General features: G+C 64.2%; 50 protein-coding genes and 1 riboswitch (2 of these 51 running past the window's edge). Of the genes, 29 read left to right on the top strand and 21 right to left on the bottom strand.

Annotated features, from left to right (window positions below):
• The 9 genes from ACFFP0_RS06155 to ACFFP0_RS06115 all read right to left on the bottom strand — a co-directional run.
• A protein-coding gene (locus ACFFP0_RS06155) for an ATP-binding cassette domain-containing protein (RefSeq protein WP_377257688.1) crosses the window boundary here: on the bottom strand, positions 1–402 show its start. It extends 426 nt beyond the left edge of the window; the window shows 402 of its 828 coding nt (coding positions 1–402); the start codon lies at positions 400–402; the stop codon falls past the left edge of the window.
• On the bottom strand, positions 402–1,313 hold the full coding sequence (locus ACFFP0_RS06150; protein WP_377257686.1) for an alpha-D-ribose 1-methylphosphonate 5-phosphate C-P-lyase PhnJ: 912 nt from the start codon (positions 1,311–1,313) through the stop codon (positions 402–404). The genes ACFFP0_RS06155 and ACFFP0_RS06150 overlap by 1 nt, the downstream gene beginning before the upstream one ends.
• Complete coding sequence (locus ACFFP0_RS06145; RefSeq protein ID WP_377257684.1) at positions 1,310–2,410, bottom strand: carbon-phosphorus lyase complex subunit PhnI; 1,101 nt, start codon at positions 2,408–2,410, stop codon at positions 1,310–1,312. The genes ACFFP0_RS06150 and ACFFP0_RS06145 overlap by 4 nt, the downstream gene beginning before the upstream one ends.
• Positions 2,410–2,955 carry a phosphonate C-P lyase system protein PhnH gene (gene phnH / locus ACFFP0_RS06140; protein ID WP_377257682.1) on the bottom strand — a complete coding sequence of 182 codons (546 nt, stop codon included), beginning with the start codon at positions 2,953–2,955 and terminating at the stop codon, positions 2,410–2,412. Before phnH ends, ACFFP0_RS06145 begins: the two co-directional genes overlap by 1 nt.
• A gap of 2 nt (positions 2,956–2,957) precedes the next feature.
• The gene (phnG, locus tag ACFFP0_RS06135; RefSeq protein WP_377257680.1) at positions 2,958–3,416 is read right to left on the bottom strand and encodes a phosphonate C-P lyase system protein PhnG; all 459 of its coding nucleotides are present in this window, start codon (positions 3,414–3,416) and stop codon (positions 2,958–2,960) included.
• A gap of 308 nt (positions 3,417–3,724) precedes the next feature.
• Positions 3,725–4,531: a PfkB family carbohydrate kinase gene (locus tag ACFFP0_RS06130; protein WP_377257678.1), complete on the bottom strand. Its 807-nt coding sequence runs from the start codon at positions 4,529–4,531 to the stop codon at positions 3,725–3,727.
• 9 nt (positions 4,532–4,540) lie between these two features.
• The gene (locus ACFFP0_RS06125) at positions 4,541–5,386 is read right to left on the bottom strand and encodes a carbohydrate ABC transporter permease (RefSeq protein WP_377257676.1); all 846 of its coding nucleotides are present in this window, start codon (positions 5,384–5,386) and stop codon (positions 4,541–4,543) included.
• Entirely contained in the window at positions 5,383–6,267 is an 885-nt protein-coding gene (locus tag ACFFP0_RS06120; protein WP_377257674.1) for a carbohydrate ABC transporter permease, read from the bottom strand. Before ACFFP0_RS06120 ends, ACFFP0_RS06125 begins: the two co-directional genes overlap by 4 nt.
• Before the next feature lie 13 nt (positions 6,268–6,280).
• A complete protein-coding gene (locus ACFFP0_RS06115) occupies positions 6,281–7,528 on the bottom strand; it encodes an extracellular solute-binding protein (protein WP_377257672.1) in 1,248 nt (415 codons plus the stop codon).
• A gap of 230 nt (positions 7,529–7,758) precedes the next feature.
• Here ACFFP0_RS06115 and phnF point away from each other — a divergent pair, with 230 nt between their 5' ends.
• Positions 7,759–8,517, top strand: coding sequence for a phosphonate metabolism transcriptional regulator PhnF (gene phnF / locus ACFFP0_RS06110; RefSeq protein WP_377257670.1), 759 nt, complete (start codon positions 7,759–7,761; stop codon positions 8,515–8,517).
• Positions 8,518–8,750: 233 nt separating this feature from the next.
• Positions 8,751–9,356, top strand: a complete 606-nt coding sequence (locus tag ACFFP0_RS06105; protein ID WP_377257668.1) for a LysE family translocator — start codon at positions 8,751–8,753, stop codon at positions 9,354–9,356.
• A gap of 138 nt (positions 9,357–9,494) precedes the next feature.
• Here the strand turns inward: ACFFP0_RS06105 and ACFFP0_RS06100 are convergent, their stop codons facing one another.
• A complete protein-coding gene (locus ACFFP0_RS06100; protein WP_377257666.1) occupies positions 9,495–10,502 on the bottom strand; it encodes a nitroreductase family protein in 1,008 nt (335 codons plus the stop codon).
• Between the two features lie 322 nt (positions 10,503–10,824).
• Here ACFFP0_RS06100 and ACFFP0_RS06095 point away from each other — a divergent pair, with 322 nt between their 5' ends.
• The 11 genes from ACFFP0_RS06095 (at position 10,825) to ACFFP0_RS06045 (ending at position 23,188) form a co-directional block, all read left to right on the top strand.
• Complete coding sequence (locus tag ACFFP0_RS06095; protein ID WP_377257664.1) at positions 10,825–11,598, top strand: aspartate/glutamate racemase family protein; 774 nt, start codon at positions 10,825–10,827, stop codon at positions 11,596–11,598.
• A 20-nt stretch (positions 11,599–11,618) separates the two neighbouring features.
• On the top strand, positions 11,619–12,548 hold the full coding sequence (locus tag ACFFP0_RS06090; RefSeq protein WP_377257662.1) for an ABC transporter permease: 930 nt from the start codon (positions 11,619–11,621) through the stop codon (positions 12,546–12,548).
• Positions 12,548–13,351 carry an ABC transporter permease gene (locus tag ACFFP0_RS06085; RefSeq protein WP_377257660.1) on the top strand — a complete coding sequence of 268 codons (804 nt, stop codon included), beginning with the start codon at positions 12,548–12,550 and terminating at the stop codon, positions 13,349–13,351. Before ACFFP0_RS06090 ends, ACFFP0_RS06085 begins: the two co-directional genes overlap by 1 nt.
• A gap of 61 nt (positions 13,352–13,412) precedes the next feature.
• On the top strand, positions 13,413–14,516 hold the full coding sequence (locus tag ACFFP0_RS06080) for an ABC transporter substrate-binding protein (protein WP_377257658.1): 1,104 nt from the start codon (positions 13,413–13,415) through the stop codon (positions 14,514–14,516).
• Positions 14,517–14,584: 68 nt separating this feature from the next.
• On the top strand, positions 14,585–15,643 hold the full coding sequence (locus ACFFP0_RS06075) for an ABC transporter ATP-binding protein (RefSeq protein ID WP_377257656.1): 1,059 nt from the start codon (positions 14,585–14,587) through the stop codon (positions 15,641–15,643).
• Positions 15,644–15,746: 103 nt separating this feature from the next.
• Positions 15,747–17,288 carry a hydantoinase/oxoprolinase N-terminal domain-containing protein gene (locus tag ACFFP0_RS06070; RefSeq protein ID WP_377257654.1) on the top strand — a complete coding sequence of 514 codons (1,542 nt, stop codon included), beginning with the start codon at positions 15,747–15,749 and terminating at the stop codon, positions 17,286–17,288.
• A 9-nt stretch (positions 17,289–17,297) separates the two neighbouring features.
• Complete coding sequence (locus ACFFP0_RS06065; protein WP_377257652.1) at positions 17,298–18,386, top strand: S-methyl thiohydantoin desulfurase family protein; 1,089 nt, start codon at positions 17,298–17,300, stop codon at positions 18,384–18,386.
• Positions 18,386–19,483 (top strand): S-methyl thiohydantoin desulfurase family protein, encoded by a 1,098-nt coding sequence (locus ACFFP0_RS06060; protein WP_377257650.1) that lies wholly within the window; start codon positions 18,386–18,388, stop codon positions 19,481–19,483. Before ACFFP0_RS06065 ends, ACFFP0_RS06060 begins: the two co-directional genes overlap by 1 nt.
• A 190-nt stretch (positions 19,484–19,673) precedes the next feature.
• Complete coding sequence (locus ACFFP0_RS06055) at positions 19,674–20,072, top strand: VOC family protein (RefSeq protein ID WP_377257648.1); 399 nt, start codon at positions 19,674–19,676, stop codon at positions 20,070–20,072.
• 83 nt (positions 20,073–20,155) lie between these two features.
• Positions 20,156–22,903, top strand: coding sequence for a LuxR C-terminal-related transcriptional regulator (locus ACFFP0_RS06050; RefSeq protein ID WP_377257646.1), 2,748 nt, complete (start codon positions 20,156–20,158; stop codon positions 22,901–22,903).
• 6 nt (positions 22,904–22,909) lie between these two features.
• Entirely contained in the window at positions 22,910–23,188 is a 279-nt protein-coding gene (locus ACFFP0_RS06045) for a hypothetical protein (protein ID WP_377257644.1), read from the top strand.
• Between the two features lie 129 nt (positions 23,189–23,317).
• Here the strand turns inward: ACFFP0_RS06045 and ACFFP0_RS06040 are convergent, their stop codons facing one another.
• A complete protein-coding gene (locus ACFFP0_RS06040; protein ID WP_377257642.1) occupies positions 23,318–23,674 on the bottom strand; it encodes a hypothetical protein in 357 nt (118 codons plus the stop codon).
• 309 nt (positions 23,675–23,983) lie between these two features.
• On the opposite strand from ACFFP0_RS06040, the gene msuE reads away from it, so the two are divergent.
• The 11 genes from msuE (at position 23,984) to ACFFP0_RS05985 (ending at position 30,564) form a co-directional block, all read left to right on the top strand.
• Positions 23,984–24,541, top strand: a complete 558-nt coding sequence (gene msuE / locus ACFFP0_RS06035; RefSeq protein WP_377257640.1) for an FMN reductase — start codon at positions 23,984–23,986, stop codon at positions 24,539–24,541.
• Positions 24,542–24,629: 88 nt separating this feature from the next.
• On the top strand, positions 24,630–24,824 hold the full coding sequence (locus ACFFP0_RS06030) for a hypothetical protein (protein ID WP_377257638.1): 195 nt from the start codon (positions 24,630–24,632) through the stop codon (positions 24,822–24,824).
• A gap of 14 nt (positions 24,825–24,838) precedes the next feature.
• A complete protein-coding gene (locus ACFFP0_RS06025; RefSeq protein WP_377257636.1) occupies positions 24,839–24,982 on the top strand; it encodes a hypothetical protein in 144 nt (47 codons plus the stop codon).
• A gap of 49 nt (positions 24,983–25,031) precedes the next feature.
• The gene (locus ACFFP0_RS06020; RefSeq protein WP_377257634.1) at positions 25,032–25,610 is read left to right on the top strand and encodes an RBBP9/YdeN family alpha/beta hydrolase; all 579 of its coding nucleotides are present in this window, start codon (positions 25,032–25,034) and stop codon (positions 25,608–25,610) included.
• Between the two features lie 135 nt (positions 25,611–25,745).
• Positions 25,746–26,132, top strand: a complete 387-nt coding sequence (locus ACFFP0_RS06015; protein WP_377257632.1) for a tautomerase family protein — start codon at positions 25,746–25,748, stop codon at positions 26,130–26,132.
• A gap of 91 nt (positions 26,133–26,223) precedes the next feature.
• Positions 26,224–26,343: riboswitch (TPP riboswitch) on the top strand.
• Between the two features lie 120 nt (positions 26,344–26,463).
• Entirely contained in the window at positions 26,464–27,456 is a 993-nt protein-coding gene (gene thiO, locus ACFFP0_RS06010; protein WP_377258724.1) for a glycine oxidase ThiO, read from the top strand.
• A complete protein-coding gene (gene thiS / locus ACFFP0_RS06005) occupies positions 27,453–27,650 on the top strand; it encodes a sulfur carrier protein ThiS (RefSeq protein ID WP_377257630.1) in 198 nt (65 codons plus the stop codon). Before thiO ends, thiS begins: the two co-directional genes overlap by 4 nt.
• A gap of 1 nt (position 27,651) precedes the next feature.
• Positions 27,652–28,425: a thiazole synthase gene (locus ACFFP0_RS06000; RefSeq protein ID WP_377257628.1), complete on the top strand. Its 774-nt coding sequence runs from the start codon at positions 27,652–27,654 to the stop codon at positions 28,423–28,425.
• Positions 28,422–29,033, top strand: coding sequence for a thiamine phosphate synthase (locus ACFFP0_RS05995; RefSeq protein WP_377257626.1), 612 nt, complete (start codon positions 28,422–28,424; stop codon positions 29,031–29,033). Before ACFFP0_RS06000 ends, ACFFP0_RS05995 begins: the two co-directional genes overlap by 4 nt.
• A gap of 121 nt (positions 29,034–29,154) precedes the next feature.
• Entirely contained in the window at positions 29,155–29,946 is a 792-nt protein-coding gene (locus ACFFP0_RS05990) for a carbon-nitrogen hydrolase family protein (RefSeq protein WP_377257624.1), read from the top strand.
• Between the two features lie 174 nt (positions 29,947–30,120).
• On the top strand, positions 30,121–30,564 hold the full coding sequence (locus ACFFP0_RS05985; protein ID WP_377257622.1) for an SRPBCC family protein: 444 nt from the start codon (positions 30,121–30,123) through the stop codon (positions 30,562–30,564).
• Between the two features lie 198 nt (positions 30,565–30,762).
• On the opposite strand, the gene ACFFP0_RS05980 is transcribed toward ACFFP0_RS05985, so the two are convergent.
• Positions 30,763–32,613 (bottom strand): methyl-accepting chemotaxis protein, encoded by a 1,851-nt coding sequence (locus tag ACFFP0_RS05980; protein ID WP_377257620.1) that lies wholly within the window; start codon positions 32,611–32,613, stop codon positions 30,763–30,765.
• Between the two features lie 350 nt (positions 32,614–32,963).
• Here ACFFP0_RS05980 and ACFFP0_RS05975 point away from each other — a divergent pair, with 350 nt between their 5' ends.
• Both ACFFP0_RS05975 and ACFFP0_RS05970 read left to right on the top strand, forming a co-directional pair.
• Positions 32,964–33,869, top strand: a complete 906-nt coding sequence (locus ACFFP0_RS05975) for a DMT family transporter (protein ID WP_377257618.1) — start codon at positions 32,964–32,966, stop codon at positions 33,867–33,869.
• Positions 33,866–34,459 (top strand): TetR/AcrR family transcriptional regulator, encoded by a 594-nt coding sequence (locus ACFFP0_RS05970; protein WP_377257616.1) that lies wholly within the window; start codon positions 33,866–33,868, stop codon positions 34,457–34,459. Before ACFFP0_RS05975 ends, ACFFP0_RS05970 begins: the two co-directional genes overlap by 4 nt.
• A 63-nt stretch (positions 34,460–34,522) precedes the next feature.
• On the opposite strand, the gene ACFFP0_RS05965 is transcribed toward ACFFP0_RS05970, so the two are convergent.
• Positions 34,523–35,599, bottom strand: coding sequence for a D-alanine--D-alanine ligase family protein (locus tag ACFFP0_RS05965; protein WP_377257614.1), 1,077 nt, complete (start codon positions 35,597–35,599; stop codon positions 34,523–34,525).
• Between the two features lie 232 nt (positions 35,600–35,831).
• On the opposite strand from ACFFP0_RS05965, the gene pdxR reads away from it, so the two are divergent.
• The gene (gene pdxR, locus ACFFP0_RS05960) at positions 35,832–37,343 is read left to right on the top strand and encodes a MocR-like pyridoxine biosynthesis transcription factor PdxR (RefSeq protein ID WP_377257612.1); all 1,512 of its coding nucleotides are present in this window, start codon (positions 35,832–35,834) and stop codon (positions 37,341–37,343) included.
• 26 nt (positions 37,344–37,369) lie between these two features.
• On the opposite strand, the gene ACFFP0_RS05955 is transcribed toward pdxR, so the two are convergent.
• The 4 genes from ACFFP0_RS05955 to ACFFP0_RS05940 all read right to left on the bottom strand — a co-directional run bounded on the left by ACFFP0_RS05955 (position 37,370) and on the right by ACFFP0_RS05940 (position 44,443).
• Positions 37,370–38,020 (bottom strand): glutathione S-transferase family protein, encoded by a 651-nt coding sequence (locus tag ACFFP0_RS05955; RefSeq protein ID WP_377257610.1) that lies wholly within the window; start codon positions 38,018–38,020, stop codon positions 37,370–37,372.
• A 150-nt stretch (positions 38,021–38,170) separates the two neighbouring features.
• Positions 38,171–41,299, bottom strand: a complete 3,129-nt coding sequence (locus tag ACFFP0_RS05950) for an efflux RND transporter permease subunit (protein WP_377257608.1) — start codon at positions 41,297–41,299, stop codon at positions 38,171–38,173.
• A 4-nt stretch (positions 41,300–41,303) separates the two neighbouring features.
• On the bottom strand, positions 41,304–42,404 hold the full coding sequence (locus tag ACFFP0_RS05945) for an efflux RND transporter periplasmic adaptor subunit (protein WP_377257606.1): 1,101 nt from the start codon (positions 42,402–42,404) through the stop codon (positions 41,304–41,306).
• 386 nt (positions 42,405–42,790) lie between these two features.
• Entirely contained in the window at positions 42,791–44,443 is a 1,653-nt protein-coding gene (locus tag ACFFP0_RS05940) for a B12-binding domain-containing radical SAM protein (RefSeq protein ID WP_377257604.1), read from the bottom strand.
• Positions 44,444–45,044: 601 nt separating this feature from the next.
• Between ACFFP0_RS05940 and ACFFP0_RS05935 the strand changes: the two genes are divergently transcribed.
• Positions 45,045–46,109: a glycosyltransferase family 2 protein gene (locus tag ACFFP0_RS05935; protein ID WP_377257602.1), complete on the top strand. Its 1,065-nt coding sequence runs from the start codon at positions 45,045–45,047 to the stop codon at positions 46,107–46,109.
• A 97-nt stretch (positions 46,110–46,206) separates the two neighbouring features.
• Here the strand turns inward: ACFFP0_RS05935 and glgB are convergent, their stop codons facing one another.
• From glgB to ACFFP0_RS05915, 4 genes are all read right to left on the bottom strand, one after another.
• Positions 46,207–48,435 carry a 1,4-alpha-glucan branching protein GlgB gene (gene glgB, locus ACFFP0_RS05930; protein ID WP_377257600.1) on the bottom strand — a complete coding sequence of 743 codons (2,229 nt, stop codon included), beginning with the start codon at positions 48,433–48,435 and terminating at the stop codon, positions 46,207–46,209.
• Positions 48,432–51,734 (bottom strand): maltose alpha-D-glucosyltransferase, encoded by a 3,303-nt coding sequence (gene treS / locus ACFFP0_RS05925; protein ID WP_377258721.1) that lies wholly within the window; start codon positions 51,732–51,734, stop codon positions 48,432–48,434. Before treS ends, glgB begins: the two co-directional genes overlap by 4 nt.
• A gap of 17 nt (positions 51,735–51,751) precedes the next feature.
• Positions 51,752–55,006 carry a maltotransferase domain-containing protein gene (locus ACFFP0_RS05920; RefSeq protein WP_377257598.1) on the bottom strand — a complete coding sequence of 1,085 codons (3,255 nt, stop codon included), beginning with the start codon at positions 55,004–55,006 and terminating at the stop codon, positions 51,752–51,754.
• A 114-nt stretch (positions 55,007–55,120) separates the two neighbouring features.
• Positions 55,121–56,623 carry an MFS transporter gene (locus ACFFP0_RS05915; RefSeq protein WP_377257596.1) on the bottom strand — a complete coding sequence of 501 codons (1,503 nt, stop codon included), beginning with the start codon at positions 56,621–56,623 and terminating at the stop codon, positions 55,121–55,123.
• A 171-nt stretch (positions 56,624–56,794) separates the two neighbouring features.
• Between ACFFP0_RS05915 and ACFFP0_RS05910 the strand changes: the two genes are divergently transcribed.
• Positions 56,795–57,671, top strand: the 5' portion of a protein-coding gene (locus ACFFP0_RS05910) for a LysR family transcriptional regulator (RefSeq protein WP_377257594.1). Its footprint extends 17 nt past the window's final position; 877 of the gene's 894 nt are visible here — the first part of the coding sequence; its start codon is at positions 56,795–56,797; its stop codon lies off the right edge, out of view.

The following is a 57,671-nucleotide window of genomic DNA, read 5'->3' as shown; positions in this document are numbered from 1 at the left end:
GCGCTCGGCGACGTTGCCGCTGCTGGTGTGGTTCATCAGCAGGCCGAGATGCGGGTTCTGGTAGACGATGCCGATGTGGCGGGCTCGCAGCATGCGCCGCTCGAACCGGTCGAGCGTAAAGAGGTTCTGGTCCTCGTGGCCCGGAAGCGCCAGATGGTAGGTGCCGGCATCCGGCGTGTCCTCCAGGTTCATCATCCTCAGCAGCGTGGATTTGCCCGAGCCGGACTCTCCGACGACGCCGAGCACCTCACCCGGATAGACGGTGACGTCGACGCCGGCGAGCGCCTTGACGTTGCCGAAGCTGCGGGCGATGCCGCGCATCGTCAGGATCGGCTCGGCCAGCATCAGCCGGGGCGGTTCGAGTTTCAGGCTTGCCGAGCTTGCAAGGTTCACGCCGGCCATCAGTCCATCCTTCCATTCTTGTACCAGGTTTCGCCGATCTCGACCGCTTCGCCTTCGGCATTGCGGATGCTCTTGATGCCGAAATGGCTGTCGGAGAGTTCGAATTTCGAGGAACCGTCGTCCTGAGGCAGTTCGTTCATGAAGAAGCCCGTGACCTGGCTGCGATAGCAGGTCTTGTCCTGGTGGTCCTCGACCCGGTAGGGCACGTCGTCGAAGACCAGCGGCTCGACGCTGGTATAGGGTGGCACGGCGAAGATGCGTTTCTCGCGGCCGGCCGAAAGGATCGTCAGGTGAGCGGCCTGGTCGAGCTTCGGCACGTCCCAGCGCGGGATAGGCGAGGGCGTCATCACATGCCGGCCGTTGACCATGCTCGGATAGCTCGATCCCTGCATGATCCGTCCGGATTTGACGAGCTGTTCGTAGAGGATCAGCCAGAGCTGGCCGTAGTCGGCGTCGCCATGCATCTCGCGGGCGACCGACATGTCCGGCTGCACGGGCCGCAGCGGTTCGGGATTGGGCACCTGCAGCACGAGGACCTGGTCCTCGCGTAGTTTTTCCTCCGGGATGCGGTGGCGCGACTGGATGATCGTCGCCTCCATCGTGTCCTCGGTCTCGACAGCGCCGCCGACGCGGCCGACGAACTTGCGGATGCTGCTGGCATTGACGGAATCGTCGGCGCCCTGGTCGATGACCTTGACCACCGACGTGGGTTTCAGGAGCGTCAGCGTCACCTGCAGGCCGCCGGTCCCCCAGCCGCGTGCGATCGGCACTTCGCGGCTGGCATAGGGCACCTGGTAGCCCGGCACGGCGATGGCTTTCAGAATGCGGCGGCGCAGTTCGCGCTTGGCCGATTCATCGAGAAAGGCGTAGTTGAATGCGGTCCATGGCTTGGTCAGCTCCTGAAGTTTCACAGCGCCACCTCGTCTTCTTCCTCTTCGGGTTGATCTTCCTCGGCGACCCCGACGGCGACTGAAACCGCCTGCCCGTCCGCCTTCACGCGCCGCAGCGCATCGAGGCTCGACTGGAAGGTGACATAGTGGGGAAGCTTGAAATGGATGCAGAAGCCGGAACTCTCGACCGGCTCGGTGTGGTAGAGCACGAATTCCTCGTTCGAGGCCGGATGCGGGTTCGGCTGGTTGGAGGCGAGATCGAGCGTCGCGGCGGCGATCACCTTCACCTCGTTCCAGCCGAAGGTGGCGGAAAAACCGAGCTCCAGTTCTCTTGCCTTGGAGATGACCTCCGTCTGGCTGACGCGGACGCGGCCGGCGCTGAAGACCGTGCCGCGCGGATGGCGCAGGCGCACCGGCGCTTCGGCAAGCCGCAGCTCGTTGACGGTCGGGTGCACCGAGCCGTAACCGCGCATGGTGGAATAACCGAGCGCCAGCGTGCCGCCGGTGTCGGCGCGGGCGAGGCTCTGCAGCTTGTGCGCGCGGCTTGCGGGGAAGAGTAGCGGCTCGCGCGTCAGGTCCGGAATGTCGTCCGGCGCCACCGTCTCGGCCGGATAGTCCCCGATAAGCCCCTGCGCCTTCTGCCATGTGGCAAGCGAAGGCTGGGTCGCCGGCGCCGGTTCGGCGGCGGGAGTGACGGGTTCGGGCGTATAATCCTCACCCTTCAGCACACCGACCTGCAGCAGGCGGTGGGAATAATCGAGCGTCGGCCCGAGGATCTGGCCGCCCGGAATGTCCTTGAAGGCGGCGGAGATGCGGCGGACCGTGAACAGGTCCGTCTGGTTCACCGGTTCGGCGATCGCAAGGCGCGGCTGCGTCGTGCGATAGGCGCGCAGAAGCAGCACGGCCTCGTAGAGATCGCCGCCGGCCTGGGCCAAGGCGAGGGCGGCCAGGTCCGGTTCATAGAGCGATGCCTCGCCCATGATGCGATCGACCAGATAGGGGAGGCCGGTGCGTACCGCCTCGACCCGTTCGCGGCTGACCGTCCCGAGATCGTCGCGGAAGAGCCTCTCGGCCTGTTCGATGGCGTGTTCGCCGCCACGGGTTGCCACGTAGGCCATCAGAGCACCTCGATTTTCGTGGAACGGGGAATGCCGATCAGCCGGTCGCCGTCGACGAGATAGAGGTCCCAGCCGAGCGGATAGCGGATCGCCCTTTCGCGCATCGGCCAGAAGAGGGGATCGACGCCGCCGATTTCGACCGTCACCGTGTCCTTTATGCCGGGTCCGGAAAGCCGCAATGCCTGTCCCGAGCCGATCCTGGCTGGCGCGAAGAGCGTGGCGGCTTCGTCCGGATAGGCAAGCGTGCCGATGCGCAGCGTCGAAAGTGCGCTCACATCCGCCGGCGAACCGAGCGGCGCGAAAACGTAGTCGGCCTTGTCGAGCGATACGGGCTGAGCGCCGGTCTGGGCGAGCCTGCCAGCAAGCGCGGCATCGTCCCTGACATGGAAGCGGCATTCCCGGTCGATCAGGCTTTCGGCAAGCGCGGCAAAACCGGCGAAGGGCAGGGGCCTTGCAAGGCCGGGGCGGGCGAGCGCCCACATCAGTTCTTCGAAGGTTGCGTTGGTGCGGCTGTCATCCGCCGTAGGGAGAAGTGAAAGTGCCATGATCAGAAGGTTTCCATCTGGACGCGGGTGGCCTCGACCTTTTTCAGCCGTTCCCGCTCGCTTTCCTGTTGGCGGCGTTGTTCGGCGTCGAGAAATTCGAGAATGAACCCGGCCTCGTGTCCCGCCGCGATCGCGGCGTCGATGACGGCCATCGCCATGGCGTGTTCGAGGTCGCGGCCGGTCACGGCGCCATATCCTTCGACCTGGCGGCCCGGCACCCGGACATGCGCTTCCGCGACCAGGACCTCGCCGAGATGGAAAGCCGTGTTGCGCACCGTGTCCATGAACGGCAGCATGGCGAGCCCGGTGCGGTTGGCGAGAACCGAGACGTCGCCGAGATCGTCCAGAACCTTCTCGGCGCAAGCCTTGATCGCGTCAGGCCGGCTGGCGGCGAGAATGCCGAGGGCCTGCGCGTGAGCGTAGCCTCCGATGACCGGATCGCCGGTCGCTGTCTGGGTCATTGCCCTTCCTTTCCTGGAATTCCGCTCCGGCCGGATTTCCGCCGGACGTGCCGTGGTGATGGATGATGTGCCATTGGCCCAAGCCCGGGACATCCGCCGGTGTATCGGGAAGCTTAATCATCCGAACTTATTTATATTCATTCGGATGAATTCGTCCATAGCAAAACTGGATGACAGTTATGTGTAATCGCCGACTGTTTCGGTGATGCGCATCGGATCTGGCGCGCAGGGGACGATAGAGTTCATGGAATCTGTCTTAAGAAGACCGCTTCCGATCTTCCGCCTGCGGTCCTTGTGCAGGTGCGGCCTCAGCGGGGAAGCTGTCCGCGCAGCCAGTCCGCGATGATTTGGCTTGCTTCGGCCGCCGCCGTTGCCGCATCCCGGCCGGAAAGCAGCGAAAAGAGGAAGGCGCCGCTGAAACGGTCGCCCGCACCGATCGTGCTGACGCCCCGGACCGCCTGCGCCGGTTCGACCTGGATCGACCGGACGCCGTCATAAAGGGTGATGCTGCGCGGCCCGTCGGTCAGGACCAGCATCTTGAGGCGGGAGCCGGCGAGATCGACCGCCCGGCGCCACACACCCGCCGGTTCTTCGTCCGCGTCGTCTCTCGACGTGACGATATAATCGGCCGGCCGTGGCGTGGCCGGCCCAAGCGGCAATTGCGAGACCACGAGGGGAATATCGTCGAGCTTGGCGACAAGCGGCTCTTCGAGCAGAAGGACGTTGAGATAGGCGGCATCGCCCTTCAGCGCCTCGTTTATCGAAAGCGCTACGTGCCTTCTGTCCGAAGGCGCCAGGATCGTCCTTTCGCCGCTGGGTTCCAGGAGGATTTCCAGCGGCATCGTGTCTCCGGGCCGCATGGCCACATGACGCGTGTCGAACCCCATCCGATCGAGCGTATCCATAGCCGCCAGGCCCTGCTCGTCCCGCATCAGGCCCGTGACGAGCGCCACGTCCGCCCCCAGGTCCAGAAGCTGGCGGCCGGTGTGGAAGCCGCCACCGCCGAGATGGGTTTCGCGGGTGGAAAAACGCAGCCGTCCACCCGGACGCAGCGAATTTTCGAGGTGCCAGATACGGTCGTGATTGACCGAGCCGATGACGATGACGCGATGCATTCCGGATGCCTATCTTTCGTCGAGCCCGGGGGCGAGCGCATCGACGATGAAACGCTGTGCGGCCAGGAATATGACGAGGACGGGCACGATCGACAATAGGCTGGTCGCCATCAATGGTCCCCAGACCCGTTCCGTCCCCTCCAGATCGGCAAAGGTGGCTATTCCCGTGGTGAGGGTTTTCTTGAAACTGTCCTCGAGGACGAGCTGGCCCCACAGGTAGATGTTCCAGGCCCCCATGAAGGAGATGACCGACAGGGCGGCAATCGCGGGAATGACGTTCGGAATGCCGATTTCCAGAAGCTGCCGCCACAGGCTGGAGCCATCGATCCGCGCCGCCTCGAACATCGACGCGGGCAGCGAACGGAATGCCTGCCGCATGTAGAAGACATAGAAGCCGACATATGGGATCGAAGGGATGACCATGGCCCCGTAGGTATCGAAGGCCTGCATCTTCACCACCGCTATGTAGGTCGGGATGATCGCGAGGACGGTCGGAAACGACATGGTCGCGATCACGAACCAGAAAAGCGTCTGCCGTCCCGGAAACTCCATCCGGCCGAAGGCAAAACCCGCCGGAACGGCCAGGAGCAGCTTTCCGGCCGTGATCAGGGTCGCGGTCAGGATGGAGTTCCAGAGCCATATCCAGATCGGATGGCGGCCGGCGGCGATCGAGAAATTCGAAAGCGTCGGGTTCTCCGGCCACAGGCGGACGGCCTTGGCGGTGATGATCTCATTGGGCGTGAACGCCGAGGAGACCATCCAGACGAGCGGGAACACGGTCGCGATGCTGATGACGAGAAGGACACCGTGGATCAGCAGGCGATCGAACGAGAGACGGGACGAGACGGCATTCATCCGTAATGCACCTTTTTTTCGCCGACGCGGAACTGCAGCCAGGTGACCGCGAGCACGGCGACGATGATGATGACGGCGACGGCGCTCGCCGGTCCGAACTGGAAGAACTGCAAGCCCTGCTGCCAGAGGAAATAGAGCAGGCTGGAGCTTCGCCCGGCCGGGCCGCCATGGGTGAGCACGTCGATGACGCCGACGATATCGTCGAGGACATGGAAGAATGTCGTGACGCTGATGAAAAAGGCGGTCGGGGTCATGAGCGGCAGGCTGATCGTGAAGAAGTGCCGCCGGGCGGTTGCGCCGTCGAGCTGAGAGGCCTCGCGCAGCTCATGGGGAAGATTGGCGAGCGCGGCGAGCCAGAGAAGCATGTTCAATCCGAACGTCTTCCAGAAGGTGACCAGAGACACGCAGAGCAGGGCGAGATCCGGGTCCGTGTGCCAGCGGGACTTCGGAAAACCGAGGAACCCGAAAATCTCGTTGAACAGGCCGTTGACCGGGTTGAGCAGCCACGACCACGCCACGCCCGCCACCGAATAGGCGATGATCGTCGGCAGGAACAGGCTGCCGCGATAGAAACCCTGCATCGGAGTGCGCCGCACCGCATGGATCATGAGCGCCAGGATCAGCGGCACGATGATCTGGGCGGGAATGAGGATCGCGCAATAGAGCACCGTATTCCAGGCGGAGGTCCTGAAATCGACATTGCCGACGACGGCTGCATAATTGTCGAGCCCGACGAAGCGGACGTCGGAGGAAAGGAGATTCCAGTCGAGCACCGAAAGAAACGCCGAGGCGACAAGCGGGCCGTAGAGGAAAATCGCGACGGAAAGCACGGCCGGCCCCACGAGGAGATATGGGGCCAGCATCCTGAGGCGTAAAGCCATGTAATTCACCCGATTATGCTGAAACCAGCGTTTCCAGCTCCCCGTGGGCACCCTTCATGCCCTCGGCCACCGTCACTTCCTTCAGCAGCATGCGGGAAACCCATTTGCGCCAGACGTCCTGGCCTTCCAGGCCGCGCTTGCCGGGCCAGATGGTTTCCGCCGTCAGGCCGTCCGTAAGCTGGCCGGCTGCGGGCTTCATGAAGTCGTTGATCAGCGGAACGTCGTGGATCGAGGTGTTGAGATAACCGACTTCCGACCAGATCGTCTGGCCTTCCCTGGAAGCGCAGAATTCGAGGAAGGCGAGCGAGGCTTCGGCCTGTTCCTTGTTGCGGGTGTAGATGGCGAGGAAGTTGCCGCCGCTGTTCATCTTGCGCGGATGCCCGGCAAGGCCCGGGAATTTGGCGGTGATCGCCTTCGCCCCGCCGAAGGGGAAGGTCGTGGCGCGCGTCGAGCTCGTCGTGCAGATCGCGAGCGCGGCCGATTCGAAGGCGGCGTCCTGGTCCTTGGCGCTGACGGGAAACCAGAGCCCTTCATGCGCCGGCGCGCAATATTCCGTCATGCCGGCAACTGCTTCGGGGCTGTTCAGGGCCAGCCTGCCATCCGGATCGATGATGTATCCGCCGGCATTCTGGATGAACGACTGGCTCGTCCATTCGTTGTTGGAAAGCGCCAGCGCCGAACGATAGGTCGGGTGCTTGCCCTTCAGCGCGGCGTCCAGTTTGCGGGCATTGTCGTAGAGCCATTTCGCATCCGGATTTTCCGGCAGGTTCGGATCGAGCCCGGCTTCCTGCCACAGCACGCTGTTGATGAAGGTGATCGGCGTCGACATGGCCCAGGGAAGGCCGATCAGGGAGCCGTCGATGGTGACGAGCGGCAGCACGGAGGGACGGAAATTGGCGAGGATCGCCTCCGCCCTGGCGGCGTCGATTTCCCTGAGGTCCCGCGCGCCGAGCGTCCGCTTGGCGAAATAGCCGAACTTCCAGCCGGTGATCATCATCGCCGGCGGGCGGCCTGCGGCCACGCTCGCCACGGCCTTGGCCGTCGCCGACTCGTAGGTGCCGTCGAAACGGTTGGTCACCGTCACGCCGAGCTTCTTGGCGTTGAATGCGTCGACCACCTTCTGGAAAGGCTTGTCGGGACCCCATGTGCTGGAAATTTCGATTGCGGCGTCGGCGGAACGTGCGGGCGAGGCCGCCATCATGCCTGCGCCCGTTGCTGCAGCGACTCCGGCCATGAAGCTCCGGCGGCTGATCTCGATCATTCTTCACTCCAATTCGTTCGGATTTATTCCAAAACATCCGAATATTGCTATAGTGGCGATCGATGACAGTCGTATGAAGTCGCCGGCTCAGGTTCCGGGCTTTTTCCCTTCTATCGCATTTCCTATACGCGGGAATGACAATAGAGTGAGCGGCGCGTGCGATTGCAACCTGTCGTGCGGAACGGTATCGACATTCGGACGACATGGGCGGAATGGAGCGGAAGAGAGAGATGGACAAGAAATCGTCGCATGGGCAATGGCAGCAGGTCGAAGAGGATATCGCGGAGGACATCCTGACCGGCCGGCTTTCCCCCATGACCCAGCTTCCGAAGGAGGCTGACCTGATGGAACGGTTCGGCGTCGGCCGCCATACGATCAGGAGAGCCATTTCCAGCCTCGAGAACCGCGGGCTTGTACAGGTGGAGCAAGGCAGAGGCACATTTGTGCGCGACGGACGCCTCGACTACCGCATTTCCGAGCGCACCCGGTTTTCGCAAAATCTGCTCGATCAGGGCCGGGAGCCTTTGGGGCAGGCGGTGCGTGAAGAGGAAGTGCCCGCCTCCGCCGCCGTCGCCGAGGCGCTTCGCCTGCCGCGGGGCGAGCCGGTGTACCATATCGTCCGGCGCGGCTTTGCCGACGACGAGCCGGTCAGCTTTTCGGATGCCTATTATCCCGTCCGCCGCTTTCCCGGCTTCGACAAGGCGCGGCTCAGCGGGCGCAGCGTCAGCCTGATCCTCGCCGAATACGGCGTCCCCGACTACATCCGCCTGCGGACCGACATCCTGACGCGGATGCCGACGCCGGAGGAGGCGCGCCAGCTTGGCCAGGGCATGTCCCAGCCGGTCATCATTTCAAAGAAGGTCGACGTCGACATGAAGGGAACCCCCATCGCCTATTCCGAAACCGTGTGGGCGGGCGAACGCATACAGTTCTCGGTCGACAATACCAGCCAGCTTCTCGACGTGCTCGCGAAGGGCAAGGAGACCTGAAGGCTGCTACCGCCGGGATCGTCAAGCGACTGCCTCAGGCGAAGGCGGCACATGGGCGTGGGGCACCGCAAGCCATTTGCGCCGGCGAAGGCCGCCGGTCACGGGAACCGTCATATTTCGCGTGACATTCCTGCATCGAAGCATTCTGCTGGTCCCGGGCATCACGATTTGAGGGGAGCGCCGCCTTGGAGTTTGTTCCTAACCTTCTGACACTTGCCGGGATGCATATCCTGATGGCGATGCTTCCGGGGCCTAATACGGTGGTCGTGAGCTGGCTTTCCGCGACGCGGTCCCGGCACCACGGCCTTCTTGCCGTCGGCGGCGTGGTACTGGCCTCGCTGATCTGGGTGGCTTTCGCATTGTGGGGGGTGGGGGCCGTGCTGTTCGAGGCGGGCTGGCTCTATCGCCTGTTGCGGCTGCTCGGCGCAGCCTATCTGGTCTATATCGGGTTCAGGATGATCCGCGCCGGATTGCAGCCCAAAAGCGTGGAGGCGTCTGTTGCGCCGCCGCGCGGGGCATATCAAAACCCGTTTGCCGTGGGGCTGATGACGACCCTCAGCAATCCCAAATCTGCGGTGTTCTGGACGAGCGCCTTCCTCGTGGCCGTTCCGCCGCATGCTCCGGCATGGGTCTATGCCGCGATCCTCGCCATCATCGCCGCGCAGTCGTCACTGTGGTATGGCGGCGTCGCGATGTTTTTCTCCACGGGATTTGCGCGGCAGCAGTATCTGCGTCTGGCGCGGCGGCTCGACATGCTGGCGGGCGGCATCATGGTTGCCCTCGGCCTCAAGCTGGCCGATGAAGTGCGGCGGGAACTGGTGGTCCGGACGGCATCGTGAAACCCCGGCGCAGTTCCTCTCTCCGGCGCTTCGCGGATCGAGCGCCGGTCCGTTGCGGTCACGCATATCCGGCATTGAATTGAGCGCGGTCTCTTCGCCGCGAAAAGGAGCGGGAGTTACGGCGGATCGGCCTCGTTGCTACGAAAGCGGCGGTTCATGGATGAGAACCTGCGATATCGGCTTGCGCCGCGAGACCGGAACGCGGAACCTCTCCATCATGTGGCCGAAGCCGATGAGGGTGATGACGATCTGCGTATCGTCCAGTCCCAGCAGCTTCCGCAAGCGGCGGTCCTCGTTCATGTCGGCGCTCCAGTTCAGCATGCAGGCGCCGAGCCCCTCGGCATGCAGGCCGAGCGCCAGCGTCATGGCGAACATGCCGCCATCCACCCAGCCCTGATTCCGTTCCCCGATCGTGTTCCAGTTGCGCAGATCCACCACGACGACGAACACGCCGCCGAGCTGATCTCCGAAACCGCGATTGCCGTTGTGATGGGAAAGCACGCGCGCAACCGAGGCCCTGTCGGTGAAGGCAAGGACCTTCGCCGTCTGCCGGTTGCAGCTCGATGGCGATTGCTGGGCCGCGGCCACGGCCCTCTCGATCTTCTCCCGTTCCACCGGCCGCGCGCGGTCGTATTGCCTCACGCTGTGGCGGGCGCCCATGAAGCGGGCGAAGTCGATGGAAGCGGCGGCACGGATGGCCTCGGCGGTCACTTCCTCGCTGCCGGCGGCGCAAGGTGCCCCGGCGGCGTCGATGCGGAGCAGCCCGTCGAGCAGCGATCGGGCCTCGGAGACATCCGCGCCCTGTCCGGCATTGTAGTCGATATAGGCGGAAAGGACGCCGATCCCGTTGTCGGTCGTCGCGTCGCGCCGATAGGCGGTGAGATAATGCGATAGCTCGCCGGCGAGAACCCTGACCTTGTCCATGCCGAAGCCGGCGCGCGGATCGGAGAGCGCCAGGCCGTATTCCAGCATGTGCGAAAGCAGGCGGATGTGCGCTTCCAGATTCTCGCGGCTGCGCACGCCGTCGATGAAGCTGGATGCCCGGTAGCGGCGGAAATCGTAGAGGGAGTTCCGGGCGAGCCGGAGAAGGGATTTCAGGCGGGCGAATGTGCCGGCGGCAGCCGGGGCGGCCTTGGCGACAGGCATGGGCGGCTCCTTGTCCGGATCGACCGAAGGGTTTGCGCTTGGTTCCTTCAGCATTGGCCGGGCGCCCCGCGGCTTGTCAAACGGTGCCCCGATGGCGTCATTGCCGGTCAGGAGCACGGGTTTTCTGGCAAATATTTCATCAACACATTGCATTGCCTTTCTTTTGCGCAACACTCCCTCCCTAAAAGGATAGGTTTGAGGCGGGTCCCGTGACAAAGCTACCCATCCGAAAGAGGGCCGACCCTACTCGCTTCCGGCTCTTCCATGCGGGGCCGAGCTGCGACACGGTGAGCCGTCAGAGAATGCAAATGGAGGCATTGCCGTGCAGGATAGCACCGTTCACGTCCGCGTCGTCTCTCCGATCGTCACCCGGGGCTTTCGCAAGCTTGCCGACCTGAAGGCGCTTGAATATCCGGGTGTCACGCTGTCGCATGCCGAGATCGGGACCGGCCCCGGCTCGATCGAGAGCGAGTTCGAGGCCGCCGTGTCGGTGCCGGGCACGCTTGCCGAGGTGCTGCGGGCCGAGCGCGAGGGCGTCGACGCGGTGGTGATCGACTGCATGGGCGACCCCGGCCTGAGGCCGGCCCGCGAGATCGCGGGCATTGCCGTCCTCGGCCCCTGCCAGACCGGCATGCATGTCGCCGCCATGCTCGGACACAAGTTTTCGATCATCACCGTCATGCGGCGCCTGAAGCCGTCCTTCGAGAACACGGCCGCGCTTTGCGGCCTCTCCACCAAGCTCGCCTCGGTGCGCAGCGTCGATATTCCCGTCCTGGAACTGGAGGAGGATCTCTCCGTCACGACGCGGCGGCTCGTCGAGGAAGGCCGCAGGGCCGTGGAGGAAGATGGCGCCGAAGCGCTCGTCTTCGGCTGCACGGGCCTGATGGGCTGCGCCGGCGCGTTGCGCGAAGGCCTGCTTGCCGAGGGCATCGACGTGCCGGTGATCGATCCCATCCCGACCGCCGTCTCGATTGCCGCCGCGCTCGTCCGGGTCGGTCTGTCGCAGAGCAGGACCACTTTTCCGGCGCCTCCGCAGAAGCAACTGGTCGGTTACGACGAGCTGCGCGCGGCGGCCCTGCCGGCGGCCGCAGAGTAGAAGCGGGCGGGGCGGACGGCATGGCGGCGACCACGACGACCGGCACGGCAGACGAGGGCACGGCAATGCGGCGCACAGGGCTCTTCAGAGCCGTCTCGGCAGGGCCTGCCTTCTGGTGGCTGGTCCTGCCCGCGTTCCTGTTCTTCCTGGTGTTCTTCGTCGTTCCGACCGTCTCGCTCTTCGCGCTGGCCTTCAACAAATCCGTTGCCGGGGTGATCAGCCTGTCGAGCGCGGTGACCTTCGACAACTTCGTACGCATCTTCACCCGATCGATATATTACGAGTCGATCCTGCGCTCGATCGGCATTGCGGCGGCGGTTTCGTTCATCTGCCTCGTTTTCGGCTATCCGCTGGCCTATGTCATCGCTAAGACGACGAATCCGGGGCGCAACACGCTGTTGATGATCCTCGTCCTCTCCTCCATGCAGCTCGACATGGTCATCCGGCTCTACGGACTGATGGTGCTGCTCGGCGACAACGGCCTGATCAACGCCACGCTTCTGAGGTTCGGCATCATCTCCGCGCCGCTGCCCCTGATGTACAACGTCTTCGGCGTCATCGTCGGCCTGGTGCAGATCACGCTGCCATTCATGATCCTGTCGCTGATCGGCGTGATCAAGTCGATCCATCCGTCGCTCGAAGAGGCTGCCCGCTCGCTCGGCGCCTCGCGCGCCAAGGCGTTCTTCTCGGTGGTCCTGCCGCTTTCCATGCCCGGCGTGCTGGCCGGCACCCTGCTTGTCTTCGCGCTCGCCATCTCGTCCTACGTGGTGCCGGCGCTGATGGGGGGCTGGAAGGTGATGGTCATGCCCATCCATATCTACCAGCAGGTCGCCGAGACCGGCCGCTGGCAGTTCGGCGCGGCGATCGCCGTCGTCCTCTTCCTCACCAGCCTCATGGCGATCGCCGTCTATCATCGTGCCGCCATGCGCACCACCGGGGGGCGTAGCTGATGCGCGACGAATCTCCGATCCCGCTGATCTTCAAGGCGATTTCCGTGATCACCCTGGCGATGCTGCTCATCCCCGTGGTCATCGTGGTGCTGGCCGGGCTCAATGCGGGCGATTATCTCACGTTTCCTCCCCAGGGTCTGTCGCTGCGTTGGGTGATCTCCTTCCTCACGTCGCCGACCTTCCTGTCGGCCTACGGAATTTCTTTCCTGGTCGCGGCCATCTCGACGGTGATCTCGACCGTCATCGGCACCATGGCGGCGCTTTTCCTGACCCGCGCCGGTGGACGTATCGCCGCGGTGCTGCGGGCGTTCTTCATGATGCCGATCGTGCTGCCCGGCGTCGTGCTGGGGCTGGCGCTCTATGTGTTTTATGTGTCGAGCGGCATCGGGCTTGCTCGGTCGCTGGCCGGGCTGGTCATCGGCCATGTGATCGTCACATGCCCTTTCGTGATCGCGACCGTCACCGCCGCGCTGGTGGGGTTCGACCGCAGCCTGGAGGAGGCGGCCCGTTCGCTCGGGGCCTCGCCGTTCGCCGCCTTCCGCCTCGTGACGCTGAAGATCATCTCGCCGGCCATTTCGGCGGGCACGATCTTCGCCTTCATCATCTCCTTCGGCCAGTTCGAGGTGACGCTGTTCCTCTCGACGCCGAACCTCCAGACGCTGCCGATGGCCATGTATGTGGCGCTTCGCTACTCCTTCGAGCCCACCGCGGCGGCGGCGGGGATTTTCGCGATCGTCCTCGTCGTCATCTCCATGGTGGCGACATCGAGGCTGGTCAACCTGAAACGCATCTTCGGCGGCTGAGGACCCGCCCGGAACAACGTCAACCACTGATCCATCCGTTCAAAAAAAGGGGAACTTGGACATGACTGACCATACGTTCGATCCAGACCGCCGAAAGCTCCTGAGACTCGGGGCGGCCGCGGCCACGCTGCCGCTCTTCAACATCAACCACGCCTTCTCGCAGGACGTGAGCTATGACGGGTCCGTATTCGATGCCGGCGGCGCGGTGCTGCGCGTGGGAGAGTGGGGCGGCCCCTGGGGCGAGCTGGTGCACAAGTACCTGCTCACCGGCTTCGCCAAGGATTTCAACTGCAAGATCGAGTATGACTCGACCTGGCCGTGGTTCCCGAAATTCGTCGCCAACGGCCCGAAGAAGCCGCCGCTCGACATCACCAACTGGAACCTGCCGGAGATGTTCAAGACGGCAAAGGCGGGCGATTTCTTCCACACGATCGGGGAGATCCTTCCCAACGTCCCGAACGGAAAGAACCTCTGGCCTTTCGCGACCTCGAACGGCGTCGGCGTCACCTGGGCCTTCAACCAGTATGTGCATGCCTACCGCACCGATCTCGTCACCCCGCCGCCCGCGGCCTTCAAGGATATGTGGAAGCCGGAATTTGCCGGCAAGCGCGGCACCTACATCACCTCCAACACGCTGCAGATGGATTTCTTCCTCGTCGCCTGCAGCCTGTTCGGCAAGGACCAGTACGACCTCGAAGCCGGCTACGAGGCGATGCGCGCCCTGATGCCCGCCAAGATCTCCGACTTCACCGGCAACATGCAGACGCTGATGGATCGCGGCGAGGTCGTCATCGCCGTCCAGAGCGACGCCGAGCCGATGCAGGCGCGCGACAAGGGGGCTCCCTTCTCCGTCATGTACTGGAAGGAACTGCAGCCGATCCTGACGCAGACCTATACGGTCAGCCGTTATGCCGAGCCGACCCAGAAAAAACTCGCATACGCGCTGCTGAACCGGGCGCTGGAACCGTCCTTCATGACCAACATGGGCAAGGAGTTCTATCTGCGCCCGACGGTCTCCAACGCCGTCCTGCCCGACAATCTCGTCAAGGCCAGCATCGTCAACAGCGCGGATGCGATCAAGAATTTCTGGCTGCCCGACTGGAACGCCTATCTCGAAAACGAAGACGAGATCGTCGAGACGGTGAACGAGATCTTCGCCGGTTGACGCCGGACGAGCCGGTGGCCGCGCCAGCGCGGCCATCACTTCCAGAAATGCCAGGGAACGGAAGGGCGATGTCGGATATCCATTTGAAAAGCCTCGTCAAGTCGTATGGCGAAAACATTGCGGTCGCAGGCATCGACCTTCACATCCGGCAGGGCGAGTTCTTCTCGCTGCTCGGCCCGTCGGGTTGCGGCAAGTCGACGACGCTGCGAATGATCGCGGGGTTCATCCGGCCCACGGCAGGCCAGATCCTGATCGGCTCGGACGACGTGACGCGGCTGCCGCCGGAAAAACGCGATATCGGCATCGTTTTCCAGAATTACGCGATCTTCCCGCATATGAACGTCGCCGACAACATCGCCTTCGGCCTGAAGCTCAGGAAGAAGAGTCGTGAGGAAATCGACACGGCGGTTGCCTTCGCGCTCCGCCAGGTCGGCCTGGTGGGCTATGAGAACCGCTATCAGCGTCAGCTTTCGGGCGGCGAGCAGCAGCGTGTCGCGCTTGCCCGCGTGCTCGTCACCGAGCCGCGCATCCTGCTTCTCGACGAGCCGCTTTCCGCGCTCGACAAGGCGCTGCGCGAGGAAATGAAATACTGGATCAAGGACCTCCAGAAGTCGCTCGGCATCACCACCGTCTATGTGACGCACGACCAGGACGAGGCGCTCACCATGTCGGACCGCATCGGCGTCATGCAGAAGGCGCGTGTCGAGCAGGTCGGCACGCCCCGGGAGATCTACGAAAGGCCGAAGACGCTTTTCGTCACGACCTTCATCGGCCAGTCCAACGTCATCGACGTCACCGTCCGGGGGCGGGAGGGCGAAAGGCTTTCCGTAGGCTTCGGCGACAGCACTGTGCTCACGCGCGCGCCGGTCTCCGACGTGCCCGTCGGGAGCGCCGCCAAGCTCATCGTCCGGCCGGAAAACGTGATCATCGGTGCGGCCGGCGCCGGTTTGTCGGCAACGGTCGTTTCCGAGACCTATCAGGGAGCGCTGGTCCGCTACCGCCTGTCCGTGGCAGGTCAGGAGATCGTCGCAGAAAGGCAGAACCAGGCCCATGTGGCGCGCTTTTCACCGGGCGAGGCGGTGGGCGTGTCCTGGGACCCGGATCGTTCCGAGGCGCTGGTGGCCTGAGGCCGCAGCCGCGGAAAAGTAGCAACGACAGGCAGGATGTCCCGTGCGGTCAGGTGTCCGCGCGCCGGCCGTCCCTTGCCCGACAGCAAGTCAGGAGAAGAGAATGCGCATAGGCATCGATGTCGGCGGCACGAATACGGATGCAGCCCTGATGGACGGACCGGCGGTCGTCGCCGCGTGCAAGAGCCCGACGACGGCCGATGTCGGCTCCGGCATCGTCGCAGTCTTGAGGAAGCTCCTCGATATGACGGGGGTCTCGGTTTCGCAGATCCAGGCGGTGATGATCGGTACGACGCATTTCACCAATGCGGTCGTCGAGCGCAAGCGCCTGCTGGAGGTGGCCGCCGTGCGGCTCGGCTTGCCCGCGACCAAGGGCCTGCCCCCCATGACCGACTGGCCGGGGGATCTCGCCGACACGCTCGGCCGCCATACCTTCATGCTGCGCGGCGGACATGAATTCGATGGCCGCAAGATTGCGCCGCTCGACGAGGCCGGGCTGATCGGCGTCGCCCGCACCATCCGCGAGAGGGGGCTGAAATCGGCCGCTGTGACCTCGGTCTTTTCGCCCGTGACGCCGGAGATGGAGTTGCGCGCCGCCGAAATCCTGAAGAACGAGGTGCCGGAGATAGCGCTGTCGCTCAGCCACGAGATCGGCCGCGTCGGTTTCCTCGAGCGTGAGAATGCCTCGATCATGAATGCGTCGCTGGCCGATCTGTCGCAGAAGGTCGTCTCGTCGTTTCGCAATGCGCTGCGGGAACTTTCGATCGGGGCTCCCTTCTACATCAGCCAGAACGACGGAACCCTGATGACGCCGGATTATGTCGAGCGCTACCCGGTGCTGACCTTCGCCTCCGGGCCGACCAATTCCATGCGCGGCGCCGCCATGCTGGCCGGCGAGAAGGAGGCGATGGTGGTCGATATCGGCGGAACGACGTCGGATGTCGGCATGCTGATGCAGGGATTCCCGCGGGAATCGGCGGTGGCGGTCGATATCGGCGGCGTGCGCACCAATTTCCGCATGCCGGACGTGCTGGCGATCGGCCTCGGCGGCGGCTCGCTGGTACGTGACGGGGGCGCGCGGATCGGCCCGGATTCGGTCGGCTACGAGATCACGTCCAGGGCGCTGGTCTTCGGCGGCGACACGCTGACCACCACGGATATCGTCGTCGCCGCCGGGCTTGAGGATATCGGCGACCGGTCCCGCGTCGCCCATATTCCGGCGAAGACCATCGAGACCGCGCTCGATACCATGCACCGCATGGTGGACGAGGCGGTCGACCGCATGAAGACGAGCGCCGATCCGCTGCCGGTCATCCTCGTCGGCGGCGGCAACATCCTCGTTTCCCGTGACCTGCCTTCCGCCTCGAAGGTCATCCGGCCGGAAAACGCCTCCGTCGCGAACGCGATCGGCGCCGCGATTGCCCAGGTCGGCGGCGAGGTGGACCGCATCTTCTCCCTTGAGGGCACGTCGCGCGAAGTCGTGCTGGCCGGGGCCAAGGCAGAAGCATCGGAGCGTGCCGCAAGGGCAGGCGCCGATCCGGCTTCGGTCAAGATCATGGACATCGAGGAAGTGCCGCTCGCCTATCTGCCGGGCAGTGCGACGCGCATTCGCGTCAAGGCCGTCGGCGACCTTGTGATCGGCTGAGGTGGAACCATGAAGCTCACGCGTGAACATCTTGCCGATCTCGCGGTCGGCGCTGCCTTTCTCGGCACCGGCGGCGGCGGCGATCCGTATGTCGGCCGCCTGATGGTCCAGCAATGCCTGGATGAAGGCTGCGAGGTCGAGCTGATCGATCCGCAGGACATAGCCGACGACTGGCTTGTCGTGCCGACGGCCATGATGGGCGCCCCGACCGTGCTGGTGGAGAAGATCCCGTCGGGGGAGGAGGCGATCGCCTCGCTTGTCCGGCTGGAGAAACGGCTGGGCCGGATGGCGCATGCGACGATGCCGATCGAGATCGGCGGCATCAATTCCACCATTCCGCTGGTCGTCGGCGCGCGCCTCGGTCTGCCGATCGTCGATGCGGATGGCATGGGCCGCGCGTTTCCGTTCCTCGAAATGGAGACGTTCGGCGTCTACGGCGTCTCGGGTTCGCCCATGGCCGTCAGCAACGAATGGGGCGACTGCGCGCTGATCGAGGCGGTCGACAACCGGCAGATGGAATGGCTGTCGCGCGCCGTTGCGATCCGCATGGGCGGCTGCGCCTACATCGCCGAATACGCGATGAGCGGCGCCGAGGTGAAGCGCACCGCCATTCCCAACACGCTGACGTTGGCGATCCGCATCGGCGAAGTGCTCCGCAAGGCGCATGACGAGCACCGCAATCCGATCGAGGCATTGCTCGGCTTCCTGCCCTCCACGCTCTATCGCTACGGGCGGGTGATCTTCTCGGGCAAGATCGTCGACGTGATGCGCGAGACCAGGGCCGGCTTCACCATGGGCAAGGCCCGCATCGAAGGCATCGGGCATTTCCGCTCCCAGATGGAGATCGAAATCCAGAACGAAAACCTGATCGCCCGGGTGGACGGCAAGGTGAAGGCCATCGTGCCCGACCTCATTTCGATCATGAACACGGAGACGGCCGAGCCGATCACCAGCGAAAACCTGCGTTACGGCCAGCGCGTGACCGTCGTCGCCGTTTCCGTGCCGGAAATCATGCGCACGCCCGAAGCCCTGAACGTCTTCGGTCCCTCCTGCTTCGGACTGAAGGAACCCTTTACCTCCATCGAGGAGATCGACTGATGCCCATCATCACGGATCAGGACATCGACGACCTGGCGGTCGGCGCGGCGCTGCTTGGTACGGGCGGCGGCGGCGATCCCTATATCGGCAAGCTTCTGGCGAAAGCCGCGATCGAGGAATATGGGCCCGTGGAACTGCTGGCCTTGGAAGACGTTCCGGATGGGGTAGCCGTCGTTGCCTGCGGCGCCATGGGGGCGCCGACCATCCTGATCGAGAAAATCCCCTCGGGGGATGAGATCGGCCTTTCGCTCGACGCCTATGAAGATCATACGGGCGGCAAGGCGGGCGCGATCATTCCGTTCGAGGCAGGCGGCATCAATTCCATGATCCCCATCGCGCTTGCCGCCCGGCGCCGCCTGCCGGTGATCGACGCCGATGGCATGGGACGCGCCTTCCCGCAGCTCGAAATGGAGACGTTCCATGTCTACGGGGTGCCGGCAAGCCCGGTTGCCATCGCCGACGAACAGGGCAATCGCGTGCTGATCGAAACGAACGACGCCGCGAAGGCGGAATGGTATGCCCGCGGCGTCACCATCCGCATGGGCGGCCAGTCCTACATCGTCAACTACGGCATGAACGGCAGGACGGCGAAGCGTGTTTCGGTTCCCGCGACCATGTCGCTTGCCATCGGCATCGGCCGCACGCTGCGCGAGGCGGCGGCCGGTCACCGCGATCCCGTTTCCGCCCTCGTCGACTTCTTCGCCGGCACGCATTACGGCCATGCGGAGGTGATCGCCTCCGGCAAGATCGTCGATGTCGCGCGCAAGGAGGAAAACGGCTGGTCTGTCGGCGTGGCGACGGTCGAGCCGTTCGATCCGGCGCGACCGACGGTGAAGATCCGCATCCAGAACGAAAATCTCATTGCCGAGGAGGACGCAGGACGGGTGCTTGCCATCGTGCCCGACCTGATCACGGTTCTCGACCTCGATACTGCCGAGGCGATCACCACCGAGAGACTGCGCTATGGCCAGCGGGTCAATGTGCTTGCCGTTCGCGTGCCGCCGATCATGCGCACGCCCGAGGCCCTTGCCGTGTTCGGCCCCGCCGCGTTCGGACTGAAACAGCCCTACAGCCCCCTGGGTCATGGCGACGATTGAACGTTCGGCCCGCCATGGATCGTCGCTGCGGCCCGGTTCTTCGCCGCGGACGATCCGGTTTGCGGGTTGAAGGCTTGACGGGTGCGCCGGCCGGAGCGCTGATAGGGAGCCGGGGTGGCTGCATCCTCAGGCGCAACTTCGGCCCGGATACGGTTGCGTCGACGGCCTTGAACGTCACGAAAGAAATTCGATGCGTTTTATCAATCCGATCCCTTTCGTCCGCGACATCAACCGCTCCAAGGAGTTCTACCGGAAGAGGCTCGGCCTCAGGATATTGGAGGATTTCGGAAATTTCGTCCTCTTCGAGACCGGCTTTGCGATCCACGAAGGAACATCGCTTGAACAGACGGTCTGGGGGAAGGCATCGGCTGGCGAGGAACCCTATGGGCGAAGAAACCTGCTGCTGTATTTCGAACACGAGGATGTCGAGGCCGCTTTCGAAAACATTGCACCACATGTCGAGCTGATACATCCTGTCGAACGGCAGGCATGGGGACAGCGGGTATTCCGTTTTTATGACCCGGACAGGCATGCGGTGGAGATCGGGGAACCGCAAAATCCTGGACCTGCGGGCAATTCGCATGGATGATCCTCGTTTCTGGCGGTCATGATGGGGACCGGCTTCGGGTTCGCCTGTGAAGCCGGTTTCCCTTACTCGATGAGGAATGCGCGATGGCAGACCGGTCCTTGCCGGAAAAAGGGGCTCATACGGCGGAAGCGGACGGAAGGGCGAGGATGAGGCTCAGGTTCCGCCCGCCGCGCATGTTGTTCAGCGGCATAGAGCGGCCCTATCTCCTGTCGAGGCTGGCGGAAGGTCTTGCCCGTCAGACCGTCGTCCTGCACGTGCCCCCCGGTTTCGGCAAGACCGCCCTGATGAAGGCCGCCTGCGAGAAGCTCGCCCTGGGCGAGCTGCCGCTGCCCGGACCCGCCGAAATCCGGGTCGAGCGATGCTGCTGGCTCACCATTGCGCCGGGCACGTCGCCGGAACGCTTCGTTGCCGATCTGCGTGAAGTGCTCGGCCTGCGGGACGACATTCCGGCAACGACGCTGACGGATATCCTGGAGGCGGCGGGCCGGGGCGACGGCGTCACGGTTCTTTTTCTCGATGGCATCGACGAGATCGATCTGGCCGGTCAGCCGCGCCTGCTCGAGGAGCTGGCGCTGGAAGCGCCGGATAATCTGCGTATCGCCTGCAGCTCCTTCCGCCGGCCGCATCTGCCGCTGGCGCGGCTCAAGGCGCGGGGAGTCCTGACCGGTGTCACGGCGGGCGAGCTCGCCTTCGGGCGCTCGGAAATGCGCCGGCTGCTGTCGCGTTCCGCGACGGCGGCCCTGATCGACCCGCTGATGCGGATCACCCGTGGCTGGCCGGCTCTTGCCCAGCTCGCCGCCGGGATCGTTTCCACGAGCCAGTCGGAAGAGGAGCGCGAGAGGTTGCTGGCCGGCCGTCACGCGGATCTGGCCGGCTTCGTACGGGAGGCGGTCATCCGGCGGTTTTCCGCCCCCCTGCTCGATATGCTGCGGAGGACCGCGATCTTCGAGGATTTCTGCCCGGAGCTGGCGGTCGATCTCGGTTGCGAGCCGCTCGAATCCGGGGATGTCCTGTTGCTCGACGATCTGCGGCCGGTGGTCGACCGGCAGGCGGCAGGCTGGTTTGCGCTGCATCCGGTATTGCGCGCCTGCCTTCTCGATGACGCGCGGCACGATCTGGACAGGCTCGAAAAGGCGCTGCATACGCGCGCGGCCGCCTGGTTCGCCGGGCATGGCCTGCTTGAGCGTGCGGTGTCGCATGCCGCCCGCGGCGGGGATTTCCGCATGGCGGAGGAGATCATCGGCCGCGCCGGCGGCGTCGACATATTCCTGCGCGCCGGCCACAAGGTGCTGGAACACCTGATCGACAATTTTCCGCCGGAGGTTCTGCATGCGTCTCCGGGCTTGACCGTCTGTTATGCCGTGGTCCTGTCCAAACGCGGCAATGCCGCCGCGGGGCGCGAACGCCTCGAACTTCTCAAGGCGGAAGGCGAATGGACCGAAACGGCGTTGGCGGCGGTCGATCGCGGCGTGCTCGATCATATCGACAGCCTGATCGACGTCTATGAGGACAAGCGGATGGCGTCCGGTCAGGCGGAGCGGCTGGAAAGGGTCGCTGCCTCGCTTCCTCCGCACGCCACCTGGGAACTCGCCTGGATTCACAATCACTTATGCATCCTCTACACGCGCTCCGGCGATCTCGAGGCGGCCCGGCTCTCGGCGCTGAAGGCCCTGGGTTATTACCGGGAGGAGCGCACGGCCTATGCCCAGGTCTTCATGCTTGTGCATCTCGGGCTGGTGGGCATGCTGGCGGGGCAGTTTTCCGCCGCCCTGCAGTTCTGCCGGGAGGCGGAGGACCTGGTGGAAAGATCCCACTGGACGGATCGCAACCTCATGGCGATCGCCCGGCTCGCCACCGCCGATATACTCTATCTCCAGGGTGAGGTGCCGCTGGTCGAGCAGATGCTGGGCGAGTCCGTCGAGCCGCTGGTGCGCGGCGAAAGCTGGGTCGACCTGTTCACGCGATTGTTCTGGCTGCTGGCCCGCAGCCGCCTGCAGGTGAGCGGTTTCGATACCGCCGCGGCAGCCATCGACAAGGCCGAGGAGGTCGCCGCGGAAAGAGCCCTGCCGCGTCTGAAGATAGCCGCCGGCATCATGCGGGTCGATCTTCTGGTCCGGGCGGGCATGATCGAATCGGCCGCGCAGGCGCATGAGCGCATTCCCGCCCTGAGGGAGGGGGCCGCACCCGACCAATGGACCTGGCGCGAGGCCTGCGATTTCGACATCGCATCGGCGCGGCTGGCGCTTGCCCAGGGGCAGGCGCTGAAGGCCCTCAACGCGCTCGAGGATCTCGTCTCGTCCTGCAAATCGTCGAACCGCGGTTATCACCGGCTGATCGGCGAAATCATGGCCGTCCGCGCCGCATGGAAGGCGGGACGCCAGCAGCAGGCGCTCGCCTATCTGCAGTCGGCCATCGCGCTTGCCCGCGCGCACGAGGCCACGCAGCTCTTCCTCGACGAAGGGCAGGAATTCGCAACGACCCTCCGCGCCATCGTGCGCCGCTTCGGCCTCAAGGCCTTCAGCGTCGACGCCGTGGAATTCATGAGCCGGATCGTCGGCCACGGTTTCGGCCGCCAGTCGAGGGTTTCCGTCGCGGCCCGCGATGCCGAAAGCGGGCAACCGGCATCGAAAGGGCTTCTCAGCAGCCGCGAGACCACCGTTCTCAAACTGCTTACCGAAGGCCGCAGCAACAAGGAAATGGCCCGGACGCTCGGCCTTTCGGAAGCGACCGTCAAATTTCACCTGAAAAACATCTATGCGAAACTCGGCGTCGGCCGGCGCGGCATGGCTGTTTCGGTGGGGCGTCACCTCAATCTCACGACTTCCGACTGAGCTATCTTGACGAACCTTCCCGGCCCGGCGACGAAGACGGTCGAATATCACGAGCAGTCGGGGCGTGCGATGGTCTGGTGGACCTCGGCCGCGTCGGGAGCCTTCCAGATCGTCCAGCGCCGCCAGTCGGGCTGGGTCAACTGGGGAACCAACGACGAGAACGAACGCCCCGAACTTCCGGTCGGGGTGGATATCAAGACGGCCTATGGCCGGTTCGCCGATCGCTGGACGGCGACAGCCGACCAGCTGGAGACGCCTCCGACCATCGCGGTTTCGCAGATATGATGATGGCCCGCCGGATCAGTTCGCCTGACGGGCGGCCCTGATCTCCATCAGCTTCGCGGTGCAGGCCGGTGAAGCTGATGGATGCATTTCTCAAGCGGCCATGATTATCCAGGACGGGATTGCCGTCGGTCAGGTCAGGGCTTGCCGGCAAGCCTGTCCACGAGCGATGCGGCTTCGCCGGCAACCCGCCGTATCCCGGTCCACCATCGCGAATCCGGCCATGTCGGGGTGTTCCGCAATAGCCCGGGTGAAGGGAGTGCCCTCCATGACGGAGCGTTGCGCGGCCCCGTGGAGCATGTGATGCGCCCTGTGCCGGCCGATCCGGCCGGAAATCTGCATCATCGCCGCCTCCGAGACGATCAGGCCGTTGGTGATCTCCGGATCGCGCCGGCCCAGATGATCGCAAGGCTGCACCGCTCGGAACTTGTCTTCAAACAAAAAAGAAGGGCCATCGGAGACCGAGGCCCTTATAGGTGTGAAGGTCAAAAACCTCCAGAGGGGAACAGCTGCTGCGATGGTACTGGGAGGAGGACCATAAGATGCATCAGCCACGTGCATAATGATCATATTTTGATCATCCGGTAAACAATTTTTGTGCAGTGCAGCTATGCAGAAATGAGGGCAGTCGCCGGGCCGGTCTGCGGTGGTGCTTGATAATCCCACGGAGACGAGCGGGAAAGAAACGGATTTCCTGCTTTGGACATGAAGAAAAACGGCCATTCCTTTTAGTCCATCAATTTTATAGACAATAATGCCGTTCCATGGACCTGTTCGAAATGCGAAAGGAATGGAGCGGTGACATTCAAACTGGTGGGCATAGCCGGCAGCTTCAGCCGTCCATCGAAAACACATGCGCTGGTGCGCGCCGTCGCCGATCTGGCGGCCAGCGAGTACGGCCTTGCGAGCGCGGTCTATGACCTGCACGATGTCGGCCGGTCGCTCGGAACTGCCCAATGGCGGAAGGATCTGGACGCCCAGGCTCTCCGGATCATCGACGAGATCGTCGCGGCCGATGCCGTCGTTATCGGCTCGCCGACATACAAGGGTTCCTATCCGGGCCTCTTCAAGCATCTGATCGACCTTATCGATCCTCACGAGCTGCGGGCAAAGCCCATCCTGATCACCGCGACGGGCGGCGGGGACCGGCATGCCTTGATGGTTGAACACCAGTTGCGGCCGCTCTTCGGTTTCTTCATGGCTCATACGCTGCCGACGGCGGTCTACGCCTCGGACCGCGATTTCACGGACTACAGGGTTTCGTCCGAACCGCTTTCCCAGCGGATCGCCGCCGCCGTCGGCGAGCTCGCGACATTCGTGCCGTCCCGGCGTCATGCGCTGGCCGCGGCGGAATAGTCTGCGGGACCTCCGCTGAGCAACGCATGTCGCAGTTCGTCCGGCCGGTCATCCGCAAGCATCGACTTCGCAAAAAATGGAGGCTCGCATGAAACTGGATTTCTTACGGAGCATCGTCAAGGCGGTCGGTTACAGCGCCCCGGGCGCACGAGATCAGCAGTCTGGAACATCGCCGACGCCCGTCGGGCAAAAGGCGCGTGCCGGTGACGAAGACGAATACCGTTACGGACGCGACTACGAGCTCTTTTACTGGATGCCCGGGCAAGGTCCCTGGTATTATTAAAGGAGGGTCCGGGCATGGCGCTTGCTTTCGATCTTCGGCGACCCGCCGGCACATCGCCTCTGGGCAAGGTGCTGCCCTATCTGCGCTCCGGCACAGACATCTGCCTGATCGCGTCGTCCTTCGTCTTCCTGTTCGCCGTTATCTTCGGGGTGTTCTGATGCAAAGGCGCGTGGGCTGCGTCGCGCAACCGGCAGCGTGCAGGTTTGCATGAGCCAGATTCTCATCCTCCCCGGACTGTTCGGATCAGGCGAAGGACATTGGCAGCAGCACTGGCTGCGGGACCATGCCGAGGCGCGCCTCGTCCACCAGGACGATTGGGATCGGCCCGATCTTCCCGCCTGGATGGCGAAGCTTGAGGCGGCGCTGGAAGAGGCGGGAGAGGCCTATCTCGTCGCGCACAGTCTCGGGTGCCTGCTTGCCGCCAATCTGGCCGACCGTCCCGTCGCTCGCAAGGTCCGCGGCGCCTTGCTGGTCGCGCCCTGTGACCTGTGGACGACCGATCCCCTCCATCCGGGACAGATCTCGTTCGGTACGATGCCGACACGCAGGCTGCCTTTTCAGAGCATGGTGGTCGGCAGCCTGAACGACGTCTACATGACCATCGACCGTCTCAACATGTTCGGCCGGCTGTGGCATTCCGAGGTCAGGAATATCGGCCTCGCAGGCCATATCAACATCGCAAGCGGCTTCGGCCGATGGCCGAGCGGTTATGCGCTGCTGGAAAAGATGAAGGCCCGTGCGCGCCACCTGAGGCCCCGGCGTTCCTCCGTGGCCACGGTGGCCTGAAGGAACCGCCGGCGTGCCTGATCATCGTGAACAGCGGTCAAAGTTCCTTCCGCAGGCCGAGCCGGTTTCAGAAGACATGCATCCCGAAAACGTGGCGGATTGCCGGCAACACTGCAATACATGGAGAACGAACAGATGCCTGCCACGCGAATAGAAACCAGGCGCGGCTGGATCGGAACTCGCCGCCCTGACGTTATCGAGGCAGTCCAGCGCGCGCTGCTGACCGGACTGAAACTGCCCGAGGACGATCGCTGCGTCCGTCTTCTGGAATACGACCATGATGCGATGATCGTTCCTTCCGGAAGGGGAGCCTCTTACACGGTTGTCGAGATAACCCTGTTTTCAGGACGCACCCTCGAGGCCAAGCGGCGCTTATATGCTGCACTCGTTGAAGAGCTCTCGGTTTTTGGCGTGCCTGCGGATGACATCAAAACCGTTCTTGTCGAGGTTCGGCCGGAGAATTGGGGCCTGCGGGGTTCACCTGCAAGTGAACTCGATCTTGGCTACAGGATAGATGTCTGAGGCCGGAGGCGCATCGGGACATCTTCCGGCACTCGACCGAGGATGAACGCCGTGCCCTTGACGGCGATCGGACATCGGCCATAGTGTGTCACCAAATCACCAGGGGAGTCCCGTCAAGGGGCTGAGATATTGCTGAGCGATCTCGCGGCGCAGTGACCCGTTGAACCTGATCCAGTTCACACTGGCGTAGGGACGGTGCAAGTGCCGACGAGTCGCGAATTTTCGCCTGATCCGCGCCGGCGTGCTTTCAGCGTCCCCTGCTTGAGGACTGGGTCTCCAATGTCAGTTGGAGCTCGCCATGCATGTCACCGACAGGCCGCAATCGTCAGGGATGCGCATTCTCGTCAGGGGGGCAGGCGTCGCCGGCCTTGCGGTGGCGCGGGAGCTTGTTGCGCGCGGCTGCGCCGTGGAGATCGCGGAAAGAGGAGCATCGGTCGGAGCCGGCGCCTCATGGCTGGCCGGCGGAATGCTGGCGCCCTGGTGCGAGATGGAAAGCGCGGATGCGCGGGTCTTGTCGGAAGGCTTGAGCGCGGCCGACTGGTGGGATGCGGCGACGCCCGGCCAGGTCGTGCGCAAGGGTACGCTGGTCGTGGCGCCGCAGCGCGACATGGCCGAGCTTGCCCGTTTCGCATCCCGTACCTCGGGATACGAGTGGCTGGACGAAGAGGCCATCGCCGGGCTTGAGCCCGCGCTTGCCGGGCGTTTCCGCAAGGGACTCCATTTCCGCGAGGAGGCTCATCTCGATCCCCGGCAGGCGCTTCAGGCGCTTTACCGGTCGCTTGAGGCCGAAGGTGTCCGCTTCCGTTTCGGTGCCCCGGGCGATCTTTCGGGCCGCGGTTATGATCGGGTGATCGATTGCACCGGCTCGGCTGCGATCGGGCAGGTTGGTGCGCTGCGGGGTGTCCGCGGCGAGATGCTCTACCTGCGGACCGAAGAGATTGCCCTGTCGCGCCCGGTCCGGCTGCTGCATCCGCGTCATCCGGTCTATATCGTGCCACGCGGCGATGCCCGCTTCATGGTCGGTGCGACCATGATCGAGAGCGAGGCGGATGGGCCGCCCAGCGCGCGTTCCCTGATGGAACTGTTGAATGCGGCCTATGCGCTGCATCCGGCCTTCGGGGAAGCCCAGGTCGTCGAAACCGGCGCCGGGGTTCGCCCCGCCTTTGCCGACAATTTCCCGCGCCTGCTCGACATCGGGCAGACGCTCCACGTCAACGGCCTCTACCGTCATGGTTTCCTGCTGGCGCCGGCGATGGCGCGGCAGGTCGCCGATGGATTGGCCACACCCCGCATGACACAAGCACTGACAGGAGCAATGTTATGAGACTGATCGTCAATGGCGAAGATCACGAACTCGAAGCCTTGACCCTCACCGACGCCATGGCCCTGCTCGAATATGAAGGCGGCTGGCTGGCGACGGCGGTGAACGGCGAGCTCGTTCACCGCGAGGACCGGAGCGATTGCCGTCTTGTCGAGGGCGACCGGATCGAAATCCTCGCCCCGAAGCAGGGAGGCTGAAATGATCTCGTTTTATGGAACCGAAAGCGCTTCCCGGCTTCTGCTCGGCACGGCGCGATATCCTTCGCCGGCCGTTCTGGAGGAGGCGGTGCGGCGATCCGGCACCGGGATCGTCACCGTTTCGCTCAGACGCGAGACAGCCGGCGGCAAGGCGGGCGGGGCGTTTTTCGAGATGATCCGGGCGCTGGGCGTGCGGGTGCTGCCCAACACCGCCGGGTGCCACTCCGTCTCCGAGGCGGTGCTGACCGCGAAAATGGCGCGGGAGCTCTTCGGCACCGACTGGATCAAGCTGGAAGTGATCGGCCACCACGACACGCTGCAGCCGGACGTCTTCGCCCTGGTGGAAGCGGCGCGAATCCTGGCGGGCGAGGGCTTCAAGGTGTTTCCCTATACCACCGACGACCTCGTCGTCGCCGAGCGTCTGCTCGAGGCCGGCTGCAAGGTGCTGATGCCGTGGTGCGCGCCGATCGGCTCGGCCATGGGACCCGTCAACATGATGGCCCTGAAATCCATGCGCGCGCACTTTCCCGACGTGCCTCTGATCGTCGATGCGGGCATTGGCCGTCCGTCGCATGCGGCCATGGTCATGGAACTCGGCTACGACGCCGTGCTGCTCAACACGGCGGTTGCCGGGGCAGGGGAGCCGGCCCTGATGGCCGAGGCCTTCGCGCGCGCCATCGACGCCGGCCGCAGCGCCTATCTCGCAGGCCCGATCGAACCCCGCGACATGGCCGTTCCCTCGACCCCCGTCGTCGGCAAGGCGGTCTTCGCATGAAGCTCGATCCTTTCTATCTGATCGTCGACAGTTCCGACTGGATCGAAAGGCTGGTGCCGCTTGGCGTCAGGCTGGTGCAGCTGCGCATCAAGGAGCGGCCGGAGGAGGAGCTTCGTGCCGAAATTCTCCGGGCGAAGTCGATCTGCGCGCGATACGGTTCCCAGCTCGTCGTCAACGATTACTGGCGGCTGGCGATCGAGGAAGGTTGCGATTTCATCCATCTGGGGCAGGAGGACCTCGCGGCGGCCGATCTGCCGGCCATCAAGGCCGCGGGTTTGAAGCTCGGCGTTTCCACCCATGACGAAGCCGAGCTTCAGGCCGCGCTCGCCGCCGAACCGGACTACGTGGCGCTCGGTCCCGTATATCCCACCGTTCTCAAGCAGATGAAATGGGCGCCGCAGGGATTGCAGCGGATAACCGGCTGGAAGAAGCGCGTCGCGCCGCTTCCGCTGGTGGCCATCGGCGGGCTGACTGTCGAGAGGCTGCGGGGCGTGTTCGACGCGGGCGCCGACAGCGCCGCCGTCGTCACCGACATCACCCGGAATGTTGACCCGGAAGCACGAACGCGCGAATGGATGGAAGAAACGGCGTCATTGCGGGCCAAATGACCCGCAATGGTTGCATGACTTGCTTCGACGCGCTTGAGTAGATACCTGCTGCGAAACCGGTTGCGACGCATATGGAGGCGCTGGATCATGCGACGGCCGGTCGCCGCTTGTGGAGGAAGACATGCCGACGATATGTGCTGTGGAATGGCCCGACGGACTGCTGCCGGAAAGTGACATGTGGCGGCGGATCAGGGATGAGGTCGATGGAATTCGACCGGACATCATCGTCACCAACGAGATGCCGTTCGGAGCCTGGCTTCCGAAGCAGGCGGATTTCGACGGCGACGCCGCACGCCAATGGGTGAACCTCCACGAGCGTGCTCTTGACGCGCTGCGGGATCTGGCGCCGGCAGCCGTCATATCGTCGCGCCCGGTGCTTGCCGGCGACCGGCTGGCGAACGAGGCTTTCGCCCTGGAGGGAGGCCGCTACGAGATCCTGCACCACAAGCAGCTTTTCCCGGCGGAGGAAGGCTGGGAGGAGGAGGCCTGGTTCGCTCCCGCCATATCCGGCTTTGCGACGAAAAAGATCGGCGGCGTAGAGACCGGCATCCTGCTTTGCACGGAGCTTATGTTCAACGAGAAGGCCCGCCACCTGGGGCGCTCCGGCGCTCAGTTGATCGCCGTTCCACGGGCGGCGGGCATGAACCGGTTTTCCTGGCAGACCGCCGGTTCGATGGCCGCGATCGTCTCCGGCGCCTATGTCGTGAGCTCGAACCGCGTCGGAAATGCCGCAGGCGGCCCACCGATGTTTGGGGGAGGTGGCTTTACCATCGATCCTTCCGGCAAGGTGATCGGCAGCACCGCAAGCGATCGGCCGATCATCACCATCGAGGTCGATCTGGCCGGAGTCGATACGGCCAAGCATGAATATCCGGTCTATGTGGATGAGCGACATATCCGCGAGGAGCGATGAACCATCGCCGGTCGCGCCAGGGATATGATTTTTTCGCTGGCGGCTCATGTCCGTCGACGGGGGTGAGCGCTACATCTGCGAAATTCGCCTGAAAAAGATCGATCTCGTGTCGGATCGGCGAAGTCTGGTTCGTCCTAGGCCTGTCCACTCCGTCAATTCAAGAGGATCACGACCATGCCGAACACCATACGCCTGCACCGCGTTCTCGCATCCAGCCCGGAGAAGGTCTATCGCGCGTTCATCGAGGCGGACGCGCTCGCCAAATGGCTGCCTCCGAACGGCTTTGCCTGCACCGTGCACCACCTGGAACCAGCCGTCGGCGGCAAGTTCAGGATGTCCTTCCGCAACTTCACAACGGGCGAAAGCCACACCTTCGGCGGTGAATATGTCGAGCTCGTCCCGGGTGAGCGCCTGCGCTATACGGACAAGTTCGATGACCCCAACCTGCCTGGCGAGATGGAAGTCACCGTCACGCTGAAAAAGGTCCCGGTCGGGACCGAGGTGGATATAACGCAGGCGGGTGTGCCGGACGTCATTCCGCCCGAAGCCTGCTATCTTGGCTGGCAGGAGTCGCTGCGAAACCTTGCGAGGCTGGTCGAGCCGGAGATCAACCAATAGCGCTTCCGGGCTGTAAACATGGCGAAAGCTCCGTCGCCGCGTTGCCACCGTCGGCGGGCACGCCGCATGCGGTGCCGGACCAACAGCCTCAAAAATTCAACGGCGGCTCCGGCGGCGCGCTGACGGAGCCGGCTGCAACCGGCGGAATCGAAAACGTCCGGCATGCTGATCCATGCCGGACGTCGTCGTCATGTCGGTTCACGCGACCCTTTGGTCGAAGTATCCGGCGGATACCGTCATTGCCTGATGGGGATGGGCGGCGGCGCCGATCTTGAACTGGCCGAGCAGTTTCGTGAGCGCGGCTGCTTCTCGCGCGAGGCCGTGGCTGGCGGCGGTGGATTGTTCGACCATCGCGGCATTCTGCTGGGTTCCCTGATCCATGGTGTTCACCGCGGTATTGATCTCCTGCAGGCCGATCGACTGTTCGCGCGCGGCCTCGACGATCGCGGCGACATGGCGGTTGATCTCCTGCACCTGCCCGACGATCTCCTCCAGCGCGGTGCCGGTCTCGCCGACGAACTGGACGCCGGTCCGCACCTGGCTGCTGGACGCGATGATCAGCGTCTTGATCTCCTTGGCCGCCTGGGCCGAGCGCTGGGCCAGTTCGCGGACCTCCTGGGCGACGACGGCAAAACCCTTGCCGGCCTCGCCGGCGCGGGCCGCTTCCACGCCGGCGTTCAACGCGAGGAGATTCGTCTGGAATGCGATGTCATCGATGACGCCGATGATATTGCCGATTTCGTCCGAGGATTTTTCGATCTCCCGCATGGCGGTAACGGCATTGCGAACGACGGTGCCGGACTTTTCCGCTCCTTCGCGAGTGCGTGCGACAAGCAAACCTGCTTCTTCCGCTCGACGGGTCGCATCTTTGACCGTTGTCGTGATCTCCTCCAACGCGGCGGCCGTTTCTTCGACGGAGGCGGCCTGCTGTTCGGTCCGCCTCGACAGATCGTCGGCAGCCGCCCTGATCTCGTTTGCTCCGGCGTCGATGGCCCGGGCATTGTCTCCGACAGCCCTCAGGGCCTCCTGCAGCTTTTCCAAAGAGGTGTTGAAGTTGGTGCGCAGATCGTCCAGCGCCGGAACGAAGGGCGTTGCGATGCGATGGCCGACATCTCCGTCCGCCAGGGATTGCAGACCGGTCGCAAGCGCATCGACGGCAAATTGCGTCTCCGCGGCATCGCGTGCCTTCTGCTTTTCGCGCTCCAGTCTTTCACGCTCCGACAGGCTCCGGTTTTCCTCGGTCTCGCGTTCGAGGCGAATGCGCTCGATGGCGTTGTCCCGGAAGACCGACACGGCGACCGCCATGCTGCCAAGCTCGTCCTTCCGGTCGAGACCGGCGACGTCCTCCTCCGTATTGCCGTCGGCGAGCGTAAGCATCCGCATGCGAAGCCTTTCGATCGGGCCGGTGATCTCCCGTCGCGTCACCACGATGGACAGCACGATGCCAAGGGCGAAGACGATGCCGAGGCCGATGAGCGACTGGGCGATCGTTGCGTCGGTCTGGGCCGCGAGCGCATCGCTTTTCTTGTCGATCGCCTCGCTATAGCCGTTGATCCAGGTGCGCAGGCCAGAGAGCGTTGCGGCGATCAGCTCGTCGGCTTTGACGAGCTGGGCTTTCGCCTCGTCGTTGCGGTTCTGCATGCCCGCCGCAACGGCCTGGTCCGTTATGGCGACGATCGCTCTCGCCTGCTCCTCGAACCGGTTGATGTTGCCCGCCTCGGCAGGAAGCTGCTGGCGAGCCCCGCTCATGAGTTCGAACAATCTCGTCTTGCTCGCGCTATAATCCTCGGTCGCACGCTTCATCCCTTCGGTCTGGGGATCGTACAGGAAAATCTGATAGGCGTCGTAGGCGAGCGAGACGAGCCGCTGGCTGGCGATCGCCATGTCGATCTCGGATGCTCCGTCCGCGGCGATGAATTTCGAATAGGCGGCATCGGCTGCCTTGTAGCTGTTCGATACATATACAACGCCGCCGATCCCGATCAGACAGATGGGGATCAGGAGGGACAGTATCTTGGTGCGGATCTTCAGATGCTTCATCAGCGACATCGGGATGTCCTTTGGGAAAATGGTTAGGTCATCCATGCCTGTTCTGCGAACCTGATTACCCTCAAGCAGCTAACCTTGGCGGAAGGACCGTTACTATATTTTCGAAAACAATTTAATTCCATGTTAAGCTTATTCTGAGTTGTCCGGAGTCGTGGGCGGCTCGCAGAAAGGTAGTGGCTCGGCGAGCGTGGGCCGATGGCGTGCGCCACCGCGAAGGAAAACGATCGTTCGACTGATCCCGATGCGTGGTCCGTTGACCGCTTGATCTTGATCATGCGCCTGAATAGTACTAAGTCGTATCAATTAAGTACGATTCAGTATCAATTTCGGTTCGAAATCAAGAGAGATCCATGTCGCTTCCACCCAAGACTGCTGCCGCGGCCGCCACGATTTTGTGGGGGTTCACCTACATCATCACGACGACGATGCTTCCCCACAACCCGATGTTCATCGCTGCCGTCAGGGCGATCGGCGGCGGCTTGCCGCTGCTTCTGATCGCGCGGGACATCCCCCCGCGCGCCTGGTGGGGTAAGCTGATCGTGCTCGGGACCTTGAACAACGGGCTCTTCTTCGGTCTCCTGTTCGTCGCGGCGATCCGGTTGCCGGGCGGTGTGGCGGCGACCTTCCAGGCGCTTGGCCCGCTGTTCATGGTGCTGCTCGCCCGTCCCCTGCTGGGGGCCATTCCCTCGCGAGGCAAGCTCCTGGCCGTCGCGGCCGGGGCGGTCGGGGTTTCCATGGTGGTTTTGAAGGGGGGCGCCGCCCTCGATATCATCGGCGTTCTGGCGGCGTTCGGCGCGGCTCTGTCCGTCGCCCTCGGCGGTACCCTCCTGCATAAATGGGGCCGCCCGTCCTCGATTGTCAGCCTGACGGCCTGGCAGATGATCTTCGCGGGGATCGAGCTTGCCGCCGTGGCGCTCGTCGTCAACGACCTGCCGGAGACGCTTGGCGGCTTGAACGTCGTCGGCCTGATCGTGATGGCTCTCCTGATCACCGCATTGCCGTTCGTCCTGTGGTTCACGGGCATTCAGGGCGCCGGACCGGCGGCGGTCGCTCCCCTGTTGCTGCTGACCCCGATTACGGCCTTCATTCTCGATGCCTTCGTGCGCGGTGTCGTGCCCGCGCCGATCCAGGGGATCGGTGTCGCCGTGGTTATCGGGTCGCTCTTGTATGGCCAGCACGTTGATCGTAAGGCTTTTCGCGTTGCGCACCATCACGCGCCGTCGCCGCAGCAGGAGCGGGAACGCAAGCATCGATGACCGAACGCCATACGCTGACGTCCAGAGGCGCCGCCCGCCATCAGGTGCTGATCGAAGCGGCAGCCGAGCTTTTCCTGACGAAGGGTTTCGCAGCGGTAACGGTTGATGAGGTCGTTGCCGCCGCCGGAGGGTCGAAGACGAATGTCTATCGTCAGTTTGGCGGCAAGGAGGGCCTGTTCGCCGAAGTGGTGGAACAGCTCAGCACCGAATTCCTGTCCCCCCTGTCACAGCTCGATCTTGGGAGCACGGATCGCGCCACCGGCCTGGAAATCCTCGGCCGAACGCTGTTGCGGCAGCTTTTGCAGCCCAGGCATATCGCCTTTCAAAGGATGGTCCTCGCAACCTCGGACCAGTTTCCCGATCTGATGGCCAAATGGTATCAGGTCGGCCCACGCAGAAGCCAGGCGATCATCGCCCGTTTCCTGGGAGACCCGGAAAAGACGAAACGCCTTGCTATCTTCTTCCACGACATGATCGTGACCGACGCCGTCAACAGCGCCCTGATGGGGCATTCGCCGGCATGGCAGGATGTCGAATCCCGCATCGCCGATGCCGCCGGCCTGCTTTTGAGCGGGTTGGAGCGGGATTGAGGCCAGGCCACGATGCCTGGCGGTCGAAGGCAGGGAGCGAAAGCAGGCAGGCGGGCGTCGATGTCAGTCGCCTCTTGCCGCTCTCGCCAGGCCGTGTTCCACCAGCCGGTCGATGGTTTCCGAATAGCTGATGCCGCTTGCGGCCATGGCCTTGGAATACATGCTGATGTCGGTGAAGCCCGGAATGGTGTTTACCTCGTTGACGACGAAACGCATGTCGTCCATCAGGAAGAAATCGACGCGTGCCATGCCATCGCAGCCGAGTGCGCGAAAGGCGCGGGCCGCCATCCCGCGAATCCCGGCTTCGACCTCCGCGGGAAGCTCCGCCGGCACCTTCAGCGCGGCCCCGTTCTCGTCGATGTATTTGGCGTTATAGCTGTAGAAGCCGTGGCTTTCGGCCGGCGCGATCTCGCCGGGGCGGGAGACGAAGAGGCCGCCGCCCGTATCTTCCAGCACGCTGCACTCGATCTCGCGCCCGGCAACGAACTCTTCGGCGAGCAGCTTGCGGTCATGCCGGAACGCCTCGGCGAGCGCCGGCGCGAATTCCTGGCTGCCTGAGACCTTTCCGACCCCGACAGACGAGCCCTGCCGCGCGGGCTTGATGAAAAGCGGCAGTCCGAGCTGGGTTTCGAGCGTATCCAGGGCCGGTGGCGCATCCTGGTGGATCGTCACCGAGCGGGCGACCGGCAGTCCGGCCGCCTTCAGAAGCTGCTTGGCGATATCCTTGTCGAGCGCGGCTGCCGAGCCGAGAATGCCGCAGCCGGCCAACGGCACGCGTGCCACTTCGCAGAGGCCCTGAACCGTGCCGTCCTCCCCGTGCAGGCCATGCAGGACCGGAAAGAGGATATCGATCCTGCTGCCCTCGGCGGCCTTTCCATCAGGCCCGATCGTCAGCACCCGGCCCCGCCCTCCCGGCACGAGACAGATTTCGACACCTGCCGCGGGCCTGTCGAGCTCGCCGTCGCTGAAATTGCTGACGAGCCAACGCCCTTCACGGGTGACGAAGATAGGCAGCGCGTCATATTTCTGCGGGTCGAGCGCCCGCATCACGTTGGTGGCCGACATCACGGAAACGTCGTGCTCGCTGGAGCGGCCGCCGAAGAGTACGGCGATGCGCAGCCTTTTCGGGGATGGGGTCATGAAAGTCTCCTGAAGGAAAGCCGGTGAAAAGTCAGAAGCCGACCGCGATGCCGCGATTGGCAAAGAAGCGGTCAAAGGTGGCGAGCGGCAACGGCAAAGTTTCCGCTTGAAAGTGGATCATCATAAATGCATTATCCTGTAATATGAAAGAGCCACTTGGCCCGTGGCGCGTGAGCCACTTGGAACGGTCGCCCGGGATGAACCACCTGAATGAGCCTTCGGGGAGCAGCGCATGACGCCGAAGGGGAGGCGCGAAGGACTGTCCTCGGCTTTTCGGCCCTCGATCGATCCATCGTCCGCGGCGCCTCTGCCGAGGCAGCTCTATCTCTCGCTTCGGAACGCGATTGCCGAAGGACGGCTCCCGGCCGGGCAACGGCTGCCATCGACGCGCCTGGCGTCCGTGGAATGGAAAATCTCGCGCGGCGTCATAACGGAAGCCTACGAGATCCTGATCGCGGAAGGTTTCGCCGTGGCCCGCCATGGGTCCGGCACCTATGTCGCATCCTCCATTCCCGATGACGCGGCGCGCATCGACCGACCCGGCGCGGAAGGCGCGTATCCGGTCCGCCGCGGCGTGTCGGACGCCGCAACGGCGATCCTCACTCGCGGACCGAGCCTCGAGCCGCAGACGGCCTTGCCATTCGTCACCGGGCGCATCGCCCATGACGAGCGGACCGCGCGGCTGCTGAACCGCATCGCGGTCCGCCACATGAACTATGCTTTCGAAGGTTATGGAGACATCCAGGGCGAAAAGGCATTGCGGGCCGCGATCAGCGCGCACCTTGCGGTTTCGCGCGGCGTCCGCTGCACGGCCGAACAGGTCTTCATCACGGCCGGCACGCAACAGGCGCTCGACCTTGCCTTTCGTGTCCTGATGACGCCGGGAGACATGGCCGTCGTCGAAGACCCCTGTTATCCACCTGCCAGACAGTGCCTGGCGCTGAATGGCATCAACGTCGTCGGCCTTCCGGTCGACCGGGACGGGATCGACATGGAGAAGCTGACGGCTGGCGCGATCCGGCCTCCCAAGGCCTTCTACGTGACGCCCTCCAACCAGTATCCCGTCGGTTCGGTCCTTTCCCTGCCGCGAAGGCTGGGACTGCTCGCCTATGCGAAGGAAAACAGCTGCTGGATCGTGGAGGATGATTACGACAGCGAATTCCGATACCAGGGGCATCCGATCGCCTCCCTTCACGGCCTCGACAAGGCCGACCGGGTTCTCTACACGGGCACTTTCAGCAAGGCCCTGCTGCCGAGCCTCAGGATCGGTTATCTCGTGGTCCCGACCGATCTGGTCACCGCGTTCAGGGCCGTGCGTCCGGCGGTCGACCGCTGCCCGCCGACCTTCCAGCAGCGCGTCATCGCGGATTTCCTGGAAGAGGGCTATTTTCCCGCGCATCTGCGCCGCCTGAGGGAGCGTCTTCGCCTGTCGCGGGACCTGCTGGCAAGCTTGCTGACCCAGCGCATGGCCGAGCACCTGGAGGTGCTGCTGCCGGATCAGGGGATCAACCTCACCGTCAGAAGCACCGGCACCTGGCGCGACGACACCGCCGTTTCCTCCGCGGCTCTGGAGAGGGGCGTCGTCGTCATGCCGCTTTCCCGGATGAACGTGATCTCCACCGATACGTCGAGACTGCTGCTCGGCTTTTCAGCGCTCTCGGAACAGGAGGCGGATATCGGGACACGGCTTCTTGCCGAGGTTTTCAGCCGCACGGCCTCGTTCGAGACCCTGCAGCCTGGATGAGCGCAACCGGCCCCGGCAGGCCTTCGTCAGCCGGTCGAAGCGGCGGTGAAAGCCGCCAGTTGAGCGTCGAAAGCACGCCGGTATGCGGGCCGCCCTTCTCCGCGGGCGACATAGGCGGAGAGGTTCGGATACTCCTCCAGAATGCCCGAGCCGTGCAGCCTGCGCAGCACCGTAACCATCAGCAGGTCGCCGGCGCTGAACGCGCCATCGAGCCAGTCGGCATCGCCCAGGCGGCTGGAAAGGCCGTCCAGCCGTTTCCGGATGCTGCTTTCGAGGACACGCAGGCGCTGCTCGTACCAGGGCTCGTCGCGCTCGAGGATCTTGCTGAGCGTGCGCTCGAAGATCGGCGGCTCCACCGTGTCGAGTGCCGCGAACATCCATGTGATCGCGCGCGCCCGGGCGTTCGCATCGGCCGGCAGCAGGCCCGCATGGCGCTCCGCGATATGGAACACGATCGCTCCCGACTCGAACAGGGCGAGATCGCCTTCTTCATAGGTCGGGATCTGCCCGAAAGGATGAAGCGCGAGATGCGCGGGTTCCTTCATCGCCTTGAACGAAAGGAAGCGAACGTCGTAAGGCTGGCCCACTTCCTCGAGCGCCCAGCGAACGCGCATGTCGCGCGCCAGACCCCTGCCGCCATCGGGCGACCGTTCAAAAGCGGTAATGGTGATGGTCATTGCTGTTCTCCCTGGCTTGTCCGTCTTGAAGACGGCCGGTGGGCCGAGGTTCCGACATTCCCCGCTCAAGATAATCCTCGCCGCCGGTTCGGGTAGAGCATCAGGGGATGCATCCCCGCCACGGGCATCTGGCTTTCGGCCCGATGCCCGTCACTGGCCGGAGGTCGGCGCGGCTTCTGCTGGGGGATGGGCAAGCCAGCGTTTGACGCGGCACGCTACGGCGTCGAGATAGGTGAGCACGACCGGCACGAAGACCAGCGTGAGCACGGTCGAGGATATCAGGCCGCCGATGACCGCATGAGCCATCGGGGCGCGCTGCTCGCCGCCTTCTCCCAGCCCGAGCGCCATCGGCAGCATGCCGAAGATCATCGCCAGCGTCGTCATGACGATCGGCCTCAGCCGGACTGCTCCGGCATCGGCCAGGCTCTGGCGAAGGTCCTTGCCTTCCCTCCGTCTCAGGTTCGAATAGTCCACGAGAAGGATCGCGTTCTTGGTGACAAGCCCCATCAGCATGATGAACCCGATCATCGAGAACATGTTGAGCGTCGATCCGGTGAACAGGAGGCCGAGCAGAACGCCGATCAGGGAGAGCGGCAAGGTCATCATGATCGCAATCGGCTGGATGAAGGAGCCGAACTGCGAGGCCAGGATGATGTAGATGAAGATGACCGCCAGCACCAGCGACTGAAGCGCATAACCGGTGCTCTCCGCAAGGTTCTCGGCATCTCCGCCGAAGGAGATGCGATAGCCGACCGGGATGTCCATCCTGGCGATCGCGGCATTCAGATCCGTCGTTACGTCGCCCAGGGCCCTGCCTTCGATATTGCTCGATATGCGCACCTCGCGGGACAGGTCCTTGCGGGTGATCGCATCGGGCGCCGTGCTCTCGACGACGTCGGCGACCTGGTCCAGCAGGACGGTTATCGGCTTGCCGTCTTCGTCCGTGCGGCCGGTCGAGATGGTGAGATTGCGAAGCTGTGCGGCATCGCGCCGGCCGGTCGCCGGCAGGCGCACCGTGACGTCGTAGGACTCGCCGTCGGGTGCGTTCCAGACGGAGATCGCGTCGCCTGCGACAAGAGGCCGGAGCGTGTCGCCGATCGTCGCGATCGACACGCCCAGGTCGCTTGCCGCCTCGCGGCGCACCCTGACCGCCAAGGTGGGGCGGACATTCTCGATCGACGACTCGATTTCCGTCGCGCCCGGGATGGCGGCGAGCGCCGAGGTGATCTGATCGGAAATCCGCCGCAGTTCCTCGTCGCCGTCCCCCAGGATCGAGAGCTGCAGCGGCTTTGACGATCCCCCCACTCCCGACGACTGGCCGACGGAAATCTCAAGGCCCGCGATCCGCGAGAGCCGCTGGCGGATGGGCTCGATGGTTTCCGACGTGGTCAGCGTCCGGTCGATGCTGGGCACGAGCTGCACGGCCACCATGGCCTGGTTGAACCCGCGGGCGCCGCCGGAATTGATCGTGGAATACATCGAGGCGACATAGTCGAATTCCCGCAGCGCCCGTTCGACCTGGCCGACCTTGGCGGCCATGTAGTCGAGGGAGGCGCCCTGGTTGGCTTCGAGCGAAATGCTCACTTCCCCCTGGTCGGCGGGCGGCAGGAACTCGGCTCCGATGCGCGGCACGAGCAGCAGGCTGGCCACGAACATGACGACGACAATGGCGATCGTCGTTTTCCGGTGGTCGAATGTCCAGTGAATGACGGAGCGATACCGGCCCGCAAGCCCCTCGAACCACCGGTCGAACCGCTCGACCAGCCGGCCGAGAACGCCTCGCCTGGCACCCCTTTGGGATTGAGGATCGTACCAGACGCTCGAAAGCATCGGATCAAGCGTGAAGGACACGAAAAGCGAGATCATCACGGCCACGGTGACCGTGACGCCGAACTGCAGGAAGAAGCGGCCGATCAGCCCGCCCATGAAGGCGACGGGCAGGAACACGGCGACGATGCACAGCGTGGTCGCCAGCACCGCAAGGCCGATCTCGTTGGTGCCATCGAGCGCCGCCCGGACATGGTCCTTGCCCATCTGCAGATGGCGGGTGATGTTCTCGCGCACGACGATCGCGTCATCGATGAGAATGCCGATCGACAGCGACAGGGCCATGAGCGTCATGGTGTTCAGCGTGAACCCCAGAGCGTAGACGACGGCGAATGTGCCGATGACGGAAATGGGGAGTGTCAGCCCGGTGATGACCGTGGACCGCCACGAGTTCAGGAACACGAACACGATCAGCACGGTCAGGACGCCGCCTTCGATCAGGGTGCGCTGCACCTCGGAAACCTGCGCGGCGATGGGGCGGGAATTGTCGCGCGTGATGGTGAGCTGGACGTTCTCTTTCTTGAGCTCGGCGTTCAGCACGGAAATCTCGTTGCGGAGCGCGGACGCCACCGCGACCGTGTTCGCGCCCTGCACCTTGACGATGTCCAGCCCAAGGGACGTGACGCCCTGATAGGTCGCGCGGCTGGTCACTTCCGCGCCCGTGTCGAGGACGGTCGCCACATCCGAAAGGTAGACGGGATAGCCGCCGCTTTGCGCCACGATGATGCTGTTGAAGCCAGCGGCATCCGCTATGCGCCCCTCGACCGTCACGATCCGCTGATTGATGCCGGATATGAGCGTTCCCGCGGCGCGATCCTGGTTTTCGCGGCGGATCGCGTCCATGACGGAAACGACGCTCACGCCATATGCTTCCAGACGATCGGGGTCCACGACCACGAGGACCTGTCGTTCGCTGCCGCCGACGAGTGAAATCTGGCCGACGCCCGAAATGACGTTCAGGCGGTTGGTGATGACACGGTTGGCAAGCGTGGTGATCTCGGACAGCGTCCGGCTGGACGAGGATGCGGCAACCGAAAGGATCGGCTCGTCGTCCGGATTGAAACGCGTGACCTGCGGGGTATCCACGCCGTCGGGGAACGTCGCCTCAAGCCGTGCGACCCTGTCGCGCACCTCCTGCGCCGCGACCTGCGAATCCACGTCGAGTTCGAACTGGACGACGACGATCGAGCGCCCTTCGTAGGATTCCGAGGTTATCGTGTCGATGCCGCCGATGGTGTTCAGCGACGATTCGATCGGCCGCGAGACCTCGCTCTCGACCGATGCCGGCGATGCTCCGGTGTAGGTGGTCGCGACCACCACGATCGGCAGGTCGGTTTCCGGAAACAGGTCCACGCCGAGGCGGCTGTACGAAAACAGGCCGAGAACAAGGATCGTCACCATCATCATGGTGGCGAAGACGGGGTGCTTGACGCTGATGCGGGTGAGGAACATAGGGTCAGATGTCCTCTATGGTGACGGGCGTACCTGCGACGAGATCGGGCAGGGGGGCCGTGACGATCACATCGCCCTCGTCTATGCCCGACACTTCCACGAGATTCCGGTCGGTCCAGCTCGTGCCGAGCGCCACGGATTGCCTGCGCAAGACGCCGCCTTCCACCTTGAGGACGAACGAACCCTCCGCATCGTGCCGAATGGAGGCCGCCGGAAGGGCAATGACGCCCTTCTGGTCGTCGACCTTGAGAATTCCGGTCGTGAACATGCCGCCGCGCAGCAGGCCTTCGTCATTGTTGATGGCGACGAACACGCGCACGGCACGAGATCCGGCGACCGCCGTGGGTGAAATCCGGACGACCTCGCCGGTAAACGTGCGGCCCGGAAAGCCTTCCACGCTCAGCTCCACGAGCTGTTTGAGCCGGACGAGGGGGATGCGGCTCGTGGGGACACCCGCGTCGACCTCCATCCGGCTGAGATCCACGATGGTCATGAGCTCGGTGTTCAGCGGCACCGTCTGCCCCTGTTCCACGGGGCGGGCGGCGACGACGCCATCGAACTCGGCCCGCAGTTCCGCATAGGCGAGCGAGCGTTCCGCATCGGCGACCTCGGCCTGTTTCGACCTCAATTGTGCGCGCAGGTTGAGCACGTTCGCCTGGGCTTCGAGCCGCGTCGCCTCCGACGCGGCGCCCCGTTCACCCAATGTCGTGTTTCTTTCGAGCACCGCTTCGGCGAGCACGATCTGGGCGTTGAGGGCGTCGATCTCCGCCTTTCGGGCCGTCACGGCCGATGCGAGCGCCTCCGTGTCGAAGCGGACGAGAAGATCACCGGTCCTGACGACATCGCCGATCTGCACGGGCAGTTCGAGGATCGTCGAGGACACCCTTGACGTGAGCGTCGAGCGGCGGATGGGCGTCAGGGAACCGGCAATGCGGACCTCGTTGGCGACATCCTGGCGAACGGCCTTGCTCACATCGGCCTGGGCCAGCTCGACCGGGCTCTGCTTATCCTGCGCGATCGCCGTTCCCGTCGAAGCAAGGATCGCGATTGCCATCGCCATGGCAACCGCGAGTATCGCGAAGGTCGGCCGAGCAGTCGTCGTCATCTGTATCTCATCCAAGGCTGAGTTCTGAATGGAGGGGTTAGCCGTATGCGAAATCAATCTGATCCTGTGGTGCCGTGGCCGCGTTTCGTTGCCCGTCGACAACCGCCATGGCAGTAAATGCCAAGATATATGGCGCTTCGTGACATTATTGTGGTGACGTTGCACAAATCGATCATGGGTTGAGGAAATCGGCCTTCGGGCCCGACCGGCTCTGGAGTTATCGTCGCCACGCCCAAAGCGGCCGATCCCGGAGCGGGGGGATCTGGCCAGCGCATTACCACGGAAGGTTCCGGGCGATTCGCTTGAGCGACGGATTTTATGTCGTGATGCCGACTTGTGAAAACCGGCGTCGACCGCCGAGGCTCTGATCCGCCGCACTCGATGTGTTACCGGAGCCTTGTTTCGACCTCGTATTCCTGCACCGATGGTGCCCCGGAGCGCTCGCCCCGCCTGTCGCCCTTCACGTTCCCGGGCACGGTCCGGGACGGTTCGGGACGCTTCTCGATCGCGCCGATCTGCGAGGATATCTCGCGGCCGATATACTGGCTGAAGGGGCCGAGATGGGCATAGAGCAGCGCCATCTTGAACATATGCGGAAGCGCCGCCGGATTGGAACACAGGCCTTTGGCGATCATCAGGGCCATCTGTCCGGCAAATCTCGGGCGCTTCAGGGTGCCCGCGACGGTGAAGTGGAGAAACCGCCGGGCATCCACCCAGGTCCGGCCCCAGTTGAAGCCTCCCTTGACATGCCTCACGCGCAGCTTCCTGCCCACGCGGGAAACCCGGCCGAAAAAAGCCTGCGGCGTATAGATGGAGGAAACGACGCCATGGTAGTCGCGCAGGATATCGATGCGCGGACGTTTCGTCGCGAAATTGAGCCCGGACACGCATTGGTCGGCGCTCCCGTCGTCCATGTCGACGCCATGGTCCAGATATAGCCGGCCTTCCTTCTGCAGCCGGGTCGTAAGCTGCGTGTTGGGCAGGGCATAGAGCAGGCCGACCATGCTGACGGGGATTGACGCATCCTCGATCAGCGCGGCCATTCTTTTGCCGGCACCCGGTGTCTCGTCGTCGAATCCCAGAATGAAGCCGGCGATCACGACGATGCCGGCGGCATATATCTTGTCGATGCTGGCGACGATGTCGCGCCGCGTGTTCTGCTTCTTCTGGGTCGCCCTGAGGACCTCCTCGTCGGGGCTTTCGATGCCGACGAACACCGTGAAGAAGCCCGCCTCCGCCAGAAGGTCGAGCAGGGCCTTGTCGTCGGCAAGGTTGAGCGAGGCCTCCGTCGAGAATTCGAACGGATAGTGCCGCGCCTTCTGCCATTCGATCAGCGCGGGCAGGAATGCCTTCACGGCCTTCTTGTTGCCGATCAGGTTGTCGTCCACGAAGTCGACATGGCCGCGGTAGCCGAGGCTGTAGAGCGTATCGAGTTCGGCAAGGATCTGCGCGGTCGACTTGGTGCGTGGAACACGCCCGTAAAGTTCGATGATGTCGCAGAATTCGCAGGTGAACGGACAGCCCCGGGAAAACTGGATGCCGATGAAGGTGTAGTTCGAAAACGTGAGGAGATCGAAGCGCGGAACCGGCGTCCGCGTGACGTCCGCCTGGAATTTCGGCGCGGAGAAGTCGCCCTTCTTTTCCCCCGCCCTCCAGGCCTCCGCGAAGGCATCGATGACGTCCTCCGCCTCCCCGAGGACGCGGAAGTCGGCGTTTGCATAGAGCTCCGGACTCGAGGTCGCATCCGGGCCACCGACGGCGACCGGCTTGCCGGCCGAGTGCGCCAGCTCGATGATATGAAGGACATCGACCTGCTGGGGCAGCATGCCGCCCGTCAGCACCAGGTCGGCCCAGTCCATGTCGCGATCGGAGAGTTCCTCGACATTGCGGTCGATGAGCCGCAGCTCCCAATCCCGCGGCAACATGGCCGCGACGGTGATCAGGCCGAGGGGTGGCGCCGGATAACGCGCGCCGACAAGCTCGCAGGCTTCGCGGAAATTCCAGAAGGAGGCGCCGGTAAACCTCGGATATACAAGCAAGACTTTCGCCTGTCGCCGCATTCTCTCGTCTCCCGGAAAGGAAATGATGGTAGGCACGTCGATCAGTCACCGCTGGCGTGACACTATGCATCTTAAAGGCCGGTGGGCAAGCGCGGACTTTCCCCCGAAGCGCGGCCAGCGACCGCAAAGCCGGACGCGGAGCCGTCGGAAGATCATCCCGGCGCCGGGTTGGAGCCGCACCATGCTATTGATATTCCAGTGCAATCTCTGGAAGGGAGCCGGTTTCTTCCGCTTCGGCGGTTCCATCGGGCTCTTCAGGGACGATGGCAAGTTTCCGCGCCGAAATCGTTCGTGTTTGCGCAAGGAATGTCGTCCCGGCCCGGCATCTGCGGGTTGATTCCCTGGTTTCCGTGGCCGCGCGCGGTGTGCGGGCCTGAGTGGCAGGTCATCCAAAAGCCATAAAGCCGAAGAGGCTCGTGGCGTTACAGGTGGATCAGGCATGATCCCCGTCATCCGTTGACCGGCATATCCGTGAGGGCAGTTTCCTGCCGTGAAGGGCGGCTGCGTCGGTAACGGGCTATCCACAGGACCTGAATGAGAAGGTTCGCCGCGACCAAAGCAGACTGCGAGGTTCAATGCGATGCATTCCATCCAAGACCACGTTCCGGTTTCCATTGTTATTGCAAACTACAATTACGGGCGTTTTCTCAGGCGCAGCATCGATAGCGCGCTGGAGCAGAGTTACGACAATGCGGAGGTCATTGTCGTCGACGATGCATCGACGGACGATACGGTCGATGTCATTGCCTCCTACGGGCCGCGGATCAAGGCATGCCTGCGGGAGGTGAATGGCGGGCACGCCGCGGCGTTCAACACCGGCTTTGCGTCGAGCCACGGCAGGATCGTGCTGTTTCTCGACGCCGACGACTATCTTTATCCGAATGCGGTCTCCGACATCATCGATGCCTGGGAGGACAATACCGCCCAGTTGCAGTTCAGATTGCATGTCGTCGACGAGCAACTGCATGTGAAGGACGTATTTCCGCCTCCGGAATTGCCGTTCGATTCCGGCGACGTCACGCCGAAGCTTTTGGAAAAGGGCCGCTACCAGACCACCGTCACGAGCGGTCTGGCCTTCGGCCGTTCGGCCCTGGACAAGGTCATGCCGGTTCCCGAGACGCGTTTCCGGCAGGGCGCCGATGGATATCTGGCCACCGTCGCGCCTCTCCATGGAGACGTGACGTCGATCGACGACTGCCTTGGCGCCTACCGCATGCATGGCGCCAACCATTCCGTTTTTGCCGAAAAGCTCGGCCAGCGCGCGCGCTGGCGGGTGCAGCACGACTTCCACCGGCTGGAGGCCCTGGCGGAACAGGCCGCCGGGATCGGTCTGGAAGTGCCGCCGGATGTCGGCCTCCATGATCCCGTCCATCTGGAAGAGCGCCTGGCATCGCTTTGCATGGACAGGCGCCAGCATCCCGTCGCTGGCGATTCCAGGCTTGGCCTGGCGGCCGCCGGGGCTTTCGCCAGCCTGAGAATGAACGGATCTCGCCGCCGCCGTGCGATGCTGGCAGCCTGGTTTGTCTCCGTCGGCGTCCTTCCCCGCCGCATGGCGAGAACCGTCCTGTCATGGAAGCTCGTCGCCTCGTCGAGGCCCGATTTCCTGTTGCGCCTTTCCAAGACGATCCGGCACGCCATGGGATAGGTCGCCTTTGCCGGACGCCGCTTCGCTCGACCCGGAGATGGCCGGAACGGAGCGGGCCTACCGCGTGAACGGACCGGCAAGACATGAAATCTTTTCCTCAGGCTGCGCCGTCCCGGGACGACCGCTGTTTCTTGAGAAACACCGTGGCGAGCGGCGGCAACTGAAGCGGGAGGGAATGTTCCATCCCATGCGCCGGCCGGCGCTCCGTCCAGGCTTCGGTCTGGCCGAGATTGGAGCCGCCGTAGATTTCCGCATCGGTGTTGAGCACCACGTCCCAGCGGCCTTCTGCCGGTACGCCGATCCGGTAGCCGTGCCTCGGCACGGGTGTCATGTTCGAGATGACGAGGATGGATGACGACCCGTCTGCGGACGTGCGCAGCAGGCCGTAGACGGAGTTTTCCGCATCATCGGCCACTGCCCACGCAAAGCCCTCCGGATGCAGATCGCCGTGTCGCAGCGCCGGCTCGCGGGCATAGAGGGTGTTGAGGTCGCGGATGAGCCTTTGCACCCCGGCGTGATCCGGCCGGTCGAGCAGGTCCCAGCGGACGGAACCGTCATGGCTCCATTCGGCGTCCTGGGCGATCTCGCCCCCCATGAACAGCAGTTTCTTGCCCGGATGGCCCCACATGAAGCCGTAATAGGCGCGCAGATTGGCGAGCTTCTGCCAATGGTCGCCCGGCATCTTGGCCACCAGCGAGCCTTTCCCGTGCACGACCTCGTCATGGGAAAGCGGCAGTATGAAGCGTTCCGAATAGGCGTAGAGCATCCCGAAGGTCATGCCGCCATGATGATGTTTGCGGTAGACCGGATCGTCGGACATGTAATGCAGCGTGTCGTGCATCCAGCCCATGTTCCACTTGAAATCGAAGCCGAGGCCGCCGTCTTCCGGCTTTTTCGTGACGCCCGGCCAGGCGGTCGATTCTTCCGCCACGGTGAGGGCATGCGGGCAGCGCTCGCGGATGATGCTGTTGAGATGCCTGAAGAATTCCACGGCCTCGAGGTTCTCCCGGCCGCCGTGCCGGTTGGGAATCCATTCACCCTCGTTGCGGCTGTAGTCGCGGTAGAGCATGGAGGCGACCGCATCGACGCGCAGGCCGTCCACATGGAAGTGTTCCAGCCATTCCAGAGCGGAGGCGATGAGGAAACCCTTCACCTCGTTCCGGCCCAGATTGTAGATGAGCGTGTTCCAGTCCCTGTGGAAACCCTCGCGCGGGTCGGCGTGCTCGTAGAGAGCGGTGCCGTCGAAGCGGGCCAGTCCCCAGACATCGGTCGGGAAATGCGCCGGCACCCAGTCGAGGATGACGCCGATGCCGGCCTGGTGGCAGCGGTCGACGAAATAGGCGAAATCCTCCGGCGTGCCGTGGCGGCCGGTCGGAGAGAACAGCCCGAGCGGCTGGTAGCCCCAGGAGCCGCCGAAGGGATATTCCATGATCGGCAGCATCTCGATATGCGTGAAGCCGAGGTTTTGGGCATAGGGGATAAGCCGCTGGCTGAGCTCGACCCAATCGAGCGGCCGGTTGCCCTCGTCCGATATCCGCACCCAGGAGCCGAGATGGACTTCATAGACGGAGATCGCGTCCTCTTCGCCGCGATTTTCCCGCCTGGAGCGCATCCAGCTTTCGTCATTCCAGCGGAACGGTCTTGACGAGGCGACGATCGAGGCTGTCGAGGGCGCCGCCTCGCTGGCCCGGGCAACCGGATCGGCCTTCTGGGGCAGGAGATTGCCATCGGCGTCGAGCAGCTCGAACTTGTAACGCTCTCCGTGGGTGAGGCGCGGGATGAACAGTTCCCAGACGCCGGCCTGGGGCCGCAGCCGCATCGGATGGCGGCGGCCGTCCCAGGAATTGAAGTCGCCGACCACCGAGACGCGCCGCGCATTCGGCGCCCACACGGAAAAACGCACGCCTTCGACGCCTTCTGTTTCCATCGGAATGGCTCCGAGCGTGCGGCCGAGATCGTAATGCGTGCCTTGAGCGATCAGGTGCAGGTCGAGATCGCCAAGCAGCGTGCCGAAGGAATAGGGGTCTTCCGTCTCCTGCACCGCGTCGGGCCATTCGATGCGGAAGAGGTAGGGCGAGGTCGAACCCGTGCCGCCGGCGAAGATTCCGCCCTCATGGATGGTTTCCAGCTCCGCCAGAACCCGGCCGGTATCCGCTTCGATGACCGAGACGGCGAGCGCGCCGGGAAGCAGCGCGCGGACGATGGTGAGGTCGCCGTATTGGTGGCGGCCGAGGATCGCGAAGGGATCGCCATGCCGACCTTCGGCGAGGGCCTGGAGGCCTTCGCGAACCGTGCCGATCATCAGGTCTGTGCGCTCGTATCTCATGAGGTTGCCTCCAGCAGTCGTGATGCGATGGCCGAGAAGCCGGCAAGCGGCAGCGGCAGCCAGTGCGGCCGGCTTCGCACCTCGTAGGCGATCTCGTAGGCGGCCTTTTCGAGCAGGAAGAGGTCGAGGAGGCCGTCCCGCGCCTCGTAGGAAATCCTCAGGGCGTCGGAAGCCTCGGCGGCATCGAAATAGGCCTGCAGGAAAGCCGGCTCGGCCATGTCCATGAAGCGGCTTACCAGCGCGGCATGGCGGCTGTCGTCCACTTCGCTCACCACTTCCCGGTCAAGGTCGGCGGAGGCGGCGAGGTAGCTGAGCGACCGCAGCAGACCGGCGACATCGCGCAGCGGATTGGTCTTGGCGCGGCGCCTGGCCAGGTCCTTGGTCGGCTCGCCTTCGAAGTCGATGATGAAAGCGTCGCTTTCGGCAACCAGGATCTGGCCGAGATGGAAGTCGCCGTGGTTGCGCGTCATCATCGTGCCCTTGACGGTTCCCGCCAGGCGCGCGGCGATGTCGATAAGCTCCGTATGCCGGTCGAGCAGCGCCTTCGCCTCTTGCGCGGCGGCGCTTTCCAGATGTTCCGCACTTCCTTCGAGAAGCGACAGGCTATGGGAAATCTGGCGGGTCACGGCCTCACGCCAGCGTTCCGCATCGGCCCTGGTGGCCCAGACGGGCCGGAAGGCTTCATCCTCGGTCGGCTGCGCCAGCGCCACATGCAGCTCGCCGAGCCGTTTCCCGATCGTCGCGACGAAATCCACGAGCGGCTTGAAATGCTCGTCGGCCATCTCGCCGTCCAGGCCGGTCACGACGACGTCGTCGATCGAACGGCGCAGGTTGGAGAGCATCCAGTTCCAGGCATCGCCCTGGTTGCGGATCGCACCCTGCACGATGATCAGCGTATAACGGTCGCCGTCCGGCGCGATGCGGGCGACCTCGCCGAGGAGCTGGGCGGTGTTTTGGTAGCCGGCGTTCGTCAGGTGGCGGGTCATCTCCACTTCCGGATGGATGCCCGGAAAGACGTGGCGGATGAGCTTCACCATCGCCATGTCGCCGAGTATCAGGGAACTGTTCGATTGCTCGGCGGACAGCCAGTGGACCTGCATGTCCTCGCTGACCTTGAGGCAGTCGAGCTTGTCGGTGCCGAGGAATTCCAGCGTCCCGGCGCGGCCGGAGATCACCGACCGCTCGCATAGTCCGCGAATGACGCCGCGCGCCAATCCTTCCATCGCGAAGCCGTCCGTCAGGAAGCCCACGCGGCGGCCCTGACGGACGCGGGCGAGCGCCAGTTGCTGGGCGAGCGCGCCCGGCTGGCCGTCGTCCCAGGCGACGGCCAGGGGCAGGAGATAAGTGTCCCTGTGTCCGCTCAGGTCCACCTCAAGCTCGCCGAGCAGGATATTGCTGGCGAAGGCCATCGGCGTGGCGGCGGCAAGCGTGGCGTGGTTCAGCACCTCGCCCTTGGCGCCGAACCATCGGCGCTTGCCGAGATAGGACGGCAGGACTTCCTTCGAAAGCACGTTGGCGTGGCGCGGCTCGTCCACCAGTTCCTGCAGGTCGCGGCGCACCACCATGGTGACCATATCCTGCATCTGCTCCGGCGGCTCGGTGCGCCAGACGGGGCCATCGGCCTCCTGGGCGAGCTGGAACCAGAAGAAGCCGTAGGGCTGCAGCGTGAGCAGATAGGTAAGCTGGCCGACCGGCGGGAAGGGCGACATGCCGGACAGCTCGATCGGAACGCGGCCGGCATATTGCGCGAGATCGAGCTCCACCGCCTGCGGCAGGCGCGAGAGGTTTGCGACGCAGAGGATCGTCTCGCCGTCGTATTCGCGCAGATAGGCGAGAATCTTGCGGTTGCCGGGGGCAAGGAAGCGCAGGCTGCCGCGGCCGAAGGCCGGATGCTTGTTGCGCAACGCCAGCATCCGGCGCGTCCAGTTGAGCAGCGAATGGGCGTCGGCGCCCTGCGCCTCCACGTTCAGTGCCTCGTAGCCGTAAAGCGGGTCCATGATCGGCGGCAGGACGAGCCGGGCGGGATCGGCCTTGGAGAAGCCGCCGTTGCGGTCCGGCGACCATTGCATGGGCGTGCGCACGCCGTCGCGGTCGCCGAGATAGATGTTGTCGCCCATGCCGATCTCGTCGCCGTAATAAAGGACGGGCGTGCCGGGCATCGAGAGCAGCAGGCCGTTCATCAGCTCGACGCGACGCCGGTCCCGCTCCATCAGCGGGGAGAGGCGCCGGCGGATGCCGAGGTTGATGCGAGCGCGGCGGTCGGCGGCATAGATGTTCCAGAGGTAGTCGCGTTCCTCGTCGGTCACCATTTCGAGCGTCAGCTCGTCGTGGTTGCGCAGGAAGATCGCCCATTGGCAGTTTTCCGGAATTTCCGGCGTCTGCCGCATGATGTCGGTGATCGGGAAGCGGTCTTCCTTGGCGATCGCCATGTACATGCGCGGCATCAGCGGGAAATGGAACGCCATGTTGCATTCGTCGCCATCGCCGAAATACTCGCGCGTGTCCTCCGGCCACTGGTTGGCCTCGGCGAGCAGCATCTTTCCGGGATGGGTGGCATCGAGCGCGGCGCGGATCTTCTTCAGGACCTCGTGCGTCTCGGGGAGGTTCTCGTTGATCGTGCCTTCCCGCTCGACGAGATAGGGAATGGCATCGAGCCGGAAGCCGTCGATGCCGGTCTCCAGCCAGAAGCGCATGATGCCGAGCAACTCCTCCAGGACCAGCGGATTGTCGAAGTTCAGGTCCGGCTGGTGGGAATAGAAGCGGTGCCAGTAATAGGCGCCGGCCACCGGGTCCCAGGTCCAGTTGGACTTTTCGGTATCGAGGAAGATGATCCGGGTTTCGGGGAATTTATGGTCGGTGTCGGACCAGACGTAGAAATCGCGCTCGGCCGAGCCGGCCGGCGCGTGGCGGGCGCGCTGGAACCAGGGATGCTGGTCGGAGGTGTGGTTGATGACAAGTTCGATGACGACGCGGAGCCCTTTTTCGTGTGCGGCCTCGACGAACGACCTGAACTCGTCGACCGTGCCGTAGTCCGGGCTGACATTGGTGTAGTCGGCGATATCGTAGCCGTCGTCGCGGCGCGGCGAGGGGAAGAAGGGCAGGAGCCAGATCGTGTTGGCGCCGAGCGAGGCGATATGGTCGAGTTTCTCGTGCAGGCCCTGGAAATCGCCGATGCCATCGCCATTCGCATCGAAGAAGGACTTGATGTGAAGCTGGTAGATGACCGCGTCCTTGTACCAGAGCGGATCGTCGCTGAACGGCCGGGTCTGGCCCTGCGTCTGGCTGCGGCTGCTCGTCATGTCCATGTTTTCCTCCCTTATCGCACGCGCCAGATCGAAAACGGCAGGCCGTGATGCGGATCGAGCCGGATGCGCTGGATCTTGCCGGTGAGCGTGAAACGGTGGCCGTCGACCAGATCTTCGAGATCGAGCGCGGCGTGATCGGGGAGGTTCCATGACCAGAGCGGAATTTCGACATCCGCTTCATGGGCGTTGTGGGGATCGAGGTTGACGGCGATCAGCAGGGCGTTCTCCCGGCCGGGGCTCGTCTTCTCGAAGAACATGATGTTGTCGTTCCAGGCCGTCAGAAGCTGCAGGCCGAGATGCGAATGCAGCGCCGGGTTCTCCCGGCGGATGCGGTTCAGGAGCGTGATCTCGCCCTTGATGTTGCCCGGACGGTCGTGGTCCCAGGCGCGGATCTCGTATTTCTCCGAATCCGCATATTCCTTGCGCTTGGCATCCGGCCGGCCTTCGCACAGTTCGAAGCCGTTATAGACGCCCCAGAGGCCGGAAAGCGTCGCGGCAAGCGCAGCACGGACCAGATAGGCCGGGCGCGGCGCGTTCTGCAGGAAATCCGGGTTGATGTCGTGCGTGTTGACGAAGAAATGCGGCCGGAAGAACTCTCTTGGCTCCTCCGTGGTGATCTCGCGCATGTAGTGTTCGAGCTCCCACTTGGCATTGCGCCAGGTGAAATAAGTATAGGACTGGGAGAAGCCGATCTTGGCGAGCCGGTACATGACCTTCGGCTTGGTGAAGGCTTCCGACAGGAAGACCACGTCCGGATGCCGCGAGCGGATGTCGGCGATCAGCCATTCCCAGAACGGAAACGGCTTGGTGTGCGGATTGTCGACCCGGAAAAGCCTTACGCCCTGGTCCACCCACTTCTGCACGATGTCGCGCAGCCCGATCCACAGGGAGGGGATGGCGTCGCAGGCATAGAAATCGACGTTGACGATATCCTCATATCTCTTCGGCGGATTTTCCGCATAACGGATCGTGCCGTCCGGCCGCCAGTCGAACCAGCCCGGATGCTCCCTCAGCCAGGGGTGATCCGGGGAGGCCTGGATGGCGAGATCGAGGGCGATTTCGAGACCCTCGTCCTTCGCGGCCGCGACCAGCCGGCGGAAGTCGTCGAACGTGCCGAGCTGCGGATGGATTTCATCATGCCCGCCGGCTTCCGAGCCGATCGCATAGGGGCTGCCCGGATCGTCCGGCCCGGCATGGAGCGTATTGTTCCTGCCCTTGCGGTTCGTCCCGCCGATCGGATGGATCGGCGGGAAATAGAGCACGTCGAAACCCATGGCGCGGATCGCCCGCAGGCGCCCGATCACGTCGTCGAACGTGCCGTGGCGCTGCGGGTCGCCGCTCTGGGAGCGCGGGAAGATCTGATACCAGCTTGCGAAGGCGGCCGCCGTGCGCTCTGCATCGACGGGGATCGCCCGCGAACGAACCCTGTGCGGGCGGCGATCGGCTTCCGCCATCAGCTCGGCGGTCTCCGGCGCGAGCAGCGTTTCGGTCCGCTGCGGGTCCTGCCGGGCCGTCAGCGTGTCGAACAGCACCTTGAGCTGCGTCCTGAGACCACCCTGCGCATGGTCCAGCGCGTCGAGGACGAGATTGATGCCCTCCTGGATTTCAAGCCTGAGATCGAGCCGCGCCTCATGCTTCTTGATGAATTCGTAGCGAAAGATCTGAAACGGGTTCTTCCAGCCCTCGACCACGAATTCGTGCCGGCCGAGCCGTTTCAGCGGGAATTCCGCCTGCCATCGGTCGTTCTCGACGAGCTGCATCGGGGTCTCGTTCCAGCTCGCCTCGTCCGCGGCCCGCCAGAACAGGGCTGCGGAAAGCGGATCGTGGCCGTCCGCGAAAATGTCCGCCTCGACCTTCACCGTCTCTCCGACGACGCGTTTGACGACGAACCGGCCGTCATCCACCGCCGGTGCCACCTTTTCGATGGCGAGCCGTGATCCCGCCGCCGCCTCGCGGACGTCCGGCACGGCAACCGCGCCGACGACCGGTGTCGAAGACCGCCCTTCGAAAATGCGCAGTTCGCCCGGCCGCAGCTTCAGCTCCCCGGTGAAAATCTCGTTCTCGTCGTGCAATCCGGTCAGCGGCAGGAAGCGGGAGGCCGCTTCGCGCAGCACGTTGTAGGGCGCGGTCGCCGGCTTGCGCAGGTCGCGGTTCAGCACCACGACGCGGATCTTCTCCGAGGCGCGGATGTCCTCCCGGTCGGTCTGGAGCAGTGCGACGGCCGGTGTCTGGCTGGAGGAAATCAGCCGGAGCGGCTGGCGGGCAAAACCTGCCGTCGTCTTGTTGGTTGCGCCGTTGACGGCGCGGATATCGCTCGAAAGATCGAACGAGCCCCGGTCGCGAAGCCCGCGCAGGCCCATGCCGTCGCCGGCAAGCGGATCGAGCGGCAAGGCGGCCCCATATTCGAAGCCCATGGGGACCATCAGGCCGCTCGCGAATGTCGAGGCGAGCTGAAGCGCCCGGACCGCCTTGCGCTGGAGAACTTCGGCGCCGTCGGTTCCGTGCGCCATCCGCCTTGCGAACGGCGCTTCGGGAAAGGTGATCTGGTAGCCGAGCTCCCGATGGATCTGGTATTCGTCCATCATCCAGCGCTCTTCGAGGTTCCACCAGGCGAGGGAGGAGAAGCTGCCGTCGAAGCCGACTCCCTGAAGCCTCCTGCGGTCTTCGAAGCCGCTGCCGGGCGTCCAGGCGAGAAAGGTGGTCTCCGGCGCCGACCTGCGGGTCCAGGCGATCAGATCGTACCAGGCCTCCGGGGCGATCCGGCCGATGCCGAGGCAGCGGAAGCCGGCGATCCCCAAGCCTGCCAGCCGGACGAGGCGCTTGCGCCAGTCCTCGACATGTCGGGCCTCGCGGAGAAAATCGATCCTGCGGCTTTCACTTTCCTGCGGCGGCCGGCGCGGATCGGCGACGATCGGGGAAACGTGTTCCGCATCGACGGCGACACGGTCGATGACGAGGTCGAGCATCAGCCTGATGCCGTTTTCCGCCGCCGCGGCGACCAGCGCCCTCAACCCGCCCTCGACGTCCTCTCCCAGGCCAAGCTCGGGATCGAGCCTGCCGAAATGTCCGGTGACGAAGACGCCGGCATTTCTTCCACGCTCGAAAAGGGGAGCGGTCAGCACCGTGTCGAAGCCGAGATCACGGGCATGGGCGAAAACTTCGCGCCACGGCTCCAGCCCCCGGAGCATCAGCGGATGCACGTAGTAGATCCGGGGCGGCAGTTGAGAGAGCGATGTCGGGGAGGCGAATTGGGGGCGTGTGTTCATCGGTTCTGCCTTGCCGTTGAGATTGGCGATCTAACTGCAAGGCAGGAGTGTTGTTCCGCAGTTTGGCCGGCGGCGACCGGCACCGGCCCGGCCGGACGCGCTTCCGGAGCATGTTCACTCCGCCGGAACCGCCCGCCGGCGTGCGAGGATCGTGAAGCTCAGCGCGGACAACGCCCAGGCGCAGAGCGCGGCATAGAGCATCACCCAGCCAAAGCCGCCGACGAGCGCCTGCCGGGCGGCGTCCCGGGCGATCCCGGCATTTTCCGCCGCATGCAGATTGCCGGCGGCGATGGTCGCGGCAACGGCGTCAAGCGCCGGTCCGGCCGACGAGGCGGAGCCAAGGTGGGCGCGAATTCCCTGGAGCAGGATGAAGCCCATCAGCGCGATGTTGATGGCGAGCGAGATCATGCGCGTGCTCATGTCCATGCCGGATGCCATGCCGGCCCGTTCGACCGGGACGGATGCCGTCGTGGTGTTGGTGACCGGGGTGTTCATCAGCCCGAGGCCCGTTCCGGCCGCGATGCAGCCCGGCAGCATCGTCATCCAGCCGGCCTGCCCGCTGTTTGCGGCCATCCACATGAGGAGGAAGCCCGTTCCGATGGTGAAGAGGCCGAACGGAATGACGAGCCTCGGACCGTGGCGCAGGAGAAGGCGCTCGCCGAGCGGCGGGGCGATCAGCGTCGGCAGCGTGTAGCCGAGCAGGGTGAACCCGGCGGTGACGCCGTCATAGCCAAGGACGGCCTGGAAATAGATCGGCAGATAGATGACGAAGGGCCAGAAGCTGAAGTTCATGCCGGCGGAGCCGAGGAGCGCGCCCGAGAAATGCGGCACGCGGAAAGCCCGGAAATCGAACATCGGCCGCGCCACCGTCATTTCCACCGCAACGAAGATGAGGAAGCTGGCCACGCCGAGGATCGCGATGGCGAAGCCCATCGGATCACCGGGACGAAGCGCTTCTCCCCGCGTGATCAGGTAGACGAGGGAGAAGACGGCCAGCGACAGGGTGACCATGCCCGCGAGATCGATGCGGACGGCATGGGGATCGGACGATTCCGCAACCCCGGCCTTCGCCAGGAGGAGCGTGACGACCGCCAGCGCGACATGGACGAGAAACACCCACTCCCAGCTCGCAATGGCCACCGTCAGCCCGCCGACCAGAGGACCGAAGCCGAGGCCGGTGCCGAAGACGATCCCCCACCAGCTGAAGGCCGCGCTGCGTTCCCTCCCGTCGCGGAACTGATGGGAGAGGACCGCGATCTGGCAGGCAAGCATGGCGGCGCCGCCGGCACCCTGGACGAACCGCGCGGCAATCAGGACCGGAGCGTCGGGCGCGAGCCCGCAGGCCAGCGACGAGAGGCCGAAGACGGCAATCCCGGCCATGAACACCCGCTTGCGGCCAAAGCGGTCCGCCAATGCGCCGGAGGCCATGAGGCAGGCGGTCATGGCGATGGTATAGGCATTCATGATCCACTGGAGCTGCCGGAAATCCGCCGAAAGGACCTGTTCCAGCGTCGGCAGGATGGCGGGGATGCTGGATATTTCCAGCCCGAACATCAGGGAGGAGAGGCATACGGCGGCCAGGGCCGCCCTGTTTCTTGAAGATGTTTCACGCGTCATTGCATATCCGTTTCGATTTGGCCGCCGCAAGGTGCTGGGCATCCGCGATGCGCTCGTCGCGGCGCGGGCACCCTGGCCGGCCCTGATTGTCCCGGCCAGGGTGCCGCCACGTTGATCATTAAACAATTCCATGGCAGACTATTTCAGTGATAATGGATCTGGATGACTGGCATGGCGACACTTGAGGTCGATGGCGTTCGGGCCTTCCTGATGGTGGCGGATCATCGAAGTTTTACGCGTGCGGCGGAAGCGCTGGGCCTCACCCAGGCGGCGGTCAGCGTGAAGCTGAAGCGGCTTGAGGAACGGCTCGGCCAGAAGCTGATCGAGCGCACGCCGCGGCAGGTTCGCCTTTCCGCCCAGGGCGAGGTCTTCATGCCGGCGGCGCGGGAGTTCCTGGCCGCCCACGAGCGGGCGGTCCAGAGCCTGTCCGCCGCCCGCCGGCGCTTCAGGCTGGGCATCGCCAGCCACGTCATGGGGCCGGAAGTCCCCACGCTGCTGGCGCGGCTGAAATCGCTCGATCCGGCGTTAACGATCGAGGTGCTGCTCGACACATCGCGCGCATTGCTCGATTCCTTCGAGGATGGCCGGCTCGACGCCGTCATCATCCGGAGCGATGACGACAGGCGTGACGGGGAAATTCTCGGGCCGGAGCATTTCGGCTGGTTCGCATCGCCGGATTTCGTGCATCGTCCCGGCCAGCCGATTCCCATGGCGGGGCTGTCGCCCTGCTGCCTGGTCCGCGAGATGGCGATCCCCTTGCTCGACCGGGCCTCGATCCTGTGGACGGAGGTGTTCGTCGGCGGAACGACCGCGATCGCCGCCGCGCTTTCGGCGGGCCTTGTGGTCGCTCCTTTTCCGCGCCGTCTCGCTCCCCTCGATGTGGTGGATGTGGGTGATGAGCTTGGATTGCCGTCGATCCCGTCTTTGTCGCTGGTCCTGCATTCCTCGCTTTCCGATCCGAGAAGCAGGGAATCCCTGAGGGCGATCACGGCGGCGTTCCGCGAGCATCGCAGGCCGAGCAGCGGGCCGGTGTGCCTTGTCTCGGAGA

The organism is Neorhizobium puerariae, from assembly GCF_042429745.1.
GTDB lineage: Bacteria > Pseudomonadota > Alphaproteobacteria > Rhizobiales > Rhizobiaceae > Neorhizobium > Neorhizobium puerariae.
The sequence above is the reverse complement of the archived record's forward strand: the minus strand, read 5'-3'. Positions and strand labels throughout refer to the sequence as shown.

Coding starts and splice junctions, on each gene's coding strand:
- ACFFP0_RS06145 (WP_377257684.1), bottom strand. CDS start 2,410: ATGGCCTACGTGGCAACCCGTGGCGGCGAACACGCCATCGAACAGGCC.
- phnH (WP_377257682.1), bottom strand. CDS start 2,955: ATGGCACTTTCACTTCTCCCTACGGCGGATGACAGCCGCACCAACGCA.
- phnG (WP_377257680.1), bottom strand. CDS start 3,416: ATGACCCAGACAGCGACCGGCGATCCGGTCATCGGAGGCTACGCTCAC.
- ACFFP0_RS06130 (WP_377257678.1), bottom strand. CDS start 4,531: ATGCATCGCGTCATCGTCATCGGCTCGGTCAATCACGACCGTATCTGG.
- ACFFP0_RS06125 (WP_377257676.1), bottom strand. CDS start 5,386: ATGAATGCCGTCTCGTCCCGTCTCTCGTTCGATCGCCTGCTGATCCAC.
- ACFFP0_RS06120 (WP_377257674.1), bottom strand. CDS start 6,267: ATGGCTTTACGCCTCAGGATGCTGGCCCCATATCTCCTCGTGGGGCCG.
- ACFFP0_RS06115 (WP_377257672.1), bottom strand. CDS start 7,528: ATGATCGAGATCAGCCGCCGGAGCTTCATGGCCGGAGTCGCTGCAGCA.
- phnF (WP_377257670.1), top strand. CDS start 7,759: ATGGACAAGAAATCGTCGCATGGGCAATGGCAGCAGGTCGAAGAGGAT.
- ACFFP0_RS06105 (WP_377257668.1), top strand. CDS start 8,751: ATGGCGATGCTTCCGGGGCCTAATACGGTGGTCGTGAGCTGGCTTTCC.
- ACFFP0_RS06100 (WP_377257666.1), bottom strand. CDS start 10,502: ATGCCTGTCGCCAAGGCCGCCCCGGCTGCCGCCGGCACATTCGCCCGC.
- ACFFP0_RS06090 (WP_377257662.1), top strand. CDS start 11,619: ATGGCGGCGACCACGACGACCGGCACGGCAGACGAGGGCACGGCAATG.
- ACFFP0_RS06085 (WP_377257660.1), top strand. CDS start 12,548: ATGCGCGACGAATCTCCGATCCCGCTGATCTTCAAGGCGATTTCCGTG.
- ACFFP0_RS06080 (WP_377257658.1), top strand. CDS start 13,413: ATGACTGACCATACGTTCGATCCAGACCGCCGAAAGCTCCTGAGACTC.
- ACFFP0_RS06075 (WP_377257656.1), top strand. CDS start 14,585: ATGTCGGATATCCATTTGAAAAGCCTCGTCAAGTCGTATGGCGAAAAC.
- ACFFP0_RS06070 (WP_377257654.1), top strand. CDS start 15,747: ATGCGCATAGGCATCGATGTCGGCGGCACGAATACGGATGCAGCCCTG.
- ACFFP0_RS06065 (WP_377257652.1), top strand. CDS start 17,298: ATGAAGCTCACGCGTGAACATCTTGCCGATCTCGCGGTCGGCGCTGCC.
- ACFFP0_RS06060 (WP_377257650.1), top strand. CDS start 18,386: ATGCCCATCATCACGGATCAGGACATCGACGACCTGGCGGTCGGCGCG.
- ACFFP0_RS06055 (WP_377257648.1), top strand. CDS start 19,674: ATGCGTTTTATCAATCCGATCCCTTTCGTCCGCGACATCAACCGCTCC.
- ACFFP0_RS06050 (WP_377257646.1), top strand. CDS start 20,156: ATGGCAGACCGGTCCTTGCCGGAAAAAGGGGCTCATACGGCGGAAGCG.
- ACFFP0_RS06030 (WP_377257638.1), top strand. CDS start 24,630: ATGAAACTGGATTTCTTACGGAGCATCGTCAAGGCGGTCGGTTACAGC.
- ACFFP0_RS06025 (WP_377257636.1), top strand. CDS start 24,839: ATGGCGCTTGCTTTCGATCTTCGGCGACCCGCCGGCACATCGCCTCTG.
- ACFFP0_RS06020 (WP_377257634.1), top strand. CDS start 25,032: ATGAGCCAGATTCTCATCCTCCCCGGACTGTTCGGATCAGGCGAAGGA.
- ACFFP0_RS06015 (WP_377257632.1), top strand. CDS start 25,746: ATGCCTGCCACGCGAATAGAAACCAGGCGCGGCTGGATCGGAACTCGC.
- thiO (WP_377258724.1), top strand. CDS start 26,464: ATGCGCATTCTCGTCAGGGGGGCAGGCGTCGCCGGCCTTGCGGTGGCG.
- thiS (WP_377257630.1), top strand. CDS start 27,453: ATGAGACTGATCGTCAATGGCGAAGATCACGAACTCGAAGCCTTGACC.
- ACFFP0_RS06000 (WP_377257628.1), top strand. CDS start 27,652: ATGATCTCGTTTTATGGAACCGAAAGCGCTTCCCGGCTTCTGCTCGGC.
- ACFFP0_RS05995 (WP_377257626.1), top strand. CDS start 28,422: ATGAAGCTCGATCCTTTCTATCTGATCGTCGACAGTTCCGACTGGATC.
- ACFFP0_RS05990 (WP_377257624.1), top strand. CDS start 29,155: ATGCCGACGATATGTGCTGTGGAATGGCCCGACGGACTGCTGCCGGAA.
- ACFFP0_RS05985 (WP_377257622.1), top strand. CDS start 30,121: ATGCCGAACACCATACGCCTGCACCGCGTTCTCGCATCCAGCCCGGAG.
- ACFFP0_RS05980 (WP_377257620.1), bottom strand. CDS start 32,613: ATGTCGCTGATGAAGCATCTGAAGATCCGCACCAAGATACTGTCCCTC.
- ACFFP0_RS05975 (WP_377257618.1), top strand. CDS start 32,964: ATGTCGCTTCCACCCAAGACTGCTGCCGCGGCCGCCACGATTTTGTGG.
- ACFFP0_RS05970 (WP_377257616.1), top strand. CDS start 33,866: ATGACCGAACGCCATACGCTGACGTCCAGAGGCGCCGCCCGCCATCAG.
- ACFFP0_RS05965 (WP_377257614.1), bottom strand. CDS start 35,599: ATGACCCCATCCCCGAAAAGGCTGCGCATCGCCGTACTCTTCGGCGGC.
- pdxR (WP_377257612.1), top strand. CDS start 35,832: ATGACGCCGAAGGGGAGGCGCGAAGGACTGTCCTCGGCTTTTCGGCCC.
- ACFFP0_RS05955 (WP_377257610.1), bottom strand. CDS start 38,020: ATGACCATCACCATTACCGCTTTTGAACGGTCGCCCGATGGCGGCAGG.
- ACFFP0_RS05950 (WP_377257608.1), bottom strand. CDS start 41,299: ATGTTCCTCACCCGCATCAGCGTCAAGCACCCCGTCTTCGCCACCATG.
- ACFFP0_RS05945 (WP_377257606.1), bottom strand. CDS start 42,404: ATGACGACGACTGCTCGGCCGACCTTCGCGATACTCGCGGTTGCCATG.
- ACFFP0_RS05935 (WP_377257602.1), top strand. CDS start 45,045: ATGCATTCCATCCAAGACCACGTTCCGGTTTCCATTGTTATTGCAAAC.
- glgB (WP_377257600.1), bottom strand. CDS start 48,435: ATGAGATACGAGCGCACAGACCTGATGATCGGCACGGTTCGCGAAGGC.
- treS (WP_377258721.1), bottom strand. CDS start 51,734: ATGACGAGCAGCCGCAGCCAGACGCAGGGCCAGACCCGGCCGTTCAGC.
- ACFFP0_RS05920 (WP_377257598.1), bottom strand. CDS start 55,006: ATGAACACACGCCCCCAATTCGCCTCCCCGACATCGCTCTCTCAACTG.
- ACFFP0_RS05915 (WP_377257596.1), bottom strand. CDS start 56,623: ATGACGCGTGAAACATCTTCAAGAAACAGGGCGGCCCTGGCCGCCGTA.